This is a genomic window from Armatimonadota bacterium, from assembly GCA_017303935.1.
Classification (GTDB): domain Bacteria; phylum Armatimonadota; class Fimbriimonadia; order Fimbriimonadales; family Fimbriimonadaceae; genus JAFLBD01.
This window is the reverse complement of sequence record JAFLBD010000003.1, coordinates 57,672-115,342: the sequence shown is the minus strand read 5'-3', so window position 1 is coordinate 115,342 and position 57,671 is coordinate 57,672. Positions and strand designations below refer to the sequence as shown.

General features: G+C 53.1%; 45 protein-coding genes, 2 tRNA genes and 2 rRNA genes (2 of these 49 cut by a window edge). 25 read left to right on the top strand and 24 right to left on the bottom strand.

All coding sequences use genetic code 11. The features are described from left to right. A protein-coding gene (locus J0L72_09655; GenBank protein MBN8691034.1) for a hypothetical protein crosses the window boundary here: on the top strand, positions 1 to 350 show its 3' portion. Its footprint begins 154 nt before the window's first position; 350 of the gene's 504 nt are visible here — the last part of the coding sequence; its start codon lies off the left edge, out of view; the stop codon is at positions 348 to 350. A gap of 67 nt (positions 351 to 417) precedes the next feature. On the opposite strand, the gene dnaN is transcribed toward J0L72_09655, so the two are convergent. The 4 genes from dnaN to J0L72_09635 all read right to left on the bottom strand — a co-directional run bounded on the left by dnaN (position 418) and on the right by J0L72_09635 (position 3,648). After that, entirely contained in the window at positions 418 to 1,518 is a 1,101-nt protein-coding gene (gene dnaN / locus J0L72_09650; GenBank protein MBN8691033.1) for a DNA polymerase III subunit beta, read from the bottom strand. Between the two features lie 16 nt (positions 1,519 to 1,534). Then, the gene (locus tag J0L72_09645; protein ID MBN8691032.1) at positions 1,535 to 1,825 is read right to left on the bottom strand and encodes a hypothetical protein; all 291 of its coding nucleotides are present in this window, start codon (positions 1,823 to 1,825) and stop codon (positions 1,535 to 1,537) included. Beyond that, a complete protein-coding gene (locus J0L72_09640) occupies positions 1,822 to 2,364 on the bottom strand; it encodes a sigma-70 family RNA polymerase sigma factor (protein ID MBN8691031.1) in 543 nt (180 codons plus the stop codon). Before J0L72_09640 ends, J0L72_09645 begins: the two co-directional genes overlap by 4 nt. A gap of 210 nt (positions 2,365 to 2,574) precedes the next feature. Further along, positions 2,575 to 3,648, bottom strand: a complete 1,074-nt coding sequence (locus J0L72_09635) for a hypothetical protein (protein MBN8691030.1) — start codon at positions 3,646 to 3,648, stop codon at positions 2,575 to 2,577. Positions 3,649 to 3,776: 128 nt separating this feature from the next. Here J0L72_09635 and J0L72_09630 point away from each other — a divergent pair, with 128 nt between their 5' ends. From J0L72_09630 to J0L72_09620, 3 genes are all read left to right on the top strand, one after another. Further along, a complete protein-coding gene (locus J0L72_09630; GenBank protein ID MBN8691029.1) occupies positions 3,777 to 5,051 on the top strand; it encodes a hypothetical protein in 1,275 nt (424 codons plus the stop codon). Positions 5,052 to 5,131: 80 nt separating this feature from the next. After that, the gene (locus J0L72_09625; protein ID MBN8691028.1) at positions 5,132 to 5,497 is read left to right on the top strand and encodes a nuclear transport factor 2 family protein; all 366 of its coding nucleotides are present in this window, start codon (positions 5,132 to 5,134) and stop codon (positions 5,495 to 5,497) included. A gap of 46 nt (positions 5,498 to 5,543) precedes the next feature. Beyond that, the gene (locus J0L72_09620) at positions 5,544 to 6,074 is read left to right on the top strand and encodes a GNAT family N-acetyltransferase (protein ID MBN8691027.1); all 531 of its coding nucleotides are present in this window, start codon (positions 5,544 to 5,546) and stop codon (positions 6,072 to 6,074) included. A 57-nt stretch (positions 6,075 to 6,131) separates the two neighbouring features. On the opposite strand, the gene J0L72_09615 is transcribed toward J0L72_09620, so the two are convergent. The 5 genes from J0L72_09615 to J0L72_09595 form a co-directional block, all read right to left on the bottom strand. Then, entirely contained in the window at positions 6,132 to 6,638 is a 507-nt protein-coding gene (locus tag J0L72_09615; protein ID MBN8691026.1) for a Spy/CpxP family protein refolding chaperone, read from the bottom strand. An 82-nt stretch (positions 6,639 to 6,720) separates the two neighbouring features. Then, positions 6,721 to 7,458, bottom strand: a complete 738-nt coding sequence (locus tag J0L72_09610; protein MBN8691025.1) for an ATP-binding cassette domain-containing protein — start codon at positions 7,456 to 7,458, stop codon at positions 6,721 to 6,723. Continuing rightward, positions 7,459 to 8,526: a shikimate dehydrogenase gene (locus tag J0L72_09605; GenBank protein ID MBN8691024.1), complete on the bottom strand. Its 1,068-nt coding sequence runs from the start codon at positions 8,524 to 8,526 to the stop codon at positions 7,459 to 7,461. Between the two features lie 11 nt (positions 8,527 to 8,537). Beyond that, positions 8,538 to 9,437 (bottom strand): quinate 5-dehydrogenase, encoded by a 900-nt coding sequence (locus tag J0L72_09600; protein MBN8691023.1) that lies wholly within the window; start codon positions 9,435 to 9,437, stop codon positions 8,538 to 8,540. Position 9,438: 1 nt separating this feature from the next. Beyond that, positions 9,439 to 9,819 (bottom strand): RidA family protein, encoded by a 381-nt coding sequence (locus tag J0L72_09595; GenBank protein MBN8691022.1) that lies wholly within the window; start codon positions 9,817 to 9,819, stop codon positions 9,439 to 9,441. Positions 9,820 to 10,066: 247 nt separating this feature from the next. Between J0L72_09595 and rpoB the strand changes: the two genes are divergently transcribed. The 5 genes from rpoB to J0L72_09570 all read left to right on the top strand — a co-directional run bounded on the left by rpoB (position 10,067) and on the right by J0L72_09570 (position 21,137). Beyond that, complete coding sequence (gene rpoB / locus J0L72_09590) at positions 10,067 to 14,056, top strand: DNA-directed RNA polymerase subunit beta (protein MBN8691021.1); 3,990 nt, start codon at positions 10,067 to 10,069, stop codon at positions 14,054 to 14,056. A gap of 88 nt (positions 14,057 to 14,144) precedes the next feature. Next, positions 14,145 to 18,893, top strand: coding sequence for a DNA-directed RNA polymerase subunit beta' (gene rpoC / locus J0L72_09585; protein ID MBN8691020.1), 4,749 nt, complete (start codon positions 14,145 to 14,147; stop codon positions 18,891 to 18,893). A gap of 118 nt (positions 18,894 to 19,011) precedes the next feature. Further along, positions 19,012 to 20,061 (top strand): molecular chaperone DnaJ, encoded by a 1,050-nt coding sequence (gene dnaJ, locus J0L72_09580; GenBank protein MBN8691019.1) that lies wholly within the window; start codon positions 19,012 to 19,014, stop codon positions 20,059 to 20,061. A 23-nt stretch (positions 20,062 to 20,084) separates the two neighbouring features. Further along, entirely contained in the window at positions 20,085 to 20,459 is a 375-nt protein-coding gene (locus J0L72_09575; protein MBN8691018.1) for a MerR family transcriptional regulator, read from the top strand. Positions 20,460 to 20,462: 3 nt separating this feature from the next. After that, positions 20,463 to 21,137, top strand: a complete 675-nt coding sequence (locus J0L72_09570; GenBank protein ID MBN8691017.1) for a Type 1 glutamine amidotransferase-like domain-containing protein — start codon at positions 20,463 to 20,465, stop codon at positions 21,135 to 21,137. Between the two features lie 213 nt (positions 21,138 to 21,350). Here the strand turns inward: J0L72_09570 and ppk1 are convergent, their stop codons facing one another. The 7 genes from ppk1 to clpB all read right to left on the bottom strand — a co-directional run bounded on the left by ppk1 (position 21,351) and on the right by clpB (position 32,609). Further along, the gene (gene ppk1 / locus J0L72_09565) at positions 21,351 to 23,438 is read right to left on the bottom strand and encodes a polyphosphate kinase 1 (GenBank protein MBN8691016.1); all 2,088 of its coding nucleotides are present in this window, start codon (positions 23,436 to 23,438) and stop codon (positions 21,351 to 21,353) included. Further along, on the bottom strand, positions 23,435 to 24,334 hold the full coding sequence (locus J0L72_09560; protein MBN8691015.1) for a hypothetical protein: 900 nt from the start codon (positions 24,332 to 24,334) through the stop codon (positions 23,435 to 23,437). The genes ppk1 and J0L72_09560 overlap by 4 nt, the downstream gene beginning before the upstream one ends. A 42-nt stretch (positions 24,335 to 24,376) precedes the next feature. Beyond that, on the bottom strand, positions 24,377 to 24,682 hold the full coding sequence (locus J0L72_09555; protein ID MBN8691014.1) for a hypothetical protein: 306 nt from the start codon (positions 24,680 to 24,682) through the stop codon (positions 24,377 to 24,379). After that, a complete protein-coding gene (dacB, locus tag J0L72_09550) occupies positions 24,660 to 25,991 on the bottom strand; it encodes a D-alanyl-D-alanine carboxypeptidase/D-alanyl-D-alanine-endopeptidase (protein ID MBN8691013.1) in 1,332 nt (443 codons plus the stop codon). Before dacB ends, J0L72_09555 begins: the two co-directional genes overlap by 23 nt. Further along, positions 25,991 to 26,986, bottom strand: coding sequence for a hypothetical protein (locus J0L72_09545; protein ID MBN8691012.1), 996 nt, complete (start codon positions 26,984 to 26,986; stop codon positions 25,991 to 25,993). The genes dacB and J0L72_09545 overlap by 1 nt, the downstream gene beginning before the upstream one ends. A gap of 111 nt (positions 26,987 to 27,097) precedes the next feature. Further along, positions 27,098 to 29,845 (bottom strand): zinc-dependent metalloprotease, encoded by a 2,748-nt coding sequence (locus J0L72_09540; GenBank protein ID MBN8691011.1) that lies wholly within the window; start codon positions 29,843 to 29,845, stop codon positions 27,098 to 27,100. Positions 29,846 to 29,999: 154 nt separating this feature from the next. Beyond that, positions 30,000 to 32,609 (bottom strand): ATP-dependent chaperone ClpB, encoded by a 2,610-nt coding sequence (gene clpB, locus J0L72_09535; GenBank protein MBN8691010.1) that lies wholly within the window; start codon positions 32,607 to 32,609, stop codon positions 30,000 to 30,002. 122 nt (positions 32,610 to 32,731) lie between these two features. Here clpB and J0L72_09530 point away from each other — a divergent pair, with 122 nt between their 5' ends. Continuing rightward, a complete protein-coding gene (locus J0L72_09530) occupies positions 32,732 to 33,385 on the top strand; it encodes a hypothetical protein (GenBank protein ID MBN8691009.1) in 654 nt (217 codons plus the stop codon). On the opposite strand, the gene mnmE is transcribed toward J0L72_09530, so the two are convergent. Then, positions 33,386 to 34,696: a tRNA uridine-5-carboxymethylaminomethyl(34) synthesis GTPase MnmE gene (gene mnmE, locus J0L72_09525; protein MBN8691008.1), complete on the bottom strand. Its 1,311-nt coding sequence runs from the start codon at positions 34,694 to 34,696 to the stop codon at positions 33,386 to 33,388. Positions 34,697 to 34,728: 32 nt separating this feature from the next. Between mnmE and J0L72_09520 the strand changes: the two genes are divergently transcribed. Further along, positions 34,729 to 35,994 carry an MFS transporter gene (locus tag J0L72_09520; protein ID MBN8691007.1) on the top strand — a complete coding sequence of 422 codons (1,266 nt, stop codon included), beginning with the start codon at positions 34,729 to 34,731 and terminating at the stop codon, positions 35,992 to 35,994. Here the strand turns inward: J0L72_09520 and J0L72_09515 are convergent. Beyond that, positions 35,956 to 36,483, bottom strand: a complete 528-nt coding sequence (locus J0L72_09515) for a PEP-CTERM sorting domain-containing protein (GenBank protein ID MBN8691006.1) — start codon at positions 36,481 to 36,483, stop codon at positions 35,956 to 35,958. The genes J0L72_09520 and J0L72_09515 overlap by 39 nt on opposite strands. Before the next feature lie 135 nt (positions 36,484 to 36,618). Between J0L72_09515 and fsa the strand changes: the two genes are divergently transcribed. The 6 genes from fsa (at position 36,619) to gcvPB (ending at position 43,778) form a co-directional block, all read left to right on the top strand. Continuing rightward, the gene (gene fsa, locus J0L72_09510) at positions 36,619 to 37,275 is read left to right on the top strand and encodes a fructose-6-phosphate aldolase (GenBank protein MBN8691005.1); all 657 of its coding nucleotides are present in this window, start codon (positions 36,619 to 36,621) and stop codon (positions 37,273 to 37,275) included. A gap of 108 nt (positions 37,276 to 37,383) precedes the next feature. Continuing rightward, positions 37,384 to 37,857 carry a DinB family protein gene (locus J0L72_09505; GenBank protein ID MBN8691004.1) on the top strand — a complete coding sequence of 158 codons (474 nt, stop codon included), beginning with the start codon at positions 37,384 to 37,386 and terminating at the stop codon, positions 37,855 to 37,857. Between the two features lie 284 nt (positions 37,858 to 38,141). Next, positions 38,142 to 41,035: ribosomal RNA gene (locus J0L72_09500) — 23S ribosomal RNA — on the top strand. 79 nt (positions 41,036 to 41,114) lie between these two features. Further along, a 5S ribosomal RNA gene (gene rrf, locus J0L72_09495) occupies positions 41,115 to 41,231 on the top strand. A gap of 127 nt (positions 41,232 to 41,358) precedes the next feature. Further along, positions 41,359 to 42,258 (top strand): class I SAM-dependent methyltransferase, encoded by a 900-nt coding sequence (locus J0L72_09490; protein ID MBN8691003.1) that lies wholly within the window; start codon positions 41,359 to 41,361, stop codon positions 42,256 to 42,258. Positions 42,259 to 42,296: 38 nt separating this feature from the next. Further along, a complete protein-coding gene (gene gcvPB / locus J0L72_09485) occupies positions 42,297 to 43,778 on the top strand; it encodes an aminomethyl-transferring glycine dehydrogenase subunit GcvPB (protein ID MBN8691002.1) in 1,482 nt (493 codons plus the stop codon). Between the two features lie 60 nt (positions 43,779 to 43,838). Here the strand turns inward: gcvPB and J0L72_09480 are convergent, their stop codons facing one another. After that, on the bottom strand, positions 43,839 to 45,218 hold the full coding sequence (locus J0L72_09480) for a hypothetical protein (GenBank protein MBN8691001.1): 1,380 nt from the start codon (positions 45,216 to 45,218) through the stop codon (positions 43,839 to 43,841). 70 nt (positions 45,219 to 45,288) lie between these two features. Here J0L72_09480 and J0L72_09475 point away from each other — a divergent pair, with 70 nt between their 5' ends. Further along, complete coding sequence (locus tag J0L72_09475) at positions 45,289 to 45,942, top strand: hypothetical protein (GenBank protein MBN8691000.1); 654 nt, start codon at positions 45,289 to 45,291, stop codon at positions 45,940 to 45,942. Here the strand turns inward: J0L72_09475 and msrA are convergent. Then, positions 45,929 to 46,618 (bottom strand): peptide-methionine (S)-S-oxide reductase MsrA, encoded by a 690-nt coding sequence (msrA, locus tag J0L72_09470; protein MBN8690999.1) that lies wholly within the window; start codon positions 46,616 to 46,618, stop codon positions 45,929 to 45,931. The two genes, J0L72_09475 and msrA, sit on opposite strands and share 14 nt — an antisense overlap. Before the next feature lie 25 nt (positions 46,619 to 46,643). On the opposite strand from msrA, the gene J0L72_09465 reads away from it, so the two are divergent. Continuing rightward, positions 46,644 to 47,033, top strand: coding sequence for a hypothetical protein (locus tag J0L72_09465; GenBank protein MBN8690998.1), 390 nt, complete (start codon positions 46,644 to 46,646; stop codon positions 47,031 to 47,033). Here the strand turns inward: J0L72_09465 and J0L72_09460 are convergent. Next, positions 47,030 to 48,064 (bottom strand): LD-carboxypeptidase, encoded by a 1,035-nt coding sequence (locus J0L72_09460; GenBank protein ID MBN8690997.1) that lies wholly within the window; start codon positions 48,062 to 48,064, stop codon positions 47,030 to 47,032. The two genes, J0L72_09465 and J0L72_09460, sit on opposite strands and share 4 nt — an antisense overlap. A gap of 77 nt (positions 48,065 to 48,141) precedes the next feature. Further along, positions 48,142 to 50,838 carry a pyruvate, phosphate dikinase gene (locus J0L72_09455; protein MBN8690996.1) on the bottom strand — a complete coding sequence of 899 codons (2,697 nt, stop codon included), beginning with the start codon at positions 50,836 to 50,838 and terminating at the stop codon, positions 48,142 to 48,144. Positions 50,839 to 51,029: 191 nt separating this feature from the next. Here J0L72_09455 and J0L72_09450 point away from each other — a divergent pair. The 4 genes from J0L72_09450 (at position 51,030) to J0L72_09435 (ending at position 54,853) form a co-directional block, all read left to right on the top strand. Then, a tRNA-Gln gene (locus J0L72_09450) sits at positions 51,030 to 51,103 on the top strand. A 115-nt stretch (positions 51,104 to 51,218) separates the two neighbouring features. After that, complete coding sequence (locus tag J0L72_09445) at positions 51,219 to 51,947, top strand: GNAT family N-acetyltransferase (GenBank protein ID MBN8690995.1); 729 nt, start codon at positions 51,219 to 51,221, stop codon at positions 51,945 to 51,947. Positions 51,948 to 51,978: 31 nt separating this feature from the next. After that, positions 51,979 to 53,739: a cellulase family glycosylhydrolase gene (locus J0L72_09440; protein MBN8690994.1), complete on the top strand. Its 1,761-nt coding sequence runs from the start codon at positions 51,979 to 51,981 to the stop codon at positions 53,737 to 53,739. Between the two features lie 61 nt (positions 53,740 to 53,800). Then, positions 53,801 to 54,853, top strand: a complete 1,053-nt coding sequence (locus J0L72_09435; GenBank protein MBN8690993.1) for a PEP-CTERM sorting domain-containing protein — start codon at positions 53,801 to 53,803, stop codon at positions 54,851 to 54,853. A gap of 66 nt (positions 54,854 to 54,919) precedes the next feature. On the opposite strand, the gene J0L72_09430 is transcribed toward J0L72_09435, so the two are convergent. Then, positions 54,920 to 55,004, bottom strand: a tRNA-Leu gene (locus J0L72_09430). A 27-nt stretch (positions 55,005 to 55,031) separates the two neighbouring features. After that, entirely contained in the window at positions 55,032 to 55,535 is a 504-nt protein-coding gene (locus J0L72_09425; GenBank protein MBN8690992.1) for an LmeA family phospholipid-binding protein, read from the bottom strand. Positions 55,536 to 55,587: 52 nt separating this feature from the next. Between J0L72_09425 and J0L72_09420 the strand changes: the two genes are divergently transcribed. After that, positions 55,588 to 57,009 (top strand): family 10 glycosylhydrolase, encoded by a 1,422-nt coding sequence (locus J0L72_09420; protein MBN8690991.1) that lies wholly within the window; start codon positions 55,588 to 55,590, stop codon positions 57,007 to 57,009. A 37-nt stretch (positions 57,010 to 57,046) separates the two neighbouring features. Then, positions 57,047 to 57,671 carry the start of a family 10 glycosylhydrolase gene (locus J0L72_09415; protein MBN8690990.1) on the top strand. It continues 965 nt past the right edge of the window, so only the first 625 of its 1,590 coding nucleotides appear in the window; the start codon lies at positions 57,047 to 57,049; the stop codon falls past the right edge of the window.

Sequence of the window (57,671 nt, the reverse complement as noted above, 5' to 3'; positions counted from 1 at the left end):
GCTTCGATATGAAGCTGCGCGACCTCAAGTACGCCAATGCTGGCCGCCAAAGCGCAATGCTCACCCTTTCCGGAGACGTGCTGAACAAGAACAATTTCCGAAACGCACCAATCCTGCTCAACTACGTCTCGCGAACGGACAAGATGTACACGCTAGCTGGTGCTGGCGCGAGCTTTGCAAAGTGGCGCAGCGGTTCAGAGAACGAAAGCGGCGTGATCTTCGCATACACTATTGGTGTGGGAATGGACTTGCAACAGGGCGGTATGCCGATGTTTGCTGAACTCCGTTATCTCGGAACGATGGAAAGTAAACTGAACGGCTTTGGCTTGTTCCTCGGCGTCCGATTCTAAAGATTCGGCATACAAAGAATCCCGGTCAGCGATGCTAACCGGGATTTTCTATTTGTCAACCAAATGGTTAGTTTAGCGTCATCGGCATGATCACGCAGAACCGCTCAGTGGATTCATCGTTTGGACGAATGATCGCCGGCCGGCTGGCTTCGGTGAGCTGCGCCACGATGCTATCGGACCGCATCGCATTCAGGGCTTCAAGCAGATAGCGACCGTTGAAAGCGATTTCGATATCGCCATTTTCCATAATCGCCGGAATCTCTTCCTTCGCCTCGCCCTTTTCGTCAGATCGTGCCGAAATGATCACTTGCATTCCGTTGCCACCGAATCGTACGCGATTGGCGGCATCTCGGGCAAGAATCATCGTTCGCTTCAGATTCTCCATCAGCTCTGCGCGGTCAAGCTTCCATGTTCGGGTGAACTCGTTTGGAACCACACGCTCCCAGTTTGGATAGGCGCCGCTGAGAAGTTGAGAAACGACTCGTGCAGTTCCGGTATCGACAGAAAGCCGCGTGTCGTCGAATTCAATCGTGATTTCTTCTTCGTCGCCAACGGGCAGGTTCTTGATTGTCTTGAGAGATTTTTCGCTCATCACGACCGTCAAGTTCGATCCGATTCCTGGTTTTTCAATCCGGTTGACAGCAAGTCGGTGAGTGTCCGTTGCCACCAAAGTCAGGAGCTGACCATCGTAGTTGAACTGGACACCAGTGAGAACAGCCCTACCGCCATCGTCGGCCACGGCATAAAGTACGCCGTCAACAGCATCTCGGAATTCGCCCATCTTGAGGGTGAATCGACTCGATGCGTTGATCGTAGGGATCGTCAAAAAGTCGTCGGCATTGAGCGCCATGAGTCGCCATTCGGACGCGCCAGAACGCACGAAAACGGCACCGCTGGTCTTTTCCAAAGTGACCGGACCATCTGGGAGAAGAGTAATCAGCTCTTGTAGAACCTTTGCCTGTACACAAACAGCACCTGGCTCTTCAACGGCAGCTAGAATTGCGCGTTCGGCCCACATTTCGCCATCGCAAGCCATTAGCTCGAGGCTGTTTTCAGCCGCTTCTAACCGAATGGTTTGAAACAGTGGTTGTGGCGAGCGCGAACTTGCTGCGGGGGCAACAAGAGCGATAGCATCGACCAAGTCTTTGCGAGAACATTCCAGCTTCACGATTGTTTAATAGCTCCTATCCGTTAATGGGTAACTGATATTGAAAATAAGCAGGCGGAGAACTCTTGGGTTGCGGATTAGCACCTCCAGCGTACAGCTTGAACAGGATTCGATGGAACGATTCCTCGCGGTACTTTGGCTGTGGAATAGCGCGCAGCATTTCCACGGTCTGGCGCAAAGAATGCATATCTTGCGCGAGTTGGCGATTGCGGGTAGAAGCCAGTTCCAACTCTTCCATGAGTTCTTCTGGCAATTCGTCGCCCACATAGAGATCCACTAATCTCTCGTAGAGTTCCTCTTGCTTCATTTTCTCTCCAGGGCAGTGCCCAGTTTGTCTCGGAGCGCTCGACGACCACGGTAAAGCCGCGACTTGAGCGCCGGTACGGTTATCTTAAGGACTTCTGCCGCTTCCTTGGCTGAAATGTCCTCCAAATCACACAAAATCAATGGCTCGCGATAATCCGGCGGCAAATCCGCCAAAGCCTGTTGAACGGTGACTCGAAGAGTTGTTTTCTCCTCCGGACTTCCATACTGGGCATCCTGAGGCAACTCTAGTAACTTATGTTGACGCATACGATCGATGCAAAGATTCCGAGTAATGCGGAAAAGCCAGGTGCGAAAGGCACCATCGGCGCGCAATTCACTCGATCGGCGAAGCACTCGCAAAAAGGTTTCTGCAGTGGCGTCTTCGGCATCCGAGCGGTTGCCTAGCATTCGATAAGCGTAGCGGAAAATCCGCTCGCCATAGAGCTCATACAGACCACCCAAGGCGCTGGAATCTCCATTGGCCAGCGCATTCAGGTACCTCCGTTCTAATAAGGATTCTTCTGTCAGCTCTTGGGACATGCGTCACACTTCGCGGCCCTCGCACATTCGCGGGGCGCTCGGTGATTATATCCGGCACCGGAGCGAGAATGGGCCGTTTCTGCCCATATTGTTGTGGGCGGCTGAACTATTCCCGCCGTATTCTCAATCGGCGAGTCATAAACGAAACTGGATTCGAATCACGACGATCAATCGCAATTCGAACCCAGCAAAGGATAGAAGTGATAGGGCTTAGTTTCGAGTCCAAATCACGCCATGAACACGGCCGAGCGCATCCACCGTGTATCCGGTGACATTTCCATCAGCGTCGACACTCGTCGCCCTCGATGAAATGTATCCCGTCGGCAATGTAAAGTGCAGATCGATCGGCTGGTAGCGATACAGATCCCACACGACGGCATGAGTCGTTTGGGTTGTCCCTGCATAGTTCTTAGCCTGACCGACGCCGCAAACGAACGGACCCGAGACTCCGGTCGCAAAGCTCACAAAGTGCGGATAGCCCGGGAGGTAATAGCCTAGGGTTTGCAATGAACTTGCTTTGCCATGCCAAACCGCTGCACTGTTCATCATCACGCGAGTGCCATGGTGTGTTTCGTCAAACAACCGTACGGCGATGCCCACGTTGCCAACTTGTGTGACGCCATCCGTTGCGACGGCTTGTGAGACGTCGTAAGCCGTTGGATGCAGGTTGATGGCTGGCCGAGCAGTTCCTCGCCACATCCGAGCCTGGGCACCGTTACTGGCAAAGTCATAGCCGACCTGAATTCCGCCCGCTCCGCCGGTGATGTATTGAGGCTTGCCATCATACAAATCTGCGATGACTGCGCCGGTTTGGGCGTCCCAAATGATTCCATGCTGGTCGCCGGGGCCGACGGATTCTTGCCCTGTTGTGATGTCAATCACAGTACCTACGATTTGATTACCATCTGTAGAAACGGCGACGGCACCCCACGCCGGGAATGGATTGGTGAGACGGAGCGCGGTTTTGCCCACCCACCTAATCGCAACGGTATGACCCGGATTTTGAGCATAGATGCCATAGCCCACAGAGAGTTCGCCATTGCGAGCGTTGATGTAAGAGGTACCGGTTGTGGTTGCAGAATCCAGGAACTTCGGATGCACAATTTGTGGCCTTCCAAACCCGTCGAACAAGGCCGCTTTGCCGCCCCAATGTCCTCCTCCAATTGAAGAAGAAATTCCATTAACAAGCGTGTTGTCCGGATAAACCGTCGCCTGATAAGTTTGGGCCAACGCCCCTCCCGAAAGAGTCAGTGACAGCAAGACAGCGTAATTTTTGAAGTTCATGTTCATCCTCCCAAACCGGTTTCCCAGCTGATGAAGTCATTGAGTGCGCAACCGAGATACTTGATACATCAAATATCTATTTTTTCATTTTGCTCGTGAGATTCGTAATTCCAAGTTAAAATGGTTGAATGTCGCGAGTTCGTATCGTCGCCGGTATCGTTCTGAGCTGTTTGGTCTCGTCCAAGTGTCTTGGCGCATTCAACAAGATCATCGTTTTCGGTGACAGTCTTTCGGATATGGGCAACATCAGCGCAGGAACGTTGGGAGTTCAGCCTGGCTCGAACTACTATCAAGGTCGGTTCTCAAATGGGTTGGTGTGGATCGAGCGACTAGCGACTCGTTACAACATCGCATTGGCGCGAAGCGGTGCCAGCGGGACGAACTGGGCATTTGGCGGTGCAAGTAGCGGAACCGGAACGTTCGGATTTCTATTCTTCCAGTTCCCGAACGTCTCGACTCAAGTCAGCCGGTATCTTGCGGCAAATCCCGCGATCAACGCGAACCAGCTGTACGTTGTGTGGTGCGGCGCGAACGACTACTTTGATGGTCAAACCGATGGCACGATCCCTCCATCACGGATTGACGCTGACATTCGAACGCTGTATGCTCGAGGCGCACGACAATTCTTGATCCCGAACCTCCCTCTACTCGGAAATACTCCGCGCTACCGAGGCACAGTGGACGAAATCCCGAAGAACGCTGTCAGCCAAACCCACAACACAACGTTGGCTTCCAAAATCGCGACATTGCGAACGGACTTTCCGGCAGCGACATTCATCGCATTCGATGTCGCCAGCAACCTCAACGATGTACAGGCGCATCCTGCGAACTACGGACTGACGAACGTCACGCAGCCAGCTTTAGTTGGCAGCACCGTTGTGCCGAATCCAGACCAGTACCTTTTCTACGACGAGGTGCACCCGACGCGAATTGGACATCAGCTCTTATCCGACGTGGCTTATCAACTCACCGCGCCCCCGTCGACGATCACTGGCACTGTCGATCTGCAGAACTGGCTCGGCCCGATCGGCGCATATCCCGTGACCTTTACGCTGAAACAGGGGACGACCGTAGTGCAAACCTTCGCGCCGACAACTTTGTCATCCAATGGCGGATTTACGATTCAAAGTACTCGATTCGGTACCTACGACTTGCTGGCTAAGGTCGGCCACTGGCTGATCAAGAAGCAATCGGTCACCTTGAACAGCAGCTCGGTGAACGTTGCGTTTAGCCTCATCAACGGCGATGTTGACGAAGACAATGAGGTGGGTTCGAACGACTTTGATGCGGTGGTCGCAGCCTTTGGATCATCGAACTCGAACACCGATCTGGATGGAGACGGGGAAGTCGGAAGTAGCGATTTCGACCTCGTGACCGCCAATTTTGGATTAAATGGCGATTAATTTTCGAGAGAGGTCTTGACAAGTAAACACGCGTCTACTATAATCAATTTCGAACTGGGGAAACCCACAAAGGAAAATCAATGAAAGCTATAGAAGTTGGCACACGCCTCGTCGAATTGTTCAATGCCGGTAACTGGGAGCCGATCTATGCGGAGCTCTACTCGCCCGAAATCGTCAGCATCGAAGCCGATGGGATGGAATCTAAAGGGATGGAAGGCATCAACGCCAAGAATGAGTGGTGGGCAGAGAATTTTGAAGCGCACAGCTTGAAAGCCACCGGCCCCTTCCCACACGGCGACAACCTGTTTGCGGTTGTTTACGACATGGATACAACCCATAAGCCCTCGGGTCAACGATCGCAAATGCAGGAAGTCGGTGTGTACGAACTGCAGGATGGCAAGATCGTTCGAGAGCGATTCTGCTACGCACCTGAAGAAGGCGCATAATTTAGGCCCACACGACTGGATAGAATGCCATGATTGAGTTTCAGTCATGGCATACCAAATTCGATTAGTTCGGCCACATGACGCACCTGGAGTTGTGCGGGTCGTACAGGCAGTGTATGACGAGTATGGGTTCACATGGGATGAATCCGGCTATCACTCGGACCTATACGATTTGACCGAGTACTGTGATCCACTGATGGCGCGGTTCTGGATTGCTGAAGCTACAAACGGCCAGATCGTTGGATGCGGCGGTGTCGCGTTCCACGCCGAGACTCCTGGCGAACTCGGCTCGACTGCGCTAGAAGAGGGAACCGTGAGGGTTTCACGAACATCTGCCGAAGTGATTCGGATGTACGTCCATCCCGATGCAAGGCGGCAGGGAATCGCGACAGAGATTTTCGAGCGCATTCTCGACGAAACTCCAGGACAAAACCTTGAGATTTGGAGCGATAAGAAGTTTATCGATGCGCACCGATTGTACGAGTCTTTTGGCGCAGTTCGAGTTGGGGAGCGTATTTGCGATGACCCAGACGAGGCGCCGGAATGGGGATTCCTCCTGAAGAACTTTGGGGACTAAAAACAAGAATGGAGAGCCGATAGGCTCTCCATTCTTGTTTAGAGGGGGTTGGATTGATTAGTTTGGCTTGGATGGCTTGCCGCCGCTTGGCTTCGAGCCACCTGGCTTTTGACCGCCGTTCTTCTCGCGTTCCTTGCGCAACTTTTCCATTTCTGCCTTCATCAAAGCATCGAACTTCTTTTGCTGCTCAGGAGTGAGGATGGCCATGAATTCCTTTCGGCGGCTCTCCATCATCGTCCGCAATTTCTTCATCTTGGTTTCTCGATCTGCGGTCGATTTTTGAAGATCAGCCATCTGCTTGTCATACTTAGCGTTCAGGTTCTTGATCTTCGTCTTTTGCGCATCGGTGAGCTTCAGCTGGGCAAGAACCTTTGCTTCAATCTCTTTCATCTTTGCGCGCATCTTGGTGCGATCGCCGCCAGGTCCGCCAGGGCCACCAGGTCCTCGTCCACCTGGTGCACCGCCAGGACCGCGTCCACCAGGACCAGCATCTTGAGCCATCGCTGCGGTAGCCATCACGCCCACCATCAGCGCAGAGACGATAAAAGTAATCAGCTTTTTCATACGGTTATCTCGCTTTTCAAAGTCGTTCAAGAATGAACAACGCAATCTGAAAGGGAATGTTCACCGAAAAATCAATTTGAACTTATAAAACGCCCAAGCTGTGCGCCGCGGCCTTGTCTACAAGCTCGCGGATCGCGTCATGATTGCTCGATTCGAAGTCCTTTTGGGTCCCAAAGAACTGCAACTCGCCGTCCGCTAAGAACGCGATTTTGTCGGCGACCCGAAAGACGCTATTGACATCATGGCTGACCACAACGCTGGTCATGCCGGTTCGATTTCGCGTGTCCACGATGAGCCGGTCAACACTGTAAGCCGTGACTGGATCGAGCCCGCTGGTGGGTTCATCGTAAAGCAAAAGCTTGGGACTAGTCGCGAGTGCTCTTGCGAGACCGACTCGCTTTCGCATCCCGCCAGACAGTTCGCTCGGCATCAATTTCGACACTTCAGGTTCCAGAGAAACCAGTTGAAGAAGCGTGTTCACGAGCTCAGCTTTGTCTTTTGGCTTGAGCTTGCGCTTACGCTGGACGCCAAAGACGATGTTGTCCTCGACATTCAAGTAATCAAATAGCGCGGCGTATTGAAAGACTAAGCCCATGTTCTCCCGGGCAAGTTCGGGCTGCTTGACTACGTCGATTTCATCAACCAAGATCGAGCCTTGAGTCGGCCGCAACAGACCACTGATGCACTTCAGAAGGGTCGTCTTCCCACCGCCGCTGGCGCCCATGATCGCCAGAATCTCGCCATTCTCGACGCTGAAACTGATTTCGTTGAGCACTTGGCGCGTGCCGTACCAGTGGGAAACGCCAGATACGTCCAGCATTTACGCAGTGACCGCCACTTTCTGACGTGCCTCACGCACCTTGGCGATGGTGGCCTCGTCGACCGCACGTTCGAAGCTACGGAAACTTGAGAGCTCGAATCCGTGACGGGCGGCAATCGAAGAAATCTCCTCGACCTGTTGCACGCTGACCTCTTTGCCAAGGGTGAAGTTCTCGATCCGGTCGTCCAGCGCGAGCATCATCGTCTCGCTCATGCAAGCATAGGCTGTCCCCGCAGGAAATCCGAAATTGAAGTTGAATTCTGGCTTGCCGGGAACCTTGACCACGCCGCCTTCGATCACCAAAACATCTGGACGCTCTTTGGATACTCGTACGCTGACGTCGCGCGGCCTCGCAACATCTACCACGACAGCTCCGATCGCAAGATTCTCGGGGAATACGATCTCCTTGCCAGCCGAACTCACCGTGATCAAAACTTCTGCACCCTTTAGATCAGTCGGATTGGTGCTGGCTCTGGCACGAGGCAATTCGTCTGCAACGGCAGCAGTACGCTCTAAATCGCGACCCAGCAGAACGGTCGATCTGAATTGAGGAGCCAAGACCTTTGCGCAGGTTTTTCCGATGCTCCCGGTCGCTCCGACGACTGCCAACTCCGAATCGGCTGGATTCACACCCAGCAGATTGCAAGCTTTGATCGCACCTTCAATCGCTGTCGCGACGGTGTAAGCGTTTCCAGTGGTCACTGCTATCTTGGATCGACTCGCCACCGTGATGCCGCCGTCGCCGACCACGCTACTGAACGCGCCAAGACCGATTATGTCTGCGCCAAGTCCCTCGGCGATTTCGGCGCAACGAACAATCTGATCGTAGGTGAAATCAAGGTTCGAAGGCTCCATCATCATGTGCGGAGTCATTGGCAAGCCGATAAACCAGCCTTCGGTCTTTGCGCCAGTAGTCGATTCAATCCCTGTGATTTGGCTCACGACGCTGGGCTTTTTGATGCGCATAATCGCCTCAATCGCGCCATCAGGCAGTATGCCCAAAAGGGGATACTTGCGGGCCGCGTCACGCGCAGCAATCGGATGGACCACAAAGGCGAATTTCTTCAAAATTGAACTTCCTAAAGTTGAATGACGTTCGGTTTCCAGTTCATGCGCCCCAAAACTTCTTCATATTCTGACTCAAGAAGCGGGGTCTGGCCCTTACCTAATAACGCCACGATGGCTGCTTCCATGACGTTTGTGGCGAAAGTCTCGTTCCCGACAACGGGCGTGGTGGTGATCAACTGCTTCACCCCTGCCGACTTGAAGTATTCCAAATTGGCCGCGCGCACGCTCTGAGTGAGGATCGTTTTCCACTCGAGGCGATCAGGCGCAAATCGCAAGATGAACAACGAATCCCCACAAATGAAAGTGCGGTCATCCCACACCTTTTGGAACTTTGGCGTGCGTTGATCTTGCTTTTCACCCGTCGGATAAAACCACTTGAAAGGCAATTTGGTGATTACTGGCAGCAACACGTTTGCCAATCTTTGGACACCCGCGTAGGTTCGAATAGGTAGATTCAGCCCGATGCCGAACAGCAAATCGCCATAGATTACGTCTGGGCAAACCTTATCCAGAGCCTGCGCCATTCCATAACGGTCGACGGCGCTGACCAGAAACACTTTCTCCTTGGCGAAATCGATCTGGTGACTTTCGGAAAGGAATTCAATGCTCTTGCGTTCCAACGTGTGCTTGAGTCCACTGCCGTCCACTATTGGCGTTCGTTTCACCCCAGAAATGCAATGCGCAATCTCCCGAAAGGCAAACTTGCGCTCGCCGCTGACCAGATAGAGGTCTGCGCCACCGATTCCCATCGCGTCGACTTTGCCATCGAGTTCTTCGAACTTCGCTTTGAAAGCCTTCATGTCGCCGTCGGTGCCGATGCGTTCAAGCAAGAAACGCTCGCCGAGCATCTCAAATTCGCTCGACTTATTGCGCGCGCTGCTCCCCAAGCTCACCGATACGACGTGCTTCAAATTAGTCCACCAAAGCGATCATTTCGATCTCGATGTCCACACCTTTGGGCAGTCCAACCACCGAGTATGTGGCACGAGCTGGCGGCCTGTCGCCAAAGCGCTTGCCGTAGATCTCATTGACAGTGGCAAAGTGGTCCATCGAACTCAGCAAAATTGTGGTCTTCACGGCGTTACCGAAGCTGGAACCGCCTGCCTTCAGGACCGCTTCAAGGTTGCTCATCACTTGTTCGCACTGTTCCTCGATGCTTGGGCCCACCATAGAACCGTCCGGACGAAGAGGGATCTGGCCGCTGATGAATAGGAACGTCCCCGAAGCTTTGATCGCCTGGGAATAGGGTCCGATGGCACCAGGAGCATCTGGCGTCGAAACGACTTGTCGCATACCGGCTAGAGTACCGAAATTTTGTCAACCCGCAGTTCAAGGAAAATGCACATAAAATTGCGGTGGAAACAGCCTGAAATGTTAATCCGGCCTTGACATAGTCTGTGCCGGTAGGGATAATGTTATAGCCCCGAGACTGTGCACCCCTTTTCACGCCAGGTGAAATCGTGCCGTTTTGCGGTATCCCCAGGAGGAATGAATGAGAGTTATTCAGCCGGCAACAAAACGTCTTTCCCAACCCCTAAGCATGCCGAACCTGATCGAACTTCAACTCAACAGCTATCGCTGGTTTCTAGAAGAAGGACTTCCCGAACTATTTAAAACGTTTTCCCCAATTTGGGATTTTACGCAATCCAATTATATTGAGTTCGTAGATTTCCATCTGGGAGAACCTAAGTACTCGATTCAAGACTGCCGAGATCGTGACATGACGTTCGAGGCTCCTATCAAGGCCACCGTCCGATTCGGTGGACGAGACCGAGAAGAGATCGAGTCCGAGGTCTATCTGGGCGACTTGCCTTTGATGACCGACAAGGGAACCTTTATTATCAATGGCCGCGAGCGCGTCATTGTTTCCCAGCTTTCGCGATCCGCGGGTCTGTATTTTGAAGAAGGCGTTGACACTGCAATGCAGGTCATCGTCTCTGCGCGTATTATTCCTACCGAAGGTCCATGGCTCGAAGTCGAATCCGATTCGAACCACGTGGTTTACACTCAGGTTAGCCAAACCAAGAAGCTGCCAATCACCCAATTGGTGAAGGCGATCCACGCGTTCTTCGATAGCAACAATCCTGAAAAGTACCGTGGCCGAATTCGATACCAGCTGAAGGTTCGAGATGCAGGTAAGAAGAAGCTCGTTGAGCCTTTGGCTGATTCATCAACTGGCGAAGTGCTGCTCGATCGAGGAACGATCCTCTCGAAGAAGATTCTTTCGACCCTTCCTGACACCGTGCTCGATACGGTTGTTGAAGTTGAATCCGCGCTGTCGACCAACGAAGAGATGCTGTGGCACTTCGGCGAAGAAGTCACGCTCGATAAGCCGGTCGCAGACGACCTGGTGAACTGCCGACTGCTGAACGACTTAACCGAAGGCACGAAGGTGATCGTCCACAAGATGGAGCAGATCGATCGCGAAACCGCGAAGAAGATCGAATCCATGGAGCTCGATGGCCTTGAAGTGCTGAAGTTGTCTCCGCTGGTGAACTCGACCCTGGAAGCAGATAAGACCACCAACACGCGCGACGCGATGCTGGACTTGTTCAAGCGAATGCGTCCGGGTGAAGCTGCAACTGAAGACGCTGCAAAGCAACTCATTTACAGTCAGTTCTTTGAAGTCAAGCGCTACGACCTCGGAAAGGTTGGTCGCCGATTCTTGAATCAGCGATTGAAGGTCAACGTGCCTATCACTGTTCGCAATCTGACCAGCGACGACTTGGCGGGAATCATCCTGGCGATGGAGCCCTACATCCTTGGCGACGCTGAGCGCGATGACATTGACGACCTCAAGAACAAGCGCGTCCGAAGCGTGGGCGAGTTGCTGCAATCCCAACTCCGACTCGGTTTTGTCCGAATGGAGAAGGTTGCCCGCGAGCGAATGACTTCTGCGGATCAAGACAACTTGCTCCCAGGAATTATTCTTAGCGTCAAGCCTGTGAGCGCGAGCATTAAGAGCTTCTTTAGCTCCAACCAGCTCAGCACGTTCATGGACCAAACGAACCCGCTTAGCGAAATCACCAACAAGCGAAGGCTTTCGAGCCTCGGTCCTGGTGGTCTCCAGCGAACCAGCGCAAAGCTGGAAGTCCGTGACGTTCACCGATCTCACTACGGCCGAATCTGCCCGATCGAAACTCCTGAAGGTCCAAACATCGGTCTCATCAGCCAGATGACGACCCATGCGAGGATCGATGAGTTCGGGTTCTTGATGACCCCGTACCGAAAGGTCGTGGATGGCAAGGTTCTCAACGAGATCACTTATCTCACCGCGAACGACGACTTCCATTGCCGAATTGCTCCTGCAGACATGGTTTTGGACGCGGATGGCAATATCGTTGACGATTTCGTCAAGGTGCGATGCCCGGCTGGTGATAGAGACTTTGGTGGTGCGTCGTATCCGACGATTCCAAAGCATTTGGTTCAGTACATGGACGTCTCGCCGCAGCAGATCATCTCTGTGGCTACGGCGCTCATTCCGTTCCTTGAAAACGACGACGCAAACCGCGCTCTGATGGGTGCGAACATGCAACGTCAGGCTGTTCCAACGCTTCGAAGCGATGCGCCGATTGTTGGCACGGGCTACGAGCGAACCGCCGCTGTGGACTCCGGCGCCGCCGTTGTGGCTCACCGCCCAGGCGTTGTCGAGCAAGTCACGAGCCAAGAAATTCGAATCAAGAACGACGATGGCGGACTCGATGTCTACCCGCTGATGCACTTGGTGCAGTCGAACAAGTCGACTTGCTTTACGCACCGACCACGCGTGATTCCTGGGGACCGAGTTCTCCAAGGTGATCCGCTTGCGGACGGTCCAACTTGCGACGATGGTCGATTGGCTCTAGGTAAGAACGTGCTGGTCGCGTTTATGCCATGGGGCGGATACAACTATGAAGACGCGATTCTGATCAGCGAGCGCATGGTGAAGGACGACGTGTTTACTTCGATTCACATCGAGCGGCACGAATCGGAAGCGGTGGACACAAAGCTTGGCCCAGAAGAAATCACTCGCGACATTCCAAACGTTGGCGATGACGCTCTGAAGGACCTCGACGAGAACGGAATCATCCGAATCGGTGCTGAAGTCCGGCCAGAAGACATTCTTGTGGGTAAGGTTGCGCCGAAGGGTCAAACCGAAATGACCGCTGAAGAGCGGCTCATTATCGCGATCTTTGGTAAGAAGGCCGAAGAAACCCGCGACGTTTCACTGCGATTGCCACACGGCGAAAAGGGAACAGTCGTGGATGTGAAGGTGTTCAGCCGGTACAAGTACCTCAGCCCGAATATCAACTACATCTATAAGGAATCGAAGAAGCGAGAGCGACCGATTTGCGACCGCACCGAAGATCCGTTGATCCAGATTGCAGGTGACGAATTGCCGGCCGGTACCAACATGACTGTCCAGGTCTACGTAGCCCAGAAGCGAAAGCTGATGGTCGGCGACAAGATGGCAGGACGTCACGGAAACAAGGGTGTTATTTCGAAGATTCTTCCGGTCGAAGATATGCCGTTCTTGGCAGACGGAACGCCGGTAGACGTGGTGCTAAACCCGCTCGGTGTGCCTTCTCGTATGAACATCGGGCAGATTCTGGAAACCCACCTCGGCTATGTCGGGCGACACTTCGGTGTTCGTTACGAGTGCCCAGCGTTTGAAGGTGCTACAGAGCACGAGATCCTTGATGAAGTTCAACGCATGGCAGAAGATATGCGCCGAAAGGTGCTGGATGCCTACGTCAATCGCGAACTCGGCTTGAACATCGGTTTCGATATCGACGAGCCTCTCGATGAGATGCTTGCCAAGGTCGAAAAGAAGCTTCGCAGCATGGATGTCGATCGGCTCGAGAACATCAGCCGGATTCTGGCTGCGGCTCCGGTCAAGGCAGTTTCTGAGATTCTTGATCTCGACGAATGGACTCCAGACGAACTTCCAGAGACCGAAGGTCCGGCGCACAAGGCTGACGACAAGGTCTATGCCGAAATCATCGAAACGATCCGAAAGAACTCGTTCGATCGCGCTGGTATCGATCCAGAATCGTGCAAGAGCTTCCTGCGGGATGGTTTGACAGGCGATAAGTTGCCAAACCCAATCACCGTGGGCGTGATGTACATCCTGAAACTGGAACACCTTGCCGACGAAAAGATTCACGCACGTTCGATTGGCCCCTACTCCCTTGTCACACAGCAACCGCTCGGTGGTAAGGCGCAGTTTGGTGGTCAGCGATTTGGTGAAATGGAAGTGTGGGCGCTTGAAGCCTACGGCGCTGCATACACGCTGCAAGAGCTTCTCACCATCAAGTCCGACGACGTTATGGGCCGCGTAAAGGCGTACGAAAGCATCGTCAAGGGTGAGACCATTTCGGAGCCTGGAATTCCTGAGTCCTTCAAGATCTTGGTGAACGAACTTCGATCACTCTGCTTGAAGGTTTCTGTCGAAGACCAGAACAATCGCGAACTGACGCTAAAGGATCTCGATGAGCTGACCGCCGGGGACGATGTCCGACTGGCTCGAAGCGTCGGATTCTTTAACTAGCCCCAAAATTGAGCCTGAATCACCCTTTTTGGGTGGTTCAGGCTCCAGGATTTAACAAGCGTTTTAACTCGACAAACACACAAATAACATGGCAGACGTAAGCCTTTTTGATAAGATCCGTATCGGCATCGCTAGCCCCGAAGAAATTCGGAGCTGGTCGATCCGCAAAGACGCCAACGGCCAAATGATCAGCTACGAGGTCAAGAAGCCGGAGACGATCAACTATCGAACGTTCAAACCCGAACGCGATGGTCTGTTCTGCGAGCGCATCTTCGGTCCTGTAAAGGACTGGGAATGCTCGTGCGGTCGATACAAGAAGATCAAGTACAAGGGGATCATTTGCGAGCGATGTGGCGTTGAAGTCACCCGCAGCAAGGTCCGCCGAGAACGCATGGGTGTGGTGGAACTCGCCGCTCCTGTGTGCCACATTTGGTACCTCAAGGGTGTCCCATCCCCACTTTCGTTGATCCTAGATATCAGCCCACGACAGCTCGAGAAGGTCATCTACTTTGCCAGCTTCATCATCATTGATATCGAAGCTGAGCAAATCCAGGAGATGATGCCGAAAATCCGCGAAGCTGTGGAAGCGGAGAAGAAGCACATCATGGTCCAGATGCAAGACCTGGAACTCGAATCGGTTACGCGACTCACCAACGAGATGCGCAACAACCCAGACGAGTACATGGATGAGCAGTTTGTCAAAGAGCGCATGAAGGCTGCCTTTGACCGAATTCGTGCGGAATACCGCGACGCAGACGACCGACTCAAGGATCTTGACGTCGCCGTCGATCTACTTGGCAAGCTTGAACTCAATCAGCTCATCGAAGAAGACAAGTGGCGCGCAATTAGCAAGATGCTTGATGCCGTCGATCGACGACTTCGCACCGACCTTGGTGGCTTGGTCCGCGCAAACATCGGCGCAGACGCAGCCAAGGAGCTGCTGCGACGCGTCGACCTAGAGCGAATGGCGCGAGAACTCCGCCACGAAATCGTTGTCACGACTAGCCAAAAGCGAGCCCGAGCAATCAAGCGACTCGAACTGTGCGAAGCGCTGATCAGCTCGAAGAGCCGACCAGATTGGATGATTTTGGACTCCGTTCCTGTCATCTCCCCTGAATTGCGCCCGATGGTTCAGCTCGATGGTGGCCGGTTCGCGACTTCGGACCTCAACGATCTTTACCGACGAATTATCAACCGCAACAACCGACTCAAGAGGATCATGGAAATCCAAGCTCCTGAGTCCATTATCAACCACGAAAAGCGACTTCTCCAAGAAGCCGTGGATGCGCTTATCGACAATGGCCGACGAAGCCGACCTGTCGTTGGTAGCAACCAGCGCCCACTGAAGTCCTTGAGCGACATGCTCAAGGGTAAGGAAGGCCGGTTCCGAAAGAACCTCCTCGGTAAGCGTGTGGACTACTCCGGACGATCGGTGATTGTGGTTGGTCCTCACCTTAAGCTGCACCAGTGCGGTCTGCCGAAGGAGATGGCGCTCGAACTGTTCAAGCCGTTCGTGATGAAGAGCTTGGTCGAAAAGAAGATCACGCAGAACATCAAGACTGCAAAGCGCATGATCGACCGAATGCACCCGGCGGTTTGGGATGGCCTCGAAGAAGTCATCGCCGAGCATCCGGTGCTTCTGAACCGTGCTCCGACCCTTCACCGATTGGGAATTCAAGCTTTCGAGCCGATTCTCGTTGAAGGTAAGGCGATTCAGGTTCACCCGCTCGTTTGCCACGCCTATAACGCGGACTTTGACGGCGACCAGATGGCTGTGCACGTACCACTCAGCACGGAAGCGCAGGCTGAAGCTCGAGTGCTCATGCTCTCGACGCAGAACCTGTTTAGCCCAGCCGACGGAAAGCCAACCGTTTCGCCGATCCAAGACATCGTTTTGGGTTGCTACGCGCTGACATTCACTCGCGTCGAAGGTAAGAATCGTCTTCAGGCTCAGATCGAAGCTCACAAGGCAGATCCAGACAAGAACCCAGCGCCGCACGTTTACAGCGGAATCGACGAGGTTCTGTATGTCATGGACAACGTGAGTGCAGAAGATCGAGGATTTATCATCAATGACCCAGTTCTGGTTCGATTGACCAGGCCGATTTGCCGACCAGAGTCGGAAGTCGACTACCGCGATCCAAAGACTGGTCAAGAGTACGCTTACGAAACGATCACGAACGAGAACGGTGACGAAGTCCGCGAACTCAAGGAACTCGAGATGGAGCACGAGACGAAGCTATTCCAGGTGACCCCTGGCCAGCTGATCTTGAACGAAATCTTGCCGTTCCCGATGAAGTACGCCGACAACTTTATCAACATCGAACTCACCAAGAAGGCGATTGCAGAAACGATTGTGACTGCGCACAAGGTCGCCGGAAAGGAGAATACGATCAAGTTGCTCGACGACATGAAGGACCTCGGATTCAAGTGGGCCACCAAGTACGGTTTGAGCATCGCGCTCACGGACATGGACCCGCCGCAACGACGAGAAGAAATCCTCGCCGAAGCAGACAACCGATCCCAGCGTATCGACCAACAGTTCCGACGCGGAATGCTCGGCTTTAACGAAATGCAAAACAGCCTCGTGAAGCTCTGGCAAGAAACGTACGACGAAATCGGTAAGGAGCTGGTGCACGGTATGCACCAGATGAATCCACTGTCGATTATCACGGTGTCCGGTGCTCGTGGTTCGGTGAAGCAGCTTTCGCAGCTCTCCGGAATGCGCGGCCTCATGATGAACCAGTTCAACGAAGTAATTTACGAATTGCCGGTTAAGAACTCGTTCCATCGCGGACTGTCGATGCTTGAGTACTTCGTGACCACCCACGGTGCCCGTAAGGGATTGGCCGATACCGCACTTCGAACTGCTGACGCGGGTTACTTGACGCGCCGTCTTTGCGACGTCGCCCAAGACGTGATCATCAAGAAGCGCGATTGCGGTACGACCGAAGGCATTATCGTTCATCGATTGCTGGATGAAGGCGAACAGATCGAATCGATCCAAGATCGAGTGATCGGTCGCCACACCTTGGCTACGGTCATCGACCGAGAAACCAAGCAGCCAATCGTCGAATACGGAACGATGGTCTCGGAAGACCTCGCTGTTCACATCGGAAAGTTCGAAAAGGACTATCTCAAGGAGATCGCCGCTGTCGATACCGATGAAGAGCGCGAGAAGATCGGCAAGAAGTACGAAGAGTTTGGATTCACGATCACCGAACACGGTGAACTGGGTCTCAAGATTCGATCGCCACTGACCTGCGAACTTGAGCAAGGCGTTTGCGCGACCTGCTACGGCATGGACATGTCTTCGAAGAAGACGATTGAAATCGGCGTTGCAGTCGGAATCATCGCGGCCCAGTCGATTGGTGAACCGGGTACCCAGCTAACGATGCGTACCTTCCACACCGGTGGTGTTGCGGGTGCAAAGGTTATTGCAGGAACGAACCAGTACAAAACCGGTAAGTTCATTAAGCTCTTCCTTGCGGACTTTAGCGCGGCTACTTCAACCGATCTCAAGGACTTCGATCCTACCAAGCTCATCGAGAATCAAGAATCGGTGATCAAGGGATTGATGAACCGCGAAACCGAAGAAGCCGACGGCGAAAAGAAGATGACAGCGCGCCAAACAAAGGCCGCTGCCAAGGCTGCTGAAAAGCTCGACCGAGATAGCCAAAAGCTCTGGGATCGAAGCCGAAAGACCTTCTTTGTCACCTGGACGGGTGAATCGAGCGGTATCGTCCGTGTCGAAGAAATCTTCGAAGCACGGCGCAACCCACGTGGTAAGGCGATCATCTGCCCGGTCTCGGGTTATGTGATCGACGTCCAAGAGTCTAGCTTTGGCCGATGGGTCGTGGTAGAGGCTGACGTGCCGACCACCGCACCGCTCCGAGATGCGTTCATCAGTGAAAAGCAAGATTGGGAGCGAGGCGAAAATGGTCGACTCGAGCCAAGCCTCGAGCGATTGGTTGGCTCCAAGCTGACTGCGCCGACCCTGCAGGTTCTACGGCGACAAGGAATCGAGAAGGTTAAGATTCTCTATCCTGTGCTGGTTCCACCGCAAGGTAAGTTGCCAGTCAACAAGGGTTCGAAGATTATTAAGGGTGACCCGCTCACTGGCGGTCCGCTTGATCCACACGAAGTTCTGTTGCTCGCAGGCGCCAACGCGGTTTACGACTACTTCATCGCGAACTTGCAACGCGTTTACAAGAGCCAAGGTGTTGACATCAACGATAAGCACGTCGAAGTCATCGTTCGCCAAATGCTCCGAAAGCGACAGGTCAAGGTGCCAGGCGATACCAGCTTCTTGCCAGGTCAGATCGTGGACCGATTCCGGTTCCAACGCGAGACTGATCGAGTGCGAAAGATGATCGCCGAAGAGAAGAAGATCAAGTACGTTGATCCTGCGACAGGTGAAGATGTTGAGCGAGATCCGCAAGAGGCAGAAGCCGAATGGATTCTGCTCGGTATCACCGAAGCATCGCTTGCCACGGATTCGTTCTTGTCAGCTGCGTCGTTCCAAAAGACGACTCGCGTGTTGACGGAAGCTGCAGTGCGAGGAAAGCAAGATTCGCTGATCGGTCTGAAGGAGAACGTGATCATTGGTCGCTTGATCCCAACTGGTACCGGCGTTCGACATTATCAAGATGTCGGAATCGAAGTTGATCGATCCGCACCAAGCTGGGCGCAACAATCGCTCACCGCGTTGGTGGAAGCAGACGAGACGATTCTCGAAGACGAACTCGATCTGCCGGAAATCAGCATCGCCGATATGGCCAGCTTCCAAGAGGAAGTTCGGCTGGAAGACGGTACTGAAGAGCCAAGCCTCGACTAAGAGAGAATTTCCTCTCTACAGGTGCCTCGGAGAAAAATTCTCCGGGGCACTCTTGTTTTGAAACCAATCGCCCGACTTGAGCGTTATATACTCATGGTATTGAGTGTAGGAGCATAACGTGGCAAAGGACTTTTACAAGGTGTTGGGCGTAAGCCGGTCCGCTGATGATAAGACAATCAAATCAGCGTATCGAAAGCTTGCACGCAAATACCATCCTGATGTGAACCCAGGGGATAAGGCCGCCGAAGCCAAATTCAAGGAGATCAGCGAAGCAAATGAAGTGCTCAGCGATCCTGAAAAGCGCAAAGCGTACGACCGTTTTGGCGAGAATTACGAGAATATGTCTGGCGGAGGCGACTTTGGCGGAGTCAATTTCGACTTCGGCGGTGGTGGCATTGGCTCGATCTTCGAGCAATTCTTTCATACCGCGCCAGCAGAAGGGAGTAGGCCCAAAGGTGTCGAAGCCAAAGACCTCACCAAAGAGATCATTGTGCCGCTCGAAGAAATCGACAAAGGCACCAGCCGCACGCTCAGCTACCAAGTTCAAGATAGTTGCAAGTCTTGCGACGGAACAGGATTCGTCCGGCTGAAGTCTTCGAGAACTTGCCCCGTTTGCCAAGGTTCGGGAGCCCAGCGCGGAATGTTCGGCATGTCACAACCCTGTGAAGGTTGTGGCGGCACCGGAAAATCCACCCTGGAACGATGCCCGACCTGCAGCGGCGACGGCGTCGTGCTCAGCAACAAACGGGTTGAGGTGAAGATTCCCGCCGGGATTCCGGAAGGAAGGAAGCTCAGGGTACCTGGCCGAGGATCGGTCGGCGCAAATGGCCGCGCGGGCGACCTTTACGTTGTGGTCAAAGCCGAAAAGCACTTTCAGTTCGAAAGAAAGGGTGACGATCTAGAAACCGAAGTGCCAGTTAGCCTGACGACTGCTGTCTTGGGCGGGGAAGTACGAGTTCCGACACTCCGCGGGACACTCACGATGAAGATTAACGAGGGATCGCAACCTGGCCAAACGCTCAGGCTAGCGAATCAAGGAATGACGAAATTGAATTCTAATCAGAGAGGTGATCTGTTTGTGAAACTCAAGATTGCATTGCCCAAAAATCTCACTCCAGAACAGCGCGAGTTGTTCGAACAGATGGCACAAGCGGAGGTCAAGGCGTGAGCGCCGACCGAGAGCCGCTGTACATGATCGGTGTTGCAAGCCGTCTGTGCAATGTCCATCCGCAAACCTTGCGGCAATACGAAAGGCTCGGCCTGGTCAACCCGAGCCGAGTCGGCCAAAAGAATCGCTTGTATAGCATGGTGGACATTCAAAGAGTCCAGCGAATTCAGCGGCTGACGCAAGAAATCGGTGTCAATCTGGCGGGAGTGGAGATCATCCTCCGGCTCCTGGAAGACATGGATAAGATGCGCGAGGACATGGAATCTCAGTTTGAGGAGTTTCGATCTGAGGCCGAGCGCCGAATTCAAAATCTCTTGATGAACAGCAATTTGCCGATTCGTAAAGACGAGCAGTTGCTTCCTTCCTTGCGTCTCGAATGGCGCAGACCCGAGATTTGATCCATGCTCTCTAGCCTGCTGCTTACAGCAATGGTCAGCGCAACGCCAGAACCCGGCACAATTATCCTTGCCGGTGGAGGCAAGACCAGTCCAAAGGTGGTCGCTCGGTTCCTTCGAGCGATCGGAGGAGCCGACGAGAAGATCATCGTTCTGGGCTATTCGTCAGCTGAGCCGCAGAAATCCGCTGACGGGTCAACCCAGTTCCTTAAAGAGAACGGAGCGAAAAACGTCATCGCGTTCGGGGATCAACCTGGCCCCGCAACCAATAGAAAGCTCGCTCACCTCGTGCTGAACGCCAAGGGCGTTTGGATGCCCGGAGGGGATCAGAAGAGGCTTGTTGCCGCTCTAGGCGCCCAATTTGCGCAAAAGCTGTTTCGGCAAGCGCTCGATAATGGAGTTTGCTTCTTCGGAACGAGCGCTGGAGCGATGGTGCTCAGCAATCCGATGATCGGAGGGATGACAGATGACAATCTGCCACTGCGATCGGAAGGCATTGGTTTGGTGCCGTTTCTGGTGGACACGCACTATCGCAATCGTGACCGCCAAGTCCGCTTAAAATTTGCGCTAGATCATTGGCCCGTGGAACGAGGCGTCGGGATAAGCGAAGGCGAGTGGATCGTCATCCGCGAAGGGAAGTTGATCGAGTCTGAAGGCAAGCCAGAATGGCTCAGTCGTTAGAAGATTCTTCTTCTTCCGATTCTTCGTGCTCACGTCGCCAAGCATCGATCATGAGCTTTTCTAGTTTTTCCTGAGCAACTTCTGTGGCTGGTGACACCGGCATTGGTTTTTGTGTGGGCATCCTTATGGTTATTGTCGCCGTTTTACAACCAAATGTTCGCTCGCGAGATTGCTAGACCGCCGAAGGTCCCGCGCTTCTGCTAGCTGGTAGTTTCACTTACCGGGAACTTGATGCGGCGCAAAAGGATGCTGAATCAAGTACTTCTGTGCCGAAAAAGCGTTGTCGCCATCTTCGATTTTCCGTTGGCTGCAGCCATCGGATTGCATGATCCACGAGTTCGTGTTGTCCTGCAAATAGATGCTGAGCAGATTGTCATGCAGCATCCGAGTGAGAACTTCGGACCGAACTGGCACCAAGACCTCAATTCGGCGATCAAGGTTGCGGCGCATCAGGTCGCTACTACCAATGAGCGCTTCAGGAGTGCCTCCGTTGCCGAAATAGTAAACCCGCGAGTGTTCGAGGAACCTGCCGACTACGGACTTGACCCGGATGTTCTCGCTCATGCCATGAATGCCTGGCCGCACGCAGCTGATGCCGCGTACCAAGAGATCCACCTGAACGCCAACGTTAGAAGCATCGTACAGACTCTCGATGACCTCGGGATCGACCAAAGAATTCAGTTTGATAATGATCCTGCCGTTGCCATATTGGCGGTGACAGTCGATTTCGCGCTCAATTCGCTGGATGACTTTATCGCGCAGATTGTCTGGCGCAACAAGCAACTGCCTGTACTCCATCGGATTCGAAAGTCCGGTGAGGTAGTTGAACAGTTCCTGGACGTCCCGCGTGATATCCGGGTCCGAAGTGAACAAGCCAACGTCGGTATACAGCCGCGCGGTGTCTGGGTTGTAGTTTCCGGTCCCGATGTGGACGTAGGATTTCAGCTTGCCACCCTCTCGGCGCACGACCGAGCAGAGCTTGCAATGGACCTTCATATTTGGGAATCCGTAGCTCACGTGAACGCCAGCGCGCTCAAGGGCTCTGGCCCAAACCAGGTTATTGCTCTCGTCAAACCGAGCCTTGAGCTCCACCATCACCGCGACCTGCTTGCCACGTTCTGCGGCCTCAAGCAGTGCTTCGACGATCGGAGATTTTGCACCCGCACGGTACAAGGTTTGCTTGATCCCGATCACATCTGGGTCTTGCGCCGCGCTTCGTACAAAATTCTCCACTGGCGAGAAGCTATCAAAAGGGTGATGGACCAGCACGTCTCGCTCAGCGATGATCGAAAACAGACTCTGTGGGGTGCTCAACGCTTCAGTTTTAATTGGAGAGAACTGTGGGAAGCGAAGATCGGGCAGGTCGAGCTTGGCGATCTGGCTGAGCATGTCCATGCCGATCAATCCGCGAACATCAAAAACATCGTCGGAATCCAATTCCAACAACTTCATGAGCGTGTTCCGCACTGATGTCGGTGTTCCTTCTTCAATCTCCAACAACACCGGTGCGCCAAATCGTCGCTCGCGAATAGATTCTTCGATAGCGTTGACGAGGTCCGCTGCTTCCAGGTCCTTGATTTCGACGTCAGCATCGCGAATGACACGGAAAAGATTCGCACTCTGGATATTGGTGCCCGGATACAGAGAGTCGAGATTGTGCTTTACGAGGTCTTCAAGAAGAACGTATTCAAGTGAACCCGGCGAAACTTCGATCACCCTCGGGATGACAGAAGGGATTTTGACCCGGCCGATGTAGATTCCTTTCGATTTGCCTTTGAGCGTGACGGCCAGATTGAGCGATCGATTGGAAATGAACGGCACGTTCGGCGCGGGATGCAAGATCAGCGGTGTGCAAAGCGGGAAGACTTCTTCGCGGAAGTACTGCCGCAACTCCATCTGCTTTTCAATTGGGAGATCGGCGATATTTCGAATTCGGACGCCCTTTTCTTCGAGAGCCGGTCGCAGGACGTCTGACCATTGATTCGCTGCTCGTTGCCGCAGCGCCCTGGCGACTTCGGCGATCATTGTCAGCTGTTCAGAAGGTGTCAACCCATCCGGAGTCAAGTCCTGAATGCCGCCTTCGTGCTGTTCGATCAACCCCGAAACACGAACCATGTAAAACTCGTCTAGGTTGGACTCAAAGATGGCGAGAAACTTGAGGCGTTCAAAAAGCGGCACACGCGGATTTTCTGCCTCTTCAAGCACACGCTGATTAAACTGCAGCCAACTGTATTCACGATTGACATACCTGTTCGAAAGCTCGCTTACGGGCCGATTGAGTGGACGCTTTTTGATTCTCATTTTAAAACGGGTTCGCTGGCTTGTTCTAGGACGGCACCTTCTCTCACGCCGAATTCGCTCACGGTGAACCGGTCTTGATAGTAGTGCCGCAACATCTCTTGAAAGATGATGGAACCACACAAAAGAGTTCCAGCTCGTTTGCCTTTGACGTGGAATCTGCGGCAGATTTGTTTTTCTGTTAACTCCGCCACCGATCGAACGAGGTAATCCACTTCAAATAATCGGAGAATCGGTGCACCATCTGGATGCAACGCCCGCAAAAGTCCCCTCGCCACCCCGCCACTTGCGACCACGCCTTCTAACCGCTCCGGCTTCGGGCATCGCTCAAACAGGCTGCGGCAATAATGCCGAACCTGGGAGATAACTTCGGGATTGCTCGGCTGTTCCAGATTAAACTTAGCTTTGAGGCGGCCTGTGCCGATGCTGAGCGAATGTTCATCTAGGATCTTGCCATCTTCGCAGAGCGCAACTTGAACGCTGCCTCCACCGACTTCGATCATCAGGTGCGGACCGTCAAAATGGGTGTCCAGCGAGGTGCCCAGAAGAGAAAGTTCTGCTTCGCGGATCGCGGAAATGACTTCAACATTCACCCCAGATTCGGTGCGAATCCTCTTCAGAACTTCCTCGTGGTTCTGCGCTATGCGCATCGCCTCTGTCGCGAAAACTTGGAGTTTTGGCGCGCCCAATTCGGTCGCGGCTTTTCGATACACCTTGAGCGAGTCGATGAGAGATTGCTCGACCTTGGGAGGGATGATCTTTTCGCGACTGACGACTTCGCCGAGAGAGAGCCAATTGCTTTCACTCATCAATTGGCGAATGCCGGTTGGGGTGATCTCGGCCACCAAGAGGTGAACGGTGTTTGATCCAATATCCGCAGCGGCGTACCGGCGAGCCATCTGTTTTCAGTATGGCGCACTGGTGGCAGGTTCGGTTGGTGACTAACCCGCGCTGGAGAAGAACCAGACGCACCAGATGAATATGTATGCGCCGCTACCTGCGAGGCAGGCTCGTCGGATAAAAGCCAGGTGAGTCTTTGAGTTTCGCACCATCGTCAACCAGGCGAGCACGAGTGTCATGCCCTTTACCAAGGCGAACAGCCACTCGCTGGTTTCGATCAATGGGCGCATGATCGGATTGAGCTCGACGATCTGACCTCTAGCGTGCAGGACCGCTGTCGCAACCAAATCTATAAACCCGATTGCTAAGAGCAGAATCAGGGCCTTAGTTGGAAACAAGGAGCGCATGTCGAACTTCATGTCGATCACTGTACGCAACTCCCGTGCCATCGGCAAGGTCACTCTCCACAATTCTCACGATTCCATCCGCAATTTCCCGTATTTTTGACGAAGATTCGGTGGCGTGATTGATGATAATGGACACGATTCTGCGCTCGCCATTCTTGGTTAGAACGTATCCACTCAGTCCCACAACCATGTCAAGCGTGCCGGTCTTGCCTCGGAAGCTACTGCCTTGAAGACGTGATTTGAGGGTCCCTTTGCCAGGTGCGGCAAGACCGTTTTCAAACGCTGGGAACCACAGTTGCTGCGTGGCCCATCGCAAACTCTGAGCGATCGCACGGGTGGTGACCAAGTTATGTCTGCTGAGCCCGCTTCCATCGTCCGGGCGGATGTCTTTAGCATTCACGCCGACGGTTTGAGTCAAAAACTTAATGAGGCCCTGTTGGGCGGCAGGATAGGGATCAGCTGGGTTCTTGATCAGCCCTTTGCTACTTGCCGCCATCAACAACATGTGCTCAGCGTATTGGTTGTCGCTCGGTGCAAGACAATCTCCAAGCTGCTTGGCGAGAATATCGCCCGTGATACGAAAAGTTGGAATTGATCGCGGCACGCCTACTCCGGCTGTTACCGAGCGACCAAAGAACTTTCCTGCCACGATGTCCGGATTTCGTAGCGCAAGCGTATCGAGCGAGGCACGGTTCGACCCGAGCTCACCCTTCACGCGCACTGTGCCAGAAGCGAGATCGTAGTCGACTTGAGCAGCCGATGCGCTGGGTGTAAAGATCACATTGATGCCGTACTGTGGGGGCAAGGGCACGATTTTGCCCTTCTCCGATTCCAGCGCGAAAGCGCCCTGGTCAACAGTAAATGCCTTCACGGGAGCGGCGTATCGGTTGATGAGATCATCAAACTCCCAGCCCGGCGGGACTCCTGGAGAATACGCCTGAACGAGCTTGACCGGCAAATTTCGATTGGGTAATTGCTTAGAAGCCTCAACCAACTTGGCGAGCGTCATGCTCGGGTCCCCCGGAGAGTAAATCGTGATCAGATCGGGCCACACCCAAACCTGAGTTTCAGGGGCATAAGCTGTCCCCAGGCTATCCGCCGCATAAAGGCAGGAGAGAATCTTTTGGTTGCTTGCCGGCATCACCCGCTTGTCTGAATTCTGTTCGAACAAAACTTCGCCGCTGGGAGCCATCACAGTCACGCTAGCAAGTGCGCCATCCAAGGCAGGATCGTCTAAGGCAAGTTCGATTCGTTCAGAGAGAGTTGCGGTCGAAGCCGCGGAAAGGAGTGCAAGGCAAGTCGTTAGCATTACGGTTCGTCGGGAAAAATCGGGTCGGCGACGTGGTCGATTTGTTCGGTCTCAATGTCCTTTATGAGCGCCGTACAATATTTCTGAAGGATGGGTTCTTTGTCGGAAGCAGACGACTTACGCAATGCGCGCAATACGTCGGGCCTTCGAGAAGGAAGCCATTCGCAAAGGTGGAAACTTGCGTGCATTGCGGACCGCCTTCCAATCCGGCTCGGGCAATCCACACACTCCAAAATCACGTTCGCAGCCGCTTCGGTGCAGACATGCCCGCCGAGAACCACACCTGCCTTATACACGGTGCGGGCGTAGTCGTCTTCCGCCGTCCAGAGAAGTTGTTTGATCGCCTCGAGAGCTTGAGCTTGTCCCTCTTCAGTAGGGAAGTAGGATGGCAAGTCCTCGAACAGATCTAATACGAGCCACTGTGCTGTCCTGCGGTGTTTGTGCCTTGTTTCGTTGAGGATGGTGATGAGCGCTGGACCAACGTTAGCGAGGTTGCCGCGCGTTTCGATCTCAATCTGGGCGTCGTGTGCCACCGAGCGATCCGAACAGAAGAATAGCTTCAGCAAGGAGAGATTATCGAGATCACGGAATGAACCCGTGAAGGGCGTTCCAGATTCAATCGATTCACCAATCAATTTGCGGCGGGCGAGCAGCGGCTTGACAGTCTGGATCAAAGCCTTGATCATGCCTTCTTCGGTGTCCGATTTTGCTTCAGCGCGAAGTGCATCGCAACGTCCGAATATCCCGAATCCAGTCCGAGCGACGCTGACCGAATACGTTTCCCCATCGACCACCATTTCTGCCCGGCCATGCCATTCGCTGTTTGGCACAAGATAATCAAAGCTCACCTGGTGGGGTGGCCAATGAAACGGACGATAGTGATCGGGCTTGACCGGCTGGTGACTGGTCTGCCGGGCACCAAGAGCATCTAGCCAAGTTCCAAGCGATTCCGCAAGCGATTGTGCTTGATCCATGTCGATTTGCAAATTAGGCATAACGCTCCTCTTAAATACGTTTGAAAACGGCCAAACGAAAACACAGTTTAGAACAAAAAAAGTCCCTGCAAGCAGAACTGCCTGCAGGGACGATGTCGATTGCCGCGAGACTTATTGTTCGACGGCGATTCGGCTCGAGAACCTTGCAATCTTTCGTCGCAAGTCTCGGTAGTGCGAAGAGGTCGTCGAATCGATTCTGCCAGAAGCAATCGCAGCCGACAACTTAGAATCGAGTCGGTCGATCTGATCGTTGGCGCACCGTGCGATTTCGGAAGAGATGCCCTTTGTGCCAGCTTGAATCGTCAACGCGTAGATCATCGACGCTTGCAATTCTCGGCGGATCGAATTCACGTTCATGCCCTTGCCAAGCTCGCCGAACACTGCCGACGAAAGCAATCCATAGTGCTCGTCGATGGTATATGCGTTCTTATTGCCAGGTTGCTTGAATTGATTTTCGAGCACTCCTTCGATGGTGTCCACCGAAAGAAGTTGGAACATGAGGTTCGCTTGAGTGCCGACGAGCAGACCACGAATCGGAGCCGTGAACTGGTTACCGTCGCCGGTGTTGTAGTCAAGCGAGAGATTGTTGAGGATGCTGTCTGGAATATCTATTGAATCCAGCGAGAGGCCTTCCTTCGTGATCAACATCATCGCAGCGCGAGCTTCAGATGCTGGAACCGGGGAGAGGGTTGGCTTTTCGTCAACATCGCCTCGGAAGTTTCGATTGCCAACCACGCCGCTCACAAATGGAGCCAAGCTGGAAAGGCCACTGATCTGATTCAGCATCGATCCCAGAACCAACGAGTTTCGATCTGCGTAGGATTCGCCATTTCGAGGCATGTTTGCCACAGCCCATCGGCGGACCTTGCGCGAGGATTGAATGTCCTTCGCCATGTAGTTGATTGGATCCTTTGCAAGATCAAATCGCTTCACAAATGGGTCCAGTCCGTCGGCGTCTTCATCGGTCATGAATCCGCAGCCAGGTCGGCCACCGTTCCGAGCAATCTGCGAGAGCGCAAATCGCTCGGCGTCTGGCGAGTTGCCCGCCTTGTCGGAATAGCCATATTGGATCGCGAACACGTCGTATGGGCCAACTCCGTGGTTGTGCATCGACTCTTCATTGCCGTTGAGGATCGCCACAACGTTGGTTGGGGTGTAGTCCATCACCGAAGCAGCGACTTGGTTTGCCTTAACAGCAGCAGGATCTCCAAGCTGAGCCGTGGTCAAGTTGGTCGAAGCAACGAAGTTGTGTCGCAAGCCCATGCAGTGACCTACTTCATGGCAAATCACGTCGGCGATGTAATCGTCAATGAACTGATCAGGCGACATCTTGATGCCGTTTGCCAATGCCATTCGGTATTTCATCGCTGCATCACGCACAGCGTAGTTGGCTTGGTCGCAAACAATCGTGCTCCAGCCGAGCTTCTGCATTTCCTTCAGCTTGGTGTTGCCCACCTTAGCGAAGTTGTTGTTTTCGACTTCGTATGGCTGAGGCAGATTTGCAAAGGACTTCGTGAGGCCTTGTCGTGCGTAATCTGTTCGAGCCTTCACCATCGCAGTGGTAGGAATCACCGATCGAAGGAACTCTTGATTGACGTAATGCAAGAAGTTGGCGTCCAGGTTGACGCTTGCATTGTGAATTTCACCCGTGAACGGGTCGGTTCGGAACAATGCGATTGCGTAGGCCGAATTCTGGGTCATCGTAAGTCGGATGACGTTGCGCCTTGCATCGGCGTGATCGTAGTCCTTGTCCTTTGGATCAGCTTCGACGACTTGAACAGCGTTCTTGTATCCGAGGGCGTCAAATGCCTTGTTCCACCGCATCACACCTTCGCGGAATGCTGGTCGGAATTTGGCAGGAATCGAAGGGTCGAGGGTCCAGACAATCGGCTTGACTGGTTCGCTTACCGCAGCCTTTGGATCCTTCTTCTCTAGGTTCCATCGGTTGATGTAGCGTTGGGTTCGGTCGCGTCGGTAGAACCTGTCCACAGACCAGAAATCTTGGGTGAAGTAACCAACGCGAGGATCAGCGACTCGTGGCATGTAGGTGCTGTTCTCGTCACGGAACCACATGCTCCAAGTCACCTTGAGTGGCATGCTTCGTGGGTCTTCAGCTTGGTTCACGAACTGCATGCCAAGAAGTGCGGCCAGCGGGTTATCTCCCATGCTAGGGCGGCCGTTGTAAGTCAGGTTCATGCGGATGGTGGTGATGTCTCCGCCTTGAATGACCTTGTCGACGCCACTCTTGTCTCGATCAAGCGAGTATTGTCCGCCACCGAGGATCGTGATCATCATCGGCAGTTGTTGCAAATCGCCGGTCATGAACGACGAGATGTTGATTAAGTACTTCTTAGTTTCTGGGTTATAGCCTTCGATTCGGAAGTCATCCAGAATTGCCTTAGGGAAGCTTCGCTCGGATGCGAGCCCAAGTGGATCGCTCGAATCCCATCGGTACGAAAGATTTGGGCGGACCAGCCAGACGGTTGAATCATCGGCCTTATCGAACCGGAAGACATCTACTGCATTGCCGCCGATTGGAGAACCAGCTTGGACTGGGTCTTCGCTAAATCCGTGGTGGAAGGAACCTTGAAGGCAGAAAATCTTGCCTAGCTTGTCCTCTCCGATTTCCGCCAGAACATCCTTCTTTCGGAGATAGATCGTGAAGGCGCCATCAAACTTTTGCAGATCCTTGATGGTCTTTTCGTAATCCACTGCGCGTTGGTCACGCTTTGGTGGCTCGGCTTGTGTTGCCTTTACAGCTGTAGCAGTTTCAGATTGCGCAATTGTGGGGCTGATGAGTCCAATGCTGGACACTCCAACCATCGCCAATGAAATAAACAGGGTTTTGTTGAGTCGCATATGCTTTTTCCCTAGCAGACAAAAATTACGGACGGTCGGTATGCCCCGAGTTCCTCCTAATTTGGTGCTAGTTTATCGGAAGTCGTCCAGGAATATTGTTCAGGCACAAAAATTCCAGCCGGAGATTCTATCTTCGGCGGGAATATGGGAGTCATTAGGAGTTACTTTTTACTTGTGGGCGGAATTCAAGCGATCCGTTCTCTAGCTCGAGAAGCACGTGATCTCCATCCTTGACCTCGCCACTGATCAGCTTCTGCGATAGCGGATTGAGAATCTCACGCTCAATCGCGCGGCGAATCGGACGCGCGCCAAACACAGGATCGAATCCGACGCTTGCTAAATGCGAGAGCGCGGAGTCGCTCAAATCCAATCCGATCTTTCGCTCGGCAAGCCTGGATTTCAGGCTTTGCAGCTGGATCAACACAATGTCCTTTATTTCCTTTGGTCCGAGTGGTTGGAACACTACCAGTTCGTCTAATCGGTTCAAGAACTCCGGTCGGAAGAAGTGTCGGACTTCATCCAAGACTTCTCGGCGAATGTCCTCGAACTTCTGGCGGTCTAACACCATATCGCCGTAATGTTGCGAGCCCAAATTACTCGTGATGATGATCACCGTGTTCTTGAAGTTCACCGTTCGGCCTTGACCGTCCGTCAACCGTCCATCGTCGAGAACCTGGAGTAGCACATTGAACACTTCGGGATGAGCCTTTTCGATCTCGTCGAGAAGCACGACGCAATAAGGTCGACGCCGCACGACTTCAGTGAGCTGGCCGCCTTCTTCATAACCGACATATCCAGGAGGCGCACCGATCAACCGGCTCACGGAATGACGCTCGCCATATTCGCTCATATCGATCCGTACCATCGCCTTTTCATCGTTGAATAGATTCGAAGCCAGCGCCTTTGCGGTCTCTGTTTTGCCCACGCCAGTTGGCCCAAGGAACAAGAAGCTGCCGATAGGGCGGTTCGGGTCCGATATCCCAGAGCGCGATCGCCGCACAGCGTCCGACACTGCGCGAAGTGCCTCGCCTTGGCCTACAACGCGTTTGCCTAGCTCTTCTTCTAGAACCAGCAATTTGCCCATTTCGCCTTGGAGCAACTTGCTGACCGGAATTCCGGTCCACTTGCTGATCACCTCAGCGATCTCATCGGCCTCAACCTCTTCCTTAAGCATCTTGCCATCGGCTTGAAGCTCATGAAGTTCGGTTTGTGCAGCATCAAAGCGCTGTTGCAACTTAGGTATCACGCCATATTGCAATTCGCTGGCCCGGCTCAAATCAACTTCACGTTGAGCCCGCTCGAGCTCCGACTTTGCATTTTCCAGCTCAGACTTGATCTCGTTGAGCTTATCGATGCGTTCTTTTTCCGATTTCCATTTGGCGGATTCGCGGCTTAGCTGCTCCCTAAGATCGGCGAGCTTGGATTCGATATTGACCAAGCGATCCTTGCTTGCTTCGTCGGTCTCCTTCTTCAGAGCTTGCTGTTCGATCTCCAACTGGATGACTTGCCGTTGGATCTCGTCGATTTCGGTCGGGACGCTCTCGATTTCGATCTTCAACTTGCTCGCCGCTTCGTCGATCAGGTCGATTGCTTTGTCTGGCAAGAAACGATCGGTGATGTAGCGATTACTCAAAGTCGCAGCGGCCACTAGTGCCGAATCAGTCACTCGAACTCGGTGGTGAATCTCGTACCGCTCCTTTAATCCTCGCAGAATCGAGATTGTCTCTTCCACCGTCGGTTCGTCCACCAGAACGGTTTGGAATCGCCTTTCAAGCGCAGCATCCTTTTCGATGTATTGCCGATATTCGTTTAGCGTCGTCGCGCCCACGCACCGGAGTTCGCCCCGAGCCAGCATTGGCTTGAGCATGTTCGCCGCGTCCAGCGCTCCGCTGGTCTTGCCTGCACCGACGAGCGTGTGCAATTCATCGATGAAGAGGATGATCTCGCCCTCGTGCTTTTTGATCTCGTCAAGTACGGCCTTGAGCCGCTCCTCGAACTCTCCGTGGTACTTTGCGCCAGCAACCATCGCGCCGAGATCGAGGCTAATGACGCGCTTGCCTTGCAGACTGGTCGGGACTTCGTTATTGACGACCCGTTGGGCCAGCCCTTCAACAACCGCCGTCTTTCCAACTCCTGGCTCGCCGATCAGAACGGGATTGTTCTTCGTCCGGCGACTGAGAACTTGGATGACGCGCCGAATCTCTTCGTCGCGACCGATGACTGGGTCTAGCTTGCCCTGCCGAGCCTTTGCAGTGACGTCCACCCCGTACTTTTCAAGCGCCTGATAACGTGATTCAGCATTTGGGTCGGTTGCACGCTGACCTCCACGCACTGATTCCAGAGCCTTGAGGAGTGCTTGGTCGGTGACCCCGAGCCGCCTCAGCAAGGTGCCGCTAAAGCCAGGCTCCTTGGCAATGGCGATGAGCAAATGTTCTGTCGAAACGATCTCATCGTGCAGTTGGTCGGCAAGGTTGAACGAGTCGTTGAAGACTTGTTGGAGACGTCCAGTCATGCTCGTCCCATAGGTTGCGGCGGAGCCAGAAATCTTGGACCGAGAGTTAAGGTCAGATTGAAGTTCAGTAGAAATCGCGCCCGAATCTGTCCCCAGAAGCTGAAGCATCGGCAACGTGATGCCGCCATCCTGGTTCAGAAGCGCGAGTAACACATGCTCGGTATCAATGGCCAGGTGTTCCATCTGCACCGCCATCGCTTGAGCGTCCCTGAACGCATCCTGAGTTTTGATTGTCATCTTGTCAAATCGCATATTGAGCCTCCTACACTAAAGAAATGTGATTCTATTAGCAATATACAAATCTTTCGCTCGATTCGTTCCAAAAATCACCCGCAATTTTATTAACGTCTAGAATCAGAGAGAAGGATAGTGTTATGTGGGGATCTTTGGTTTCGGCAGTGGTGTTGGCGCAGTTCGCTCCTGGTTCTGGGGTCAAGTTGGCCAGCCCTCCGGTGAATTGGATCGAGGGCGGGGAAGTGGTTCGGTCAGGAATCAAGCTTTCTGTGGACGTCAGCGCTAAGTCCATTCGTCCGGGTCAAAGGCTGTGGGTCAGGTTGAAATTGCAGAACGTTTCGCAAAAGTCCCTTCCGATGCCAGTGTTTGCATCCGACGGAGCGTTGTCCAGCAATGCGACGCTCAGCCTATTCAGGAAGTCAAATCCTGTGTGGTTCTACGGTCACCGGACGATTCCGGACAACCAGACAATCGTAAACCAAACGGTCGAGCAAAATCGATTCTATGTCCTGGAGAAGGGGCAATCAAAGACGCTGTTGGTGGATTCCATTGACGGCATGCTGATCTTGAAGCCAGGCACGAGCATATACGAAATCTCCGCCAGAAGTACCGCGACAAAGCGTGCGTTGCCATCTGGGAGCTATCAACTTAATTGCCGATACGAATTCACTGGCAGGTCGCCTTCCGAAGAATATCGGCCTGGCCAGACCATATGGAAAGGAATGGCGAAAGACATGAATGCAAAGGCTCCAAAAGGGCAGTGGAAAGTCGTGATTCCGATCACCGTTCGATGATCACTTGCCGATGCAAAACGCGCTGAATATCCTTTCAAGGATGTCTTGGCTCGCGGTCTCGCCTGTGATCATTCCGAGTTCGTAGAGTGCGCCTCGAAGGCCAACCGATGCCAAGTCGAATGGCATTTCAGAGAGCAATGTTTGGTGAGCGCTTGCCAGGTTTTCCAGCGCCATCAGGTAGTGCTCTTGGTGCCGAGGATGGAAGATCATCTCTTCGGTCGCCATGGTCAGCAACGGATTCAAAGTTGCAACCAATTCTTCGAGCCCCTGAAGAGTGACTGTCGAAATCGCTATGTCGTGTTCGAAATCGGGCGTGGCGAGATCTGTCTTGGTCGCGACGGTGACGACCGGGGCGTCGAAAGAGTCAGATTCAGTCTCATCACTGTCGGACCAACCGGCGGCACTGTCCACCAGGTACCACACCATCTCCGCGGAGGCAGCCGCATCGCGCGTTCGCTGGATTCCAATCTGTTCGATGACATTGTCGGAATCCCGAATCCCGGCGGTGTCGATCAACCGGACCGGAAACCCTTCGACTTCGATCCACTCTTCTAAAGTATCCCGCGTGGTCCCAGCGATATCGGTGACGATGGCACGGTCGGATTGCAGCAGCGCGTTCAGCAGGGAAGATTTGCCCGCATTTGGCTTGCCGATGATCGCGACGGTGATGCCCGTGCGCACGATTTGCGCTTTGCCAGAATTCCAGCACCTCTTCTTAAGATGCTCGATGATTGGCTCCAGCATTGCGGCGGTGGCGGGTTTATCGAGGTCGCCGATCTCCTCGCTGAAGTCCACGGCGGCCTCTACGTGTGCGAGTACTCTGGTGATCTGTGCCGAGAGTTCTGAAACATGTTGCTTGACCGCGCCAGTCCGCATCAAGTTGGAGTGCTTGAGTTGCCGTTCAGTGCGCGAGGTGATCGTCTCCGCGATCCCTTCTGCCTGGCTCAGGTCAATGACGCCATTCATCAGCGCGCGGTAGGAGAATTCTCCGGCGTTCGCCATGCGCCCTCCCGCCTTGAGGCAAGCCTCTACGGTGTGACGAACGGATGCGAGCGAACCGTGGACATGAAATTCTGCAATCGCCTCTCCAGTGAAAGAGTGGCCCTCTGCAAACAGGATGCAAATCCCATCGTCGCCGGAGGTGAACTTCCCGAAGTAGGCGTGTCGCGCGACCGGATTCTCTGGAAGACCTCCAAATACGTTTCGAGCGATGCGCCAGGATTCTGCGCCTGATGCCCGGATGATCGCTACCGGAGCTTCTTGCGAGCCAGTGATTGGGGCGACGATCGTATCTGTGAGCGGGCCGAGCATGTCGCCCTATTTTACTGAGCCATACTTGACGGGTGTTTCAAGATCGACCGGCCTGGTATCTCAAGATTTCTGCGTACTGGTTCGCAACAAGCTTCAAGTGGTTTCTTGCACTGCTGTTGATTCCAACCAAAGTCCAGCAGATTGTTCCAGAAGGAGAAAAGAATGGCGCCTGGGGAATGATCTTGGCGATTGGGGCCATCGAAGCGACTTTTGGACCTGCGTTAATGGGCTGGATCAGCGACCGAACATCGACGCGTTGGGGCAAACGACGTCCCTGGATGGTCCTCGGTAGCATCCTCACCGTACTGGCGTGCTTGATCTTGAGTACAGCAGGAAGTTTTGGAGTCTTGATCTTGGGTTACCTTTTGCTCCAAATTTCGGACGACGTAGCCACCGGGCCTTACAGCGCTCTGATCCCCGAATTCGTGCCGCAAGAACACCGCGGTCGCGCCAGCGGAATGATGGCGATGCTCAGCTTTGTTGCACAAATCTTCGCGGCGATTATCCTCGTGGGAAGCTCGATTCTGCACATAAACCATGGTGCGATTTTCGGCTTATTGGCGGGAGTCAATTTGCTTGCGATGATCATCGTGGTAACTACGGTCAAGGAGCCGTCGTTTCCTGAAGTCGACAAATCTTCTTTGGACGTGAAGAGCCTACTAAAGCCGTGGAAGTTGCCAAACTTCCGATGGGTTTGGTTCACCCGATTCTTGAACGCATTCGGGTTCTACATGCTCACTTCATTTGGGCAATATTATTTAAAGGATCGGGTTCAAATCTTTCCGCCGTTGCCGTCCAAAATCACCGATCCGATGCTGGCGGCGGTGCTCCTGATTGTAGTTCTTAGCATCACTGGCATTGTGGGTGCGCAGGTAGGTGGCAAGCTCGCCGACACGAAAGGTCGAAAGGCCGTCATTCAAACCGCGGGTTGGATCATGTTCTTCACTATCTTAGCGATCGCATGGGTGCCGATATATCCCGTAATGCTCGGCCTCGCGTTTCTCTTTGGGTTTGGCTACGGTGCGTTCACCAGCGCGGATTGGGCTTTGGCTGCCGACGTGGTGCCCAGCGCTGATGAACTCGCCAAGGATATGGGCATTTGGCAATCGAGCGTCGCGATGCCGCAGATTCTGAACGGAATGCTCGGGCAAGGCATTGATAAATTAAATAGCCAAGGCCCAGGCCTTGGCTATCACGTGGCGTTCACCATCGCCGCGTTTGCATTCTTGATCGGATCGATCCTAGTGAAAAAAGTGGTCTTACCGACTCCGTCGCCGCAAGCGGACAAGTCCAGCTAATCCGATTCCCATGGCAAGCAGTGCACCAGGTTCTGGCACCACGCTGAGCGTCAGGGCATAGTTACCGGCTTGAGTAGACGTTCCGGCGAAAAGTGGATCGTCGTAACCCGAGATGCCGATGTAGTAATCGCCAGTGACAGGGACGAGGTACTGAATCGTCGATCCATTGCCGGTGCCGGCGTCATCGTTCGACATCAACGGCGAACCGATGCCATCAAACAATGTCATCTGAGTATCGGGCACGGTGAACTGTGCGTTGCCAAGCGGAGTCGTGATCGCGGTGAGCGTCTCGCCTTGATACAACTTGATCTTAACAAAGTCTGCATCGCCAGGTGTTAGGTTCAAAAGACCGACCTCTGCAAACGATCCCACTGGACGTGCAATCGTCTGCGCGGTCCAAAGGTTATTGTTGACCTCTATGTCAAAGAAGGTTGCCTGAGCTCCACCGGCGATTCCCAGCGCCGCCATTCCTACAACTAAACATCTCATACAGTTGAATTTCATAACCATTCGTACGGCCCGGGCCATACAAGATGATAATCGGCATTTTCACTTGGACTCACTAGTAAACCTAACAGGATTTATTAGAATTCGAGCGATTCTAAACCATGTAAAATAGTCGCTGTGAAGCTTTTTGTTGATACCGGAGATGTTGAAGAAGTACGCCGTGCCGCCGATTGGGGCATCTTGGACGGGGTGACCACGAACCCTACCTTGATCGCTAAGTCTGGAAAAGGCTTCAAAGAAACCGTACTGAAGATCTGTGAACTCGTGCCTGGTGGCTCGATCAGTGCCGAGGTCGTCGCGACCGACTACGACACGATGCTGAAAGAAGCGCTTGAGATTTCGAGCTGGCACGAACAGATCGTGGTCAAAGTCCCGCTGATCGAACCTGGGATCAAACTCGTCAAGACTCTTTCGGATAAGGGAATTCGAACCAACGTGACCTTGGTCTTTAGTGTGGGCCAAGCTCTCCTTGCTGCCAAAGCCGGCGCGACATACATCAGCAACTTCGTCGGCAGGGTTGACGATCTGGGGTCAGACGGCATGGTCGCGGTGGAAGACACGGTGGCGATGATCGACACTTACGGCTTCGACAGCGAAGTGCTGGTAGCCAGTATCCGGCATCCACTTCACGTCACTCAGGCTATCAATGCGGGCGCCCATGTGTCCACGATGCCATTCAAGATCATGGAAATGATGTTCAAGCATCAACTCACCGATGTGGGGCTGGACCGATTCTTGGCGGATTGGAACAAGGCTGGCTTGTCGATTTCGTAATTAGGTCCTTTTTACTCAGAAGCCCTCGGACGAATAGTCGTTCGAGGGCTTCTTTTTTGCTCAAATTCCACAATACATCGCTTAGACTAGATTCGGTAAAACCAGAATATGCGATTGCAAGATCAGGTTGTCAAGCTAACTCAGCGAGCGGTGGAAGACGTGATTCGCGCGGTGGAAGCGATTCCAGAAGATAAACGCGACTGGTCTCCTGCGCCGCACACAAGGTCGGCAATGAGCCAACTGAAGGAGCTCTCGCAAAGTCCAGCGCTACTAACCCGCGTGATCGGCGGAGATATTCCTGAACGATTCCGTGATCATGCCGAGGAAAATCGCGCATCCGGCGCACAAAGCGAGGACTTTGCCGGCCTGGCAGCCACGCTTCGGTCGGAGACTGCAAAGATCTGTTCGCTCGTATCTTCGGTCGAGGATGAAGATCTAGAGCGCGAAATCACATTGCCGTTTGGCGGTGGGATGATCATCACTTTGGCGGACGCAATTGGCCTTCATCATTGGAACTTGACGTATCACCTGGGGCAGATCAATTACATCCAGACCATTCTGGGTGATATGGAAATGCACTGATAGAAATACCAGTGCGGCGAATTCTGCGAATCCTGACAAAAATCGGTGTCCAGAACGAGTTCAACTTTGCCACAATGAACTTGGACGGACGACCGATTTGCCTTGTGATTCGAAGACTTTTTTCGAAAAAAACCCTTAGAGGCGTTGACAACAGATAGGTCGACTGGTATCATTCCTCTTTGCCAGTCGGGACGCGGTTCGGATTGGCGAAAAAGCGAAAGCACTTTGAAAGTTGCATATTGTTGTGTGGAACGCGCATCTAAACTAAATTGAGGTGCTACTCAATTGAAGCTATGAAGGGTGTGTGGTGAATGCCTAGGGACGAATTGCCGAAGAAGGACGCGTAAGCAGCGAAATGCTACGGGGAGATGCACAGAATTGATGATCCGTAGATATCCGAATGGGGAAACCCGGCGGGGGTAATGCCTCGTCACCCGGTCTTGAATACATAGGGGCCGAGGAGGGAACCTGGTGAACTGAAACATCTAAGTAACCAGTGGAAGAGAAATCGAAGAGACTCCGTAAGTAGCGGCGAGCGAAAGCGGAATAGCCCAAACCAGTGAGTTTACTCACTGGGGTAGTGGGGCATCCACTAAGTCTCCCAAACGGAGAGACGCTTGAATCTGATTTTTGGATTCAGGATCTTTGCGTTTGAGAGGCTTAGAAAAGAATTGAAGAGAGTTAGAGAAACAGGATTGGAAAGTCCGGCCGTAGAGGGTGATAGCCCCGTACTCCAAAAACTCAAATCGAATTCAGGGTGTACCCAAGTAACGCGGAGCACGAGGAATTCCGCGTGAATCTGCCCGGACCACCGGGTAAGGCTAAGTACGATTCGTCACCGATAGTGCATCCAGTACCGTGAGGGAAAGGTGAAAAGAACCCCGGGAGGGGAGTGAAATAGAACCTGAAACCGCAACATCCGCAAACAGTCGAAGCACAATGGCGTAAGTCAAGTGCGACGGCGTGCCTTTTGCAGAATGAGCCTGCGAGTTACTGTTAGTGGCAAGGTTAAGTGTTTTAGACACGGAGCCGGAGGGAAACCGAGTTCGAATAGAGCGTCAAGTCACTAGTAGTAGACCCGAAACTGCGTGATCTAGCCATGGCCAGGTTGAAGTGTTGGTAACACAACATGGAGGACCGAACTCATTGATGTTGAAAAATCTCGGGATGAGCTGTGGTTAGTCCGGTGAAATGCCAATCGAACGCAGAGATAGCTGGTTCTCCCCGAAATGCATTGAGGTGCAGCGTTATGTGTTTCTTACTGGGGGTAGAGCACTGAATGGGCTAGGGGGCTTACCCGCTTACCGAACCCAACCAAACTCCGAATACCAGTAAGTGAAGCATAGCAGTGAGACTACGAGGGATAAGCTCCGTGGTCAAAAGGGAAAAAGCCCAGATCGTCAGCTAAGGCCCCTAATCCTAGACTAAGTGTGAAACGATGTGAGATCGCGTAAACAGCCAGGAGGTTGGCTTGGAAGCAGCCATCCTTTAAAAAGTGCGTAACAGCTTACTGGCCGAATGTGATCTTGCGCGGAAAATGTAAGGGGGCTCAAGTCTAGAGCCGAAGCTACGGACCCAGTTTACTGGGTGGTAGGGGAGCGTCGGCTGCGCAGTGAAGCTACAGCGTAAGCAGTGGTGGAGTGCAGTCGAGTGAGAATGCAGGCATGAGTAGCGCTAATACAAGTGAGAATCTTGTACGCCGAAAACCTAAGGTTTCTCCGGCTATGTTCGTCAGACGGAGGTTAGGCGGACCTAAGGCGAGGCCAGAAGGCGTAGCCGATGGACAGCAGGTTGAAATTCCTGCCCTGGTACCAGTGCGATGGATGACGTTTCTCAAAGCCCAACTAGGTTATTGGATTCTGAGTGGATCTCTTCGGAGTGAAGCGTATTGGGTAGAGAGGGGCCGAGAAAAACTCCTAAGCTTCAGCTGGTATCAACCGTACTGCAAACCGACACAGGTAGGTGAGTCGAGGAGACTAAGGCGTTCGGAAGAACTCTCGTTAAGGAACTAGGCAAAACGACCCCGTAACTTCGGAAGAAGGGGTGCCTCGAAAGAGGCCGCAGCGAAGCAGCCCAGGCGACTGTTTACCAAAAACACAGGTCTCTGCAAACCCGAAAGGGGAAGTATAGGGGCTGACGCCTGCCCAATGCTCGTAGATTAACGGGAGATGTTAGGGGCAACCCGAAGCATCGAACCGAAGTCCGAGTGAATGGCGGCCGTAACTCTAACGGTCCTAAGGTAGCGAAATTCCTTGTCGGCTAAATACCGACCCGCATGAAAGGCGTAACGACTTGGGCACTGTCTCAACGAGAAATCCGGTGAAATTGTAGCACCCGTGAAGATGCGGGTTACCAGCAGTAGGACGGAAAGACCCCGTGGAGCTTTACTACACCTTCAGATTGTGAATTGGATGTAGATGTAGAGCGTAGGTGGGATGCTTCGGCGCCAATGGAACACCACCCTTCTTCATCTGATTTACTAACCTGCACCGTTATCCGGTGTGGAGACAGTCTGTGGCGGGTAGTTTGACTGGGGCGGTCGCCTCCCAAAATGTAACGGAGGCGTACAAAGTTGCACTCAGCCTGGTCGGAAATCAGGCGTCGAGCGTATAGGTATATAGTGCAATTGACTGTGAGACCAACAAGTCGAGCAGGTGCGAAAGCAGGTCTAAGTGACCCTCTGATTGTGCGTGGGCACGTCAGGGTTCAACGGATAAAAGCTACCCCGGGGATAACAGGCTGATCTTGCCCGAGCGTCCATAGCGACGGCATGGTTTGGCACCTCGATGTCGGCTCGTCTCATCCTGGGGCTGTACCAGGTCCCAAGGGTTCCGGAGTTCACGGATTAAAGAGGCACGCGAGCTGGGTTCAGAACGGCGTGAGCCAGTTCGGTCCCTATCCACTGCTGGCGTAGGAAATTTGAAGGGAGACGTTCTTAGTACGAGAGGACCGGAATGTACTGACCTCTGGTGTACCAATTGTCCTGCCAAGGGCATACGTTGGGTAGCCACGTCGGGAAGCGATAAGCGCTGAAAGCATCTAAGCGCCAAGCGCACCCTAAGATTAGATTTCCCACTTCGAGGTAAGGTCCCATGAAGACTACATGGTGATAGGTCGCATGTGTAAGCACAGTAATGTGTTGTGCTGAGCGATACTAATTGACCGAGGGCTTCATATAAGCACCCAATTTCGTTCTGATGCGCTTCTACACAACAGTATGTAACTTTGAAAGTGTTCGCGCTTTCCACAATTTGTATTCGCGTGATCATGGCATTGAGGAAACACCCGTTCCCATCCCGAACACGGCAGTTAAGCTCAATAGCGGCGGAAGTACTTGGAGGGCAGCCTCCCGGCAGATATGCACGTTGCGCGGATACATTAAATTTTGAAAAGCCCTCTACGGAGGGCTTTTTTATTTATCCGCACTCATTCTCTAGGTCTGCAGAATCATATTTGGCATATCGCCCGTACCTTTGTATAAGCGAACCGTGTGGGAGAGCCATGCAAACGGATCAACAACTTAACGATCTTTACGAACGACAGATCAGATTTACCTCGCATTACACTGATTTTGAAAACCTGATCGAGGAACAGGATAACTACGAAAAGTCGCTAGACAAATTCCGGCATCTTCGAATGCTCGAAGTCTGTAAAGTGATTCACAATCACGATAAGAACTCTTCATGGGTCACGGTTGGTGATGGAAGGTTTGCAACCGACGCTCGCACTCTGATCCGGTTCGGGGCAAGGGCCATCGCCACTGATTTAGATGATACTGGCCTGCTCATTGCGCATCAGGCTGGGTTCATTGAGCATGTTTCTAAGGAGAATGCAGAACACCTCTCGTACGAGAGCGACCAGTTCGATTACGCGCTCTGTAAGGAAGCGTACCACCATTTTCCAAGGCCACAGGTAGCCGTACACGAACTCCTGCGTGTGGCCAAAAAGGCAGTCGTATTCATCGAGCCCAATGATCGGCAGATTCCAAATCGCCCATTGGATGGTGTCCTCTTTGGTCTCGGAAGATTCGTAGCGAAAATGATGCGCCGTACGAGCGGAATTCATAACTACGAGGCTGCCGGGAATTATGTCTACACGATGTCCGCTGCAGAAATCGAGAAGATTGCCTGCGGAATCGCCCTTCCAGAATGTTGGATTGGATATATGGATGATGAGTACAAGTTCGAATACGGCGGTATTCCGTACGATCCGAATTCGAAGGTCACAAAGGATCTGATGCGCAAGATCGCTCTGAAGACTCTGATGTCCAAAATGGGGCTGAAGCCGTGGGGAATGATTCGGAGCGTTCTAGCCAAAGAGCCGCTCCCAGCAGACATAGCCGCAGAGTTAACAAAGCTCGGATTTAGGAAGTTTGTGCCGCCACCAAACCCGTATGTCTGACCCAGTTTCAGCGGTAAAATAGCGTCATGCCACGCAAGTTGGTACCACAGCCGCAACTCATTTTCGAAAAGTCGACTCCTGGCCGCGTTGGTGCCAATTTTCCTAAACCGACGACTCCAGAGGTGGATATCGAGCAGGTGCTCGGTGAATTGCGAACCGAACTGAATCTTCCAGAAGTCGGCGAACTCGACATGATTCGTCACTTCACAAACCTGAGTCAGATCAACTACGGCATCGAAACAGGCTTCTATCCATTGGGTTCGTGCACCATGAAGTACAACCCAAAGATCAACGAGCGAACGGCATCTAGTCCAGGATTCACTCACATCCATCCGCTGCAACCAGAATCGACTGTTCCAGGCGCGCTCGAAGTCCTTGCTCAAGTTCAAGAGATTCTAATTGAGCTCACTGGGTTTGATGAAATCACCTTGCAACCTCTTGCTGGAGCCCACGGTGAGCTAACCTGCCTAATGCTGATCAAGGCTTACCACGAGTCGCGCGGGGAAGGCGAAACCAGAAAAGTAGTGCTCGTTCCAGACTCTGCGCATGGTACAAACCCAGCCAGCGCTTCAGCTTGTGGCTATTCAGTCAAGTCAGTTCCGACAACTGCCGATGGTTTGACGGATATTGAGGCCCTCAAGGCAGTCCTCAGCACTGAGGTCGCGGCGTTCATGGTCACCAATCCTTCGACTCTTGGGCTATTCGAAACCAATATTGCCGAAGTCTGTGAACTGGTTCACTCCGTCGGCGCGCAAGTCTTCTGCGATGGTGCGAACATGAACGCGATGGTCGGCACGACCCGGCCAGGCGATCACGGCTTCGACTGTATGCACTTGAACCTGCACAAAACTTTCAGCACTCCGCATGGCGGTGGTGGGCCAGGATGCGGCGCGATTGGGCTGCAGAACCACTTAGAGCCGTTCCTTCCGAAGCCTGTCGTGCGCCGGAATTCGAGTGGCAAGGTCGAACTGCTGCGCGATCGACCGCAATCCATCGGCAGGGTCAGCGCGTTCTTCGGACAGTTCCTGATGGAAGTCCGGGCGCTCACCTACCTGCTGGCGTATGGCAAGGAAAATCTAAACCGGATCAGCCGATTCGCAGTATTGAACGCCAACTATGTTCAGGCGCGATTACGAAATGTTTTGCCACCCGCGCACGATCGCTATTGCATGCACGAGTGCATTCTCACTGCATCCCGATACAAAGCAAATGGCGTCCGAGCGCTGGATATCAGCAAGCGGTTGATCGACTACGGAATCCATCCGCCGACGAATTACTTCCCGCTGATCGTGCCAGAGGCGATCATGATCGAGCCAACAGAAACTGAGAGCAAGCAAACCCTTGATCATTTCTGCGACACCATGATCCAAATCTGCCATGAAGCTGAGACCGACGCCGAGCTACTGAAAAATGCGCCAAGCTCGCAGATCGTTGGACGGTTGGACGAAGCACAAGCGGTCAAGGTTCTCGATGTCCGCTGGCGCCCTGCAGAAAAGAAATCGCTTCAGCCCGTTGGTTGATTCAACAAAATGCCCTCCTCAGAGAATAGAGGAGGGCATTTCTGTTTATGTACCGAAATGTTAGTTGCCGAAATTGGCAACGACGATATCAAAGTCTCCGGCGCCGATTTCTCCGTCGAAATCTTGGTCGGCATGAGATTGCCAGCCAGTTTCTGTCGGAGTTGTACCGAAAGCGGCAACAACGGTGTCGAAGTCGTTCGAGCCCACTTCGCCGTCACGATCCACGTCACCAAGCTTGGTCGTAAATCGAACAACGCTTTCTCGCGCAGTCGAAGTGACGTTATCGACATATTTGATCCTGGCGTAGACACTGTTTGTGCCGTCAATAGTGATCGAAGGGCCGATGGTTGACGAGCCTTCAATTGAGGTCAAAGTGGCATCAGCAATAAAGTCGCCATTGGTGTCGATCTGATCGCCCGATTTGGCGATGAGACGCGATGCATCCAAATGATCAATGCTTCCGATGAAAAGCGCCGAAGTGGAAACTGCGTTCCAAAGGTGGCAGATGATTCCAGCATTGTTGATGTCCAGACCGCGATCGCTGTTTGTCAAAGTCACACCGTCCAGAACCTGCAGTGTGCGCAACTTGATTCCGCTGTCCGTATAGATCACACGGCTGCTGAGGTTGGTGCCTGTGAACGTTGCCCATCGTCCAGAATCGTTGATACTTGGGAATCTCCATGGGCCGGCGCCGGAGGTGAATAGCTCGCCGCCACCAAGTGCGGTTGCTTCATTGATCGCCGTGGTCTGGTTGATCACCAAGTTATCATTGACTGTTTCGGCGCCACCGTCCTTAAGAACCGTAATGTAGTTGTTGCCGTTGTCCGAAATTCCAAACTCAAATCCAATTCCGATCGAGTTCAGCGAGATGCCAAGTACCGTGTCAAACGACTTGAAAATGGAGGTCACGGTCCCACTAGGCGATTGCTTCATCAAAATTCTGCCTACGGTTGAACCGGTCGCCGTGTTTGCGTATCCTCCGACCCAGTATGCGGTGCCATTCGCACTCATCTGCGGGCGGCTATTGAAGGAACTGAAAATTGTGGGTTGGTCAGGGATTGGGTCAGTCTTCTTGAGAATGGAACCGAGGTTGCCGACCACAGCATCGTTACCATCCACGGACGGGCTGTAGATGAACTTTCCAGAATCGCTCACGCCCATCGTGGACTCTGCACCGGACAGAACACCAAATGTTGAGCTTGAGTTCTTCCAAATGATCGAGTTGTCAAAGAAAATGAAGTTGTCAGAAGGGCTGAGGTTACCGGTGAAACCAACCTTGCTATTCGCACCGCAGAACGCCGAATTCAAAGAGGCAACGGTAGATGTTCCTGAACCTGGGCAGGTCTGTCCGACGGTAGCATAGACGACCACATTTTGTGCGGCGAAGGAATGCGCTGCCGCCACAACCAGTGAAGTTACAATAATGGACTTTTGATTCATGGTTTTACTCTCGCTTACCATGTTATCACAGCCCGTTCGAAAGTGAGTCAAAATTCAAGGTGAGGACGACTTGACTAGCATTTTTGAGGGCAAATTGAACGGGCTGACGAACATGGCTCGCGACGCCATGCTTCTTCACCATGCTGACCACGGTCGATCCACTGTGCGGGTCTATCAGTGGGATCGGCCTTGGGTCACACTCGGCCGATTTCAAAATGCTACAACTGCCTTGGTGGAATCATGTCAAGTCCCTTGGGCGAAGCGAATCACGGGAGGGAAGGCGGTACTCCACGGTCACGATGTCACGGTCGGGATGGCGATTCCTCTTTCGGAGATTCCGGGTGCGAATCCTCGAGCGGTCAAACTGGTTTATCGCGCCATCACCGCACCTATGATCGAAGCGATGAATCTCTGCGGGCTACCTGCGGTTTTGGGCGAAGAACACCAGTCAAGGTCCGTATCGAAGAGCACAGACTGCTTCTCAGTGATCTCTGGCAATGACATCGTGCACGCCCAGCTTGGAATCAAGATCTGCGGATGTGCGCTGAGGTTGACGGATCGTGCAGTGCTGCTACAAGCGAGCATCCCGATCGCACTTCCAACTGTCGATGTGCGATCGGTTTATGCCCAACCTGCGCCTGTCTATGTCAGCGAACTCGATCCCATCAGATTAGCGGATGCACTGCAAGAAACCTTCGACCGGTTAACGATCAAGGGTTCTTGAGCAGATGGCGGTACTTCTCTCGGAACTTGAGTACCTTAGGTTCAACCACAGCGTTGCAATAGCCAAGATTGAACTTCGCCTTTTCAGCATCGCTCGCTGCCTCATATCGGGCGTAGTAGTCCTGATGGTAAGCCTCAGCAACAGTGTAGTTTTTGAGCGGCTCAATCGTCGTCACGATCGGGTTCTTCCAGATTTTTGACTTGGAGATTTCTGCCTTGATCTTCTCAGACACAGCTTTCTCTTCCGGCGTGGAATAGAAAATCACAGAACGATACTGAGTACCTGTATCGGCTCCTTGTCGGTTCAAGGTTGTCGGATCGTGGACCGTGAAGAAGATCCTTAGCAAATCTTCGCGCGTGATCACTTTGGGATCAAAACTCACCTTGATTGTTTCGGCGTGCCCGGTCGTGCCAGTGCAGACATCCTCGTAGGTAACTCCCTTTGATGTTCCGCCGGCATATCCGCTTTCGACATCGTAAACGCCCTTGAGTTCCTCGAACATCGTCTCTACGCACCAGAAGCATCCCGCGCCAAAGACAAGCGTGCAGGCTGTGGACGGCACTTTGTTCTTGCTTGGAGGCGCGGCAGGTGGTTTGCCAGCGTTTACTGGAGAGCATGCCAACAGCGTGAATCCCAGGGCCAAACTTAACGGCACAATCGATTTGAGCTTGATCATTGTGTATCCTCTTCTACGGTGTCTCATGCAACAGTCGTCGCCAGAAGATAGTTTCCTAAAAATCTCTGAGCGCAGTCACTTGGCCGGAGCAGCGCTCTCCTTGATCATAGGATCATCGGTGCTGATGTTCCTGATTCAAGAGATGCCAAGTTTTGAGTCTAACTATCTCAATTCGGATAAGAACATCCTTGGACTTGCCTTGATGAAGTCGGTACTGATTTGCGTCACCGCGACTCAATTCTTTCATTCAGCATTGCTCCTTTGGACAAGAAAGTTGATTCTATCGCGGAAGAACTTTAATCGGGTAACGACACTCACAGCAGTGAATGTCTTGGCAGGCCCGCACGGACTCTTGATCTTTCTGCACTGGATAATCAAGGGATGCAATGCGCAAACAAAGGCGAAATTCAGCTAGGGAATCACTGGAGACTCTAGAAGTGTGATCGTACGAGCCTCCGCATCAATCCGCGCCCGGCAACCTATCGGCAAGGTGAGTTTCTTGCTGATGTGCCCCACCGATGCGCCAGAAAATGCAGGTACTCCAAACAACTTGCACCGCTCTGCGAGCATTGCGATCATCTCGTCATCCGTTCGAGCGGGTTCACCTTCTTTTTGGTTCGGCAGCTTGAGCGATCCAATAACGAATCCCTTTAGTTTGCTGAACGCGCCAGACGACCAGATCTGAGTCAGCATTCGGTCGAGCCGGTAAACGTCTTCGTCCAAATCTTCGATAAACAGAATCGAGTCTTCGGCGGGAGGGAAGTAGGGTGTCCCGACCATGCTCGCGATGAGGGAGAGATTTCCGCCGATCAATCGCCCGGTCGAAGTTCCTGGCACGAAGGTTTGCGCCCTGGGAAACGGCACCGCATCCGAAGTCGGCATCAGCCACTCGCCATCAAACCCAGTCGCGACTTTCATAAAGTTCTCTATATCAAAATCGGTCCAAGAGGACGTTCCAACCGGGCCATGAAATGTCACTAATCCAGTCTTGCGAAATAATCCATTCAGCAGGGCCGTGAGATCACTGTATCCGCAAACGAATTTAGGGTTTCGCTTGACCAAATCGTAATTGAGAAGGTGCAACATCCTGGTCACGCCATAGCCACCTCGAACAGCGATCATCCCGTCCACTTCAGGATCGGCAAACATGGCATTCACGTCGTCGGCTCGTTCTTGATCGGTCCCTGCAAGGTAGCCCTTCTGCCGCATTACGTTTGACCCAACCTTGACTCGAAATCCCAGTGATTCGATTTTGGAGACCGCTTTCTGCAGTTCATCCTCGGATTCAATGTTGCCCGCAGGAGCAAACAGCCCGATCAAATCGCCTTTCTTAAGTGCCTTTGGCTTCATGGTTCTTATTCGGGCGGCGGCGGCTGATCCTACCAATCCAAGCGCAGAAAGCCCAGCGGCTCCCGCCAAAATCTGCCGCCGAGATGGTCCTTCCATCACCAAGTTTTAGCACAAAAAGGCCGGTACGCCTTGCTGTGTGGACATACCGGCCATTGGGTTCGACTCGTTAGAATTTACTTGTCGAGCACGCCGACTTTCATTCGCTCACGAATCGAAGCTTGTGCTGCCGCCAATTTGGCGATTGGCACTCGGAATGGCGAGCAGGATACGTAATCGAGCCCGATCTGGTGACAGAAGATCACCGAATCTGGATCGCCGCCGTGCTCTCCGCAGATACCGCACTTGAGACCATCTCGCTTAGCTCGGCCTTCTTCGACCGCCATCTTCATGAGACGACCCACGCCGGTCTGATCAATTGATTCAAACACGTTGAACGGCAGAACCTTTTGCTCGACGTAGCGCTGCAAGAACTTGCCCTCAGCATCGTCTCGGCTATAACCGAAAGTCATCTGCGTGAGGTCGTTGGTACCGAAGCTAAAGAACTGAGCGTACTCTGCGATTTCTCCGGCAGTCAAAGCTGCGCGTGGAATCTCGATCATGGTGCCAAAGGTGTACGGAATGTCAGTTCCGGCCTCGGCAACCACGTCCGCAGCCACGCTCTCAAGTTGGCGCTGAACCACTCGAAGCTCGTTGACGTGTCCAACCAGCGGAATCATGATCTCTGGATAGACCTTCACGCCACGCTTCGTCAGCTTGGCGGCGGCCTGCAAGATCGCCCGAGTTTGCATCGCGACGATTCCAGGGAAGATGATCGAGAGTCGAACACCGCGCAATCCCATCATTGGGTTGAACTCGCGCATGGATTCGACGGCCTTTAGCATCGTCTCCTTCTCCGCAAGAACAGATTTGAGCGATTCTCCGCCGGTCATATTGACCGCGATTTGGAGCTCAGTCACTTCCTTTAGGAGTTCGTCGAACGATGGCAAGAACTCGTGCAAAGGAGGATCGATCAACCGGATGGTGACTGGCTTGCCGTCCATTGCTTCGAAGATGCCTTCGAAGTCCGTTTGCTGGACTACGAGCAGCTTTTGCAAAGCGGCTTCTCGCTGGACTTCGCTCTTGCTGAGAATCATGTCCCGGACGATCGGCAGTCGATCAGCCTCAAAGAACATGTGCTCCGTTCGGCAGAGGCCGATGCCTTCCGCACCGAATTCGATGGCTTGCCGGGCATCGCGAGGATTGTCGGCATTGGTTCGCACCTTGAGTCGGCGGAATTCGTCGCACCAGCTCATGAGCTCGCCAAAGAATCCGCTGACTTCTGCCGCGATCAATGGCAGCTCTTGAGGGAACACTTCGCCGGTCGAACCGTTGATCGAAATGATGTCGCCTTCCTTGAACTCTTGGTGATCGACCGAGAGAATGCGGTCCTTGACATTCACATGGAGCGCTTCGCAACCAGCGACGCAAGGAATTCCGAATCCTCGAGCGACAACAGCAGCGTGCGAAGTTTTACCGCCGCGGGCGGTGAGAATGCCTTGTGCAGCCAGCATGCCGTGCACGTCGTCCGGGTTCGTCTCTTCACGAACGAGGAGAACCTTTTCACCCTTCTGGGCCATGACTTCGGCGGTGTCAGCGTCGAAAACGATCTTTCCGACAGCTGCGCCTGGTGAGGCAGCTAGACCCTTGGCGATCGGGCGAATGCCTCGGTCGCTCACATAAACATCGTCGATGCGCGGGTGCAAAAGCTGGTCAAGGTGTGACCCAGTGATTCGGTTGACGGCTTCTTCCTTCGTGATCAGCCCTTCGTGGACCATGTCCACCGCGATCTTCACGCCAGCAGGACCAGTTCGCTTTCCACTTCGGCATTGCAACATGAACAAACGACCCTTTTCAATCGTGAATTCAAGGTCCTGCATGTCCTTGTAGTGCGCTTCGAGCTTGTTGGTGATCGAGACAAACTCATCGTAAAGTGGCTTGTTCTGCTTCTCGAGCTCGCTGATCGGTACCGGAGTTCGAATACCGGCCACCACGTCTTCGCCCTGGGCGTTCATCAAATACTCGCCGTAGAGCAAGTGTTCGCCCGTTGAAGGGTCGCGGCTAAAGGCTACGCCGGTGCCGCAATCGTCGCCGAGGTTGCCAAACACCATGGACTGGATGTTGACCGCGGTTCCGATTTCGTCAGGAATCTTCTCGGTTCGGCGATAAACGATCGCTCGGTCGTTGTTCCAAGATCGGAATACGGCCTCGATCGCGAGTTCCAGCTGCTTCCAAGGATCGGAAGGGAAGCCTTCGCCAGTCTTCTGCAAGACCAGAGCGAGAAACTCTGCGCAAACTTCTTTCAGCGCGCTTGCCGGAACTTCGGTATCGAGCTTAACGCCGAGAGCCTTCTTCTTAGCGTCAAAGATCTCTTCGAAGAAGTGCTTGTCGACATCGAGAACGACGTCGCTGAACATCATGATAAATCGGCGATTGGCGTCGTAAGCAAATCGTTCGTCACCAGAGATGGCGATGATGCCCTTGAGAGTATCGGAGTTCAATCCAAGGTTCAAAATTGTGTCCATCATGCCTGGCATACTGAACTTAGCGCCAGAGCGAACGGACATCAAAAGCGGATTGACAGGATCGCCGAACTTCTTACCCAGGTCCTTTTCGACTTCGGCAACGGCGGCTTTGACTTCGGCCATCAGCTCGGCGGGGAGCTTTTTGCCGTTGGCATAGTATTCAGAACAGACTTCAGTAGTGACAGTGAATCCGGGAGGGACGGGAAGACCAATATTGGTCATTTCGGCAAGATTCGCGCCCTTGCCACCCATTAGGTCACGCATCGAAGCGTTGCCCTCACGGAAAAGATAAACACGTTTTGTACTCATACGAGTGGGTTACTTCTCCAAATTGGTGTGTTCGATTTTCTGGTCCCGTGCGATAGGGCGGCATCGGCGGCGCGATAAGGTGCGGAGCCCAGAAACTGGCACAAACTGCACCAGGAACTAGGTTCTATTTTACCTTGCAAACAGGTGGGGCTGGCAAAAATTGGGTTCGGGTACACTGGATGTTCCTGCGTTGCCCGATCGTCTAAGGGCAGGACGCCTGGTTCTGGCCCAGGTAATGGTGGTTCGAATCCATCTCGGGCAGCCAATTCTTTGCAATTTCCACGCAAAATCGACAGTATTGCTCCAAAAGTTGTTAATATTTGAGCAAGAGTCCGTCTATCAATTCCCGAAATCCTCGCCGTAATTCAAGGTAGGTCAGAGTGGAACAGAACATTATTAGTCTGGAGGTCGCGATCAACGTGTTTACCGAAGGTTTTTGCTTCGCTAAAAGCCGCACGTATCCGTTCGCCGCGTTCGCAGAACCTAATATGATCGTCATGCGCGATGATCCCGTGCGAAGGACCGTCCGTAAGACTGAGATCGTGGCGTGGGGAATCTCCCCCGAAGAAGCGATTGAACGAGTCCGAGCTTCTCACCCCGCCTTCCACTTCCTCTCTTATGTCCATTCCAACGATGAGGATTTTGAGGACATACGTCGAAGATTCAAACAATCGGGGTACCGCGCGATGCTCCACGAACTGTTTTTCGTTCATGACCTAGAGTCGATTCCACCGCTGCGCTATTCTTCCGAGGTCGAAAGGCTGACCGGCGACCAAGTGGAATGGGAAGGACCGCAGTTTCCAAAGCATTTGGAACCCAGGCCGCCCATCGGAACCCGATATCGAATTTGGCACCATTTCCGGGAGGTCGCCTCCGTGATGAAGGTTCCTGTTGGGCCAGATCATTGGGTTTCGGACCTCTACGTGGTCGGCGAAGAACGGCGCAAGGGTTACGCCACCGATCTCATGTGCCAATTGCTCTTTGACGCGCAAGAAGCGGGAGAACGCTCCAGCATCTTGTTGGCAAACACCACCGGCGCCAAGCTGTATCCACGGCTCGGTTACCAGAAAATCGGCACGCTTCAGTTGTTCTGCCCGCTAGAACGCTAACCCCCGCTCTGGCTCGCACGTAATTTCTCATTTGGCGAGAATCGGCACGATTCTTGTTGTGTTTCTGAGAGAATCGTTTTATACTGAGATCAGAGGCAATGTAATGAATTCGTTCAAGTCACTCTCACTTTTGGCATCAGCCATGTTCTTCAGTTCGTTGGCGTCTGTTTCGTATGGGCAAGGTAATCCTCCGGGCGACCCACCGGGTGAAACTGAGTTGAATGAGCTAAGTTGCACTGATCCCATTCCCAAGTATTTACGCTATGGCGTAAATCTTGACGGCGTGTATCAGGCAGATTGGGCATACATGCTGGGGCGACCATGCTACGACGAGCGCCGACTAGATGACTTACTCATAGAGGCAGACTTTGTCAAGCTTCGTCTTGCTGGTTTTGAGCATGTTCGGATTCCGATTTCACCAGTGGCTTTCGGAGTCCATGACCAAACGGGCAAAGTCGAGCCAAGTTTCATATTTAAGAGAGAGGCTTCCAATCCATCCTTTAGCCCCGGTAATTGGCCAGTTGGATATCATATCAATGCCCAAGAGAATTTCGAGGCTCTTGCCGCCGACATCATTGCGGCACAAGCCCAAGGACTAGATGTCATTTTGGATTGCCATCCTTGGCTAGTGTCTCAAGCGCACTACGATTATGAGTGGAAAGGCGGTGCTGGAACCACGAAGCCACCATCGGGGACTTTCTTAGAAAATTTTTGCACCGATGGCCCCTTGCCAATTCCGATCACTCAAAATCATCCGCTACCGAAGTTTTGGTCCTCATTCTTGGCGGAACTTAGAATTCATCTAGACGTTCTTGAAAATCCGCTCTGCGGAGGAAATGTGTTTCAGGGCATTCACTTTGAAGCCTTGAATGAACCGATGGTGAATTTTTGGGGGCAAATCAGTGAAAATCAATATGGCCCCCGATATTCGGAAGGAGCAACTAATTCGCCTCCTAGTCTTGCGATTCACAAGCAGTGGATGTTTGATCAGTTGGCCAATTGGAAAGCTATACAAGCTCAGGCAATAAAGGCCATATACACCGAAGTTGACCCGGAAGGTAGCCGTATTATTGTGTCGACTCTTACGAATCTTGTTGATAGCTTTGGTCTGACTGAAAAGTTTCCGAATGTACAGGGAACGCCGACGTACCAATTTACACCATACAGCCCCAGTGAAATGACGGCGATTGGGTGTCCAGAAAGTTACAGCCGAAGACTGATTTATGCCTATCATCCGTATTTGCCATTCAAATACACGCACAAAGAACCGATAGCCGGAATCGCCCCAGAGTATTTAAAAAAGCGGGATTACGGTGACAATTTTGTTGCGCCCCATACTTCATTCTTCTACCGGGACAATATCCTGGAAAGCGAGAACTCCAGCACGAGGACGAAGGCGATGCCTTATATGTTTGATTGGGTCGGTGCATACGATAACCCAGCAATTATCGCCACGGAATTCGGGGTCATCAAGCGGGACGGAGACCCGTACGCAGAACCGGACCCTGTACCCACAAATCCTACTACGCTGGACGTCGACGACTGGCAACGATACAAATGGCACTATGACTTGCGTACTCTAATGGAGGCTCACAACTCTGCATGGACAGTCTTTGGATATACCAGTACATGGGGCGTGACTGGCAGGTTTGTATATCTTGAGCGGTTTAATCTCAACGAAAACCCAATATATCACCGTAGCCTAACCCGAAATGGCGGCGGAGTAATTCATCCGATGATGATTCAAGCTCTCTTTAGTGACACCAGACCAAGTGATGGTAATGATGATTAAACGAATATTGCCCATTGGGATTGTTCTTGCATCAAGTTGCTCATATGCATTGACTTGGTCAATGCGTGAGGTGACTCTGCCAGGGCAAACGAACATCACTGTGACCGGTATAAACAACGCGGGGCAAATGGCTGTTCACAGTAGTAATCTCAACTATACGGTCAATAGTGTTCACCGTGTAAACGTGAACGGCCAGGTTGAATCTGCAACAGCTAATAGTATTGGCTACCGATATGCCAGGGTCGGCGGCATCAGCGAAGCGGGTGAGGTCGTAATTAACGGTTCACCGCTGGATACAGTGAATGGCACTCCCATTGGATACTGGACACCAGGAGTTGGTGCAACTAGCTTAGTCTCGACTGAACCAGCTTGGTATCAATTGGACACATTCAACATGAACAGTTCGCATGTCGCCGTGGGTTGGGCACAATATGGAGGGCCGGATAGTTCAGTTCCCTCCGGTATGGCGATGGCGTTCTCTCCTACCAGCGGCGGTACGCTAAACCCAGGCTATTGGGACGGCGATAATATCGCCAGAGACATTGATGATTCTGGCAACATCGTAGGTTGTGTAAACCTAAATCCGATTATGTGGAGGCCGGATGGAAGCTATGTTTCACTGGCACAGCCGAACACGTATGGCTCTGCCAGCAGCATCAATTCCAGCGGGCTCATCAGTGGGACATTGAATGATTCTGCTGGCAAACACCTCGCCATTTGGAACACGTCGGGACAACTCCTTCACAAAATCTTCATAGGGGATCGACCGACCATTCCGCATGTCCTTTCCGAGAAGAGCTTCATCAATGATAATGGTGATGTCGTGGTTTCCGTAACGAGAAATGGAGTTGTACGCCAATACTTCTGGTCACAGTCAACCGGTCTGCTAGATATCACATCTTCGATCACTAATACAGGTGGTGGAATTCTCACAATGATGGGAATCAACAATCGAAGAGAAATCATCGCATACGGAATCTACGGCAATAATCTCAAATCGAACCTGCTCCTTACTCCAGTGCCGGAGCCATCTGAACTGATCGTTCTCGGAGTTGGGTTGGTGGGCATCGCACTACGGCGACGAAAGAAGCTATCAGAAAATCGGCGAGCATAGGGGCCGATTAGAAACCTTGCCCATCGCGAATATGGCATTCGCACTAGCGGAGAACCAAGAAAAAAGTGGTGGGCAAGGTGGGACTCGAACCCACACACCTCGCAGTACCAGAACCTAAATCTGGCGCGTATACCAATTTCGCCACTCGCCCAGCGGAATGGTAAAGATACCTCAAACGCTATGCGGTGGCGGTCGCGAATATCTCGATATTCTTGCCTATCGCAACGCGTTCCAGCTTCAAATCAAGGGGCAAGTCTTTGGCATCAAACACCGGATTAACGGCATCCAATTGATTTTCTAGAATGCCTCGCACAGGGCCGGGCTTATCGACATCGATCAGTTCAACCAGCAACTTCTTTTGATCCTGAATCACCAGGCTGAGCGTGGCTGTGGCAGAAATTTCAACGAGAACTTTGACCGAAGCGCTGACCAGAATCTTGCCGTCATGAAACCGCACTTGTGGGTCGCGAACCATCGCTGGGAGTTGCGACGCGATGAACGTCTGCAGCGACTCCGGACTGATCCGGACGATGGTGGTCGCGGGAGTCTCGAATTTCGGTTTCTGATCCACGATGGCGAGACGGTCAGCCTGAATCTCCACTTCGTCAATGACCATGCCGTTGGGGAGTTTTAGCCCGTGCCCGAGCACCGCCAGATGAAGAAGTGAGAATTCCGCGTCCACGATTTCAGATTTTGGCAGAGATGATCGCGCGATTTCGAGCGTCCTAAATCTTATGCTGAGTCTCCTCGCTATGAGCGTCTTGGGTGCGCCCTTGGATTTTCAACCACCTCGCGAGTTCCGCGCTGCATGGGTCGCCACCGTGGACAACATCGACTGGCCAAGTAAGCCCGGGCTTTCGGAAGACACCCAACGGTCCGAGATGATCAAGATTCTGGACACTTTGGAAGATCTCAACATGAACGCGGTGATCTTCCAAATTCGGCCATCGGCAGATTCGTTTTATCGCAGCAAGATCGAGCCTTGGAGCTATTACCTGAGCGGTACAAGCGGGAAGGGCCCTAGCTACGACCCTCTTCAATTCGTCGTGAAAGAAGCTCACTCACGGGGGATCGAAGTGCATGTTTGGTTCAATCCCTATCGCGCCAAGCACCCGGTTCAGAAGGCCGACATGGCCGCAAACCATATCTCCAAGACTCACCCTGAAGCGGTTTACAGCTACGGCGGCTATCTGTGGATGGATCCAGGTTCTCGGACGATCCAGAATCGCAGCTACGATGTGTTCATGGATGTGCTCTCGCGGTACGACATCGACGGGATGCACATCGACGACTATTTCTATCCGTATCCTGTGCGCGAATCTGGAAAGGTGGTCCCGTTCCCGGATGATGCAACTTATCAGGCGTATCAAAAGCGCGGCGGAACGCTAGGCAAGAGCGATTGGCGCCGAAAGAACGTTGACGACTTTATCGAGCGGGTCTACAAGGGCATCAAGGCGAAAAAGCCTTGGGTGAAGTTCGGAATCTCGCCGTTTGGAATCGCTCGACCCGGCGTACCAAAGGGAATCACGGCCGGGGTAGATCAGTATGAAGATCTTTCGGCAGACGCTCTGAAGTGGTGGCAGAACGGTTGGTGCGACTACTACGCTCCTCAACTCTACTGGCCGATCGAACAAACCGCGCAGAGCTTCCCGGTGTTGCTCAAATTCTGGGAGGATAACAACAAGCAGCAGCGCCATCTTTGGCCTGGTTTGTACACCGGACGCGTCGGCGAGGCTTGGGAAGTGGACCAGGTCGTCCGTCAACTTGGCTTGATCAGCAAGAGCACCGCCACCGGAGCGATCCACTTCAGCATGAAGTCGTTCACCAACAACTACAAGAACATCAATGCCGCTCTGAAGTCCGGGGCATATAAGGAACATGCACTTGTTCCCGCATCTCCCTGGAACGATCAGATGCGCCCGTCGGCACCAAGTTTCACCATCAAACCGACCGGAATCCTGTTCGGCGAACACGCTCCTGACGATCGCTACTACGGCATCGCCGTTCGCACTGGAGGAACTTGGAAGGTCGTAGACGTGTTCGCGGCGGAGAAGGCAGTGCGTGCAGTTCCAACCGGCGTGAAGTCCAGCGATATTGCGGTTTTTGCGGTAGATCGGTCTGGAAACTGTTCGAGTTTGAAGCCGATTGCACCGTAATCGGAGGGGAAACTATCGTATCATGGGGGGAATGAAAATGAGAGAGTTGATGGTAGCCGGCACGCTCATGTGCGCGGGCAGCGTCATGGCCCAGAACTTGGCCATGATCAACAACCCTCAAATTTCGATCCCCTCGGTCCAGCGTGAGATGCGGGCTGCTTGGGTCGCATCGGTTTACGGCATTGATTGGCCGACGACTCGCGGAACTACCACGACTTCGATCGCTTCCCAACGAACGCAGATGAACGCAATTTTGGATGGCATGGCTGCCGCCAACATGAATTGCGTCTTCCTGCAGGTTCGGTCGGCTGGCGATGCGATGTACCCGTCCACGCTAGAACCATGGTCGTACTATCTGACCGGGCGGCAGGGGCTGGCTCCGACCGGAACTTACGATCCACTTGCGGAATGGATCGTCGCGGCGCGGCAGCGCGGCATGCAACTCTATGCTTGGGTCAACCCATATCGCATGATCGTGAACGTGCCGAGTTTTTCGCCGCCACCAGGCACAGGATGGGTGGATACGGCCACGACTTCATCGACGGCGTACGTCCATCCGCTTCATTCGTATCGCTCTCGGCCGAGCGTTGTCAAGCTTTACGAGAACTCTTCCGGTGCCGATCAGTACTGGCTTGATCCAGGCGAGCCTGCATCTGCCGCGC

Excerpts from the sequence above, each read along its gene's own strand:
- J0L72_09645 (MBN8691032.1), bottom strand. The coding sequence starts at position 1,825 with ATGAAGCAAGAGGAACTCTACGAGAGATTAGTGGATCTCTATGTGGGC.
- J0L72_09640 (MBN8691031.1), bottom strand. The coding sequence starts at position 2,364 with ATGTCCCAAGAGCTGACAGAAGAATCCTTATTAGAACGGAGGTACCTG.
- J0L72_09635 (MBN8691030.1), bottom strand. The coding sequence starts at position 3,648 with ATGAACTTCAAAAATTACGCTGTCTTGCTGTCACTGACTCTTTCGGGA.
- J0L72_09630 (MBN8691029.1), top strand. The coding sequence starts at position 3,777 with ATGTCGCGAGTTCGTATCGTCGCCGGTATCGTTCTGAGCTGTTTGGTC.
- J0L72_09625 (MBN8691028.1), top strand. The coding sequence starts at position 5,132 with ATGAAAGCTATAGAAGTTGGCACACGCCTCGTCGAATTGTTCAATGCC.
- J0L72_09620 (MBN8691027.1), top strand. The coding sequence starts at position 5,544 with ATGGCATACCAAATTCGATTAGTTCGGCCACATGACGCACCTGGAGTT.
- J0L72_09615 (MBN8691026.1), bottom strand. The coding sequence starts at position 6,638 with ATGAAAAAGCTGATTACTTTTATCGTCTCTGCGCTGATGGTGGGCGTG.
- J0L72_09610 (MBN8691025.1), bottom strand. The coding sequence starts at position 7,458 with ATGCTGGACGTATCTGGCGTTTCCCACTGGTACGGCACGCGCCAAGTG.
- J0L72_09595 (MBN8691022.1), bottom strand. The coding sequence starts at position 9,819 with ATGCGACAAGTCGTTTCGACGCCAGATGCTCCTGGTGCCATCGGACCC.
- rpoB (MBN8691021.1), top strand. The coding sequence starts at position 10,067 with ATGCCGAACCTGATCGAACTTCAACTCAACAGCTATCGCTGGTTTCTA.
- rpoC (MBN8691020.1), top strand. The coding sequence starts at position 14,145 with ATGGCAGACGTAAGCCTTTTTGATAAGATCCGTATCGGCATCGCTAGC.
- J0L72_09575 (MBN8691018.1), top strand. The coding sequence starts at position 20,085 with ATGATCGGTGTTGCAAGCCGTCTGTGCAATGTCCATCCGCAAACCTTG.
- J0L72_09570 (MBN8691017.1), top strand. The coding sequence starts at position 20,463 with ATGCTCTCTAGCCTGCTGCTTACAGCAATGGTCAGCGCAACGCCAGAA.
- ppk1 (MBN8691016.1), bottom strand. The coding sequence starts at position 23,438 with ATGAGAATCAAAAAGCGTCCACTCAATCGGCCCGTAAGCGAGCTTTCG.
- J0L72_09560 (MBN8691015.1), bottom strand. The coding sequence starts at position 24,334 with ATGGCTCGCCGGTACGCCGCTGCGGATATTGGATCAAACACCGTTCAC.
- J0L72_09555 (MBN8691014.1), bottom strand. The coding sequence starts at position 24,682 with ATGCGCTCCTTGTTTCCAACTAAGGCCCTGATTCTGCTCTTAGCAATC.
- dacB (MBN8691013.1), bottom strand. The coding sequence starts at position 25,991 with ATGCTAACGACTTGCCTTGCACTCCTTTCCGCGGCTTCGACCGCAACT.
- J0L72_09545 (MBN8691012.1), bottom strand. The coding sequence starts at position 26,986 with ATGCCTAATTTGCAAATCGACATGGATCAAGCACAATCGCTTGCGGAA.
- J0L72_09540 (MBN8691011.1), bottom strand. The coding sequence starts at position 29,845 with ATGCGACTCAACAAAACCCTGTTTATTTCATTGGCGATGGTTGGAGTG.
- clpB (MBN8691010.1), bottom strand. The coding sequence starts at position 32,609 with ATGCGATTTGACAAGATGACAATCAAAACTCAGGATGCGTTCAGGGAC.
- J0L72_09530 (MBN8691009.1), top strand. The coding sequence starts at position 32,732 with ATGTGGGGATCTTTGGTTTCGGCAGTGGTGTTGGCGCAGTTCGCTCCT.
- mnmE (MBN8691008.1), bottom strand. The coding sequence starts at position 34,696 with ATGCTCGGCCCGCTCACAGATACGATCGTCGCCCCAATCACTGGCTCG.
- J0L72_09515 (MBN8691006.1), bottom strand. The coding sequence starts at position 36,483 with ATGAGATGTTTAGTTGTAGGAATGGCGGCGCTGGGAATCGCCGGTGGA.
- J0L72_09505 (MBN8691004.1), top strand. The coding sequence starts at position 37,384 with ATGCGATTGCAAGATCAGGTTGTCAAGCTAACTCAGCGAGCGGTGGAA.
- J0L72_09490 (MBN8691003.1), top strand. The coding sequence starts at position 41,359 with ATGCAAACGGATCAACAACTTAACGATCTTTACGAACGACAGATCAGA.
- J0L72_09480 (MBN8691001.1), bottom strand. The coding sequence starts at position 45,218 with ATGAATCAAAAGTCCATTATTGTAACTTCACTGGTTGTGGCGGCAGCG.
- msrA (MBN8690999.1), bottom strand. The coding sequence starts at position 46,618 with ATGATCAAGCTCAAATCGATTGTGCCGTTAAGTTTGGCCCTGGGATTC.
- J0L72_09465 (MBN8690998.1), top strand. The coding sequence starts at position 46,644 with ATGCAACAGTCGTCGCCAGAAGATAGTTTCCTAAAAATCTCTGAGCGC.
- J0L72_09460 (MBN8690997.1), bottom strand. The coding sequence starts at position 48,064 with ATGGAAGGACCATCTCGGCGGCAGATTTTGGCGGGAGCCGCTGGGCTT.
- J0L72_09455 (MBN8690996.1), bottom strand. The coding sequence starts at position 50,838 with ATGAGTACAAAACGTGTTTATCTTTTCCGTGAGGGCAACGCTTCGATG.
- J0L72_09435 (MBN8690993.1), top strand. The coding sequence starts at position 53,801 with ATGCGTGAGGTGACTCTGCCAGGGCAAACGAACATCACTGTGACCGGT.
- J0L72_09420 (MBN8690991.1), top strand. The coding sequence starts at position 55,588 with ATGCTGAGTCTCCTCGCTATGAGCGTCTTGGGTGCGCCCTTGGATTTT.